This is a genomic window from Synechococcus sp. R65.1 (assembly GCF_047461755.1).
Lineage (GTDB): Bacteria > Cyanobacteriota > Cyanobacteriia > Thermostichales > Thermostichaceae > Thermostichus.
The window spans coordinates 1-55,703 of record NZ_JANSHU010000015.1; the positions used below are offsets into that span (position 1 = coordinate 1).

Here is a 55,703-nt window from a genome sequence, read left to right on the forward strand (position 1 = left end):
CTAACCCGCACCGATTCTTTGCCTTTGCCTCTGGTGCCGCCTGGGGATCCCAACGATCCCACCAAGCTGCAGGCCATTTTCATCAGCAACGAGGCGCGGCAACGCCTAACGCTACGGGATAACCCAGCGGCGGTGCAGGCCACAGCCGTTTACCACTACAGCCACCGAGATGGGCGCTTCCCCATTGCTTGCCTGGCCACGGTAGCCCACCCCGGCTCTCCCTGGAGCTTGCAGCGGGCTTCCACCTTCCCTGCCGGCGACCAGCGCACTCAACTGGGCATCAACTTCTTTACCGGCGAGGGCACCAACGTTTGGGAATATGATCCCTCGCCCATGGAAGGGCAGCTACGGCCTGGCACCCCACTGTGGACGGCGCTCACCAACCTGGCCAATTTTGCCGGCGACCCCGACGGGGCCTACCCACCTAGGCAAGAGCCGGGCCGCATTCATCCGGATCCGTTCATCACCGCCTTTGGCAACTTCTCCGAGCTGCGGCGGGTTATTGATATCGTCAACCGAGGCACCCCTGTTAACCAATTGAGCCTGGCCGACCAAACCACCCTGCAGACGGCGGGCTGCATGTTGGGCATGCTGGCCGACAACATTTTGCGGATTGAGGCGGCTGCCAACGCCGGGGATCGAGCAGCTCAGATCCTTCGGGATGATATCCGAGCCAGTCGTAGGGGTGATCTGAATGCTCCTGAGCGCAACCGCTTCTACCTGCCGCTGCGCTACATCTTCCCCACCGGCGACTTTAACCAGGCGGATCCCATAGAGAGCGCGCGGCGAGGCGCCTACTCGTGGCTGCCGCCTGCCACCTACCGGGCGGTAACCGACACCGACCTTGAGCGAGTGGCTCTTCGGCCTCGCCCCACCATCGGCGACTGGCGTTTGCCCCACGCTGCTGCCACTTGCCCCAGCAGCACCCTACTCGGTGGCAGGCACCCCAACAGCAACCAGATGGAGCTGATCCAGGTCGGCGACCAGTGCCATCGCGTGCCCTTCAAAGATTCGGTGTTTTACGATGGCCGCGAGGCGATGGCGGTGCGGGCCCTCAACATCGACCTGGCCCTTTTGACCAACAACGTCAATGGCCAGGCCAACGGGCTGATCAACGGAGATACTTGGCTGCCTGCCGGCGTGCAAGAAGGCCGCGAGGGGGGCATTTTCTACGCCTTCCGGGAAGATGCGGTGCGGGAAGATGCCATCGCCCGCCCGCCCTTGACCAACTTCGGTAGCTATCAAACCGCCTGGCGAGATGCAAATGCTCGCGGCACTCTCCCCTTCATCATGAATGCCGGCCAGCCCGGTCGCAACCAACCGGTCGGCGATCCGCCTGTTTCCAACGAGGGGCTTAGCCCCAAGCCGGTGGACTACTACCCCGATCCGGATCGGCGGCCCTATGGCTTCCGGCTGCGCAACGGGGCAGTGTTGGCGCGGGGTGGGTTCAACCTCGATGAAGCCGTCTTCGGCCTTTCCTTCGTTTCCGACAACCCCGTCTACATCCAGGGGAACTTTAACCTGCACCAGACGAGGGGAGGCGGTCAGCTGGAGGAGTTCACCACTCGCCTCAGATTTGGGGAAAACGGCCTCTACGACAACTTCTACAGGCGGCTCCGGAGGGATGAAGATCGGCGCTTTGCCCGGGCAGCCCAGGATCTCTGGCGGCCCAGCGAGGTCTTGGGCGACGCGGTGAACATCCTCTCTGCCGATTTTTGCGATGGCAGCATTGATGATGCCTTTGTCCAGGATGGCACCCTCAACGGCGGCGGCAGCAGCTACGTGCCCGGTCAAGACTACGCCGGTGGACGGGCCTCAGCCCCTCGCCGCAACGACTATTACGGCTGCAGCGGGCCAAACCTAGGAGCCAACACCTCCTTCCTCAACCAAGCGCTGGTGATCCGGGGCGACAACTGGCCGGCTCCGGATCCCAACAGAGATGGTGCTGGGGTTCTGCGCTTCGACAACACCAACGGGGCCCAGAACCTGGGCGACAACCTCAACCAGCCGGGTTGGCCGGATGTGTTTGCCCGCGACACCATTCTGGCTCCCCTCAACAACGCCGATTCGGATCCCAATAACGATGACAGAACGGCGGGCGGTGGCGTGCCGGCAGTGCGGCCCTTGCGCGCACCCGATGTGGGCTATGCCAACTTCGGCACCCGCATCTCCGCTTTGGGCAACCCGGTGCTGGATACCTCCCGCTGGGTGCTGGTGGCTCCGCTGGGACCCTGCCCGGATCCCGGCGGCTCTGGGTTGCTGGCCGAGTACTACAACGGCTGGCTGACCAGCCCGCAGAACCGGTACAACCGCAACACAGGGTTTGCCACCAGCGGAGCCGTAGGCCCCCTGGCCGAAGAGGCTCAAAGGGACAACCTGCCCTACCTGCGGGCAGTGCGCTGGCCGGATCCGGTGTTCCCGGCGCAAGGAGTACCTGACGCCATTGGTCAGTACAACAATGGCTATACCACCAGTGCGCCTACCTGTAATCCAAGTGGCACCAACAACCAACGCTGGGCCTGCGTGCGCAATGCTATCGATAACCCGACCAACCTGGCCCCCTTTGCCCGCAGCGGCAGCGGTTTCCCTTGGTGGGGAGGCTTCCAGTACTTTTTCGGCAGCAGCACATCGCTGGGCTCCAACTCTCCCTTCAAGCGGCGGCTGTATAACAACTCTATGTGCGACGGGTCTTTGGCGGACATTCGGCAGCCCTTTTGCCGCTTGTCGGCGCCGGCTGGCACCCCAGATCGACGGGATCGCGGCGACTGGTTCTGGATGCCTAGTTGCGGAGAGCCAGATGGCAACAATGGCTTTACGAATCTGCTGACCGACGCAGATGATCTCAACTTCCCGGGTCACTTCAACTTCCAGCGCTCCTGCTGGCGGCGCAGAAGTGGTGGGACAAACAGCGGCAACAACAACGGCAACGACTTTTTCGTGGTGCGCTGGGTAGGGGAGCTGTATCCCCGTTGGCCTGGCCTACAGAGCTACCGCATTCTCAACGGCGACGACGGCGTGCGGCTGATCATTCGACGGCGGGACGGCTCCAGTGCCACTTTTGTCAACCATGGAGCCTGGAACGGAACTTCGCTCAGCCTAGGGCCCAATGCTGCGGGTGCCGAAGCCTGGCAGGATTGGCGGCAGGATAGCGGCGGCGGCGGTAACCTGGTCACCCTGCGATTAGAGCTGGAGTGCGCGGATCCATCCCAGCCCTCGCCCTACTTGGTGGAGATCCAAACTTACGAAAATACCGGCAGTGCCTCCCTGCGCTTTGCCACTCGCGATGACAGCGATCTGGAAGACTACGACCTGCGGTACCTGAAGCCGCTGCAGGGGGTGAACCAACCTTGCCAGCCGGATCGGAATAAACCTCTGTTATCCAACCAGAAGTACTGCGAAGCCCCTCTCAATTGCAATCCCATCTGGGGAGACTGGACTCCTGCATGTGACCCCAACATCTGTCAGCAAACCACTATTCCCCAAACCAGAACTGCCACCTTGCCTGCCGGTTGCTCTGGCACTCCGCCAACACCGCAAACTCGGACGATCACCTGCTACCCTCAGTACAACTACGGGCCTTGGTCGGATTGGACGCCTCAGTGTACCCAGCAGCAGCAGTGCAGCCGGGCTACCATTACGCAGAGCCGCAGCCGCACGGTTACGCCGCTGTGTCCCAGCCAAAGCCCCTTCACCGAAACCGAAACCCGAGCCTTTACCTGCCAGCCTCCGGGGGCTACCTGCACCTATACAGACTGGACTCCTCAGTGTACGGTGGCCGACGGCGGCCTGCAGATAACTCAGAGCCGCACTGAGACCTGCACCTCGATTTGCGGGACCACCACCCGGACGCAAACCCAAACGGTTACCTGCCCGAAGACTTGCAACTACAGCGAGTGGAGCCCCTGGTCACCCCCAGATTGCAGCCAGGTTCAGGTTGCCTGCGGCCAAACTAGAACGGTTACCCAAACTCGAACGCGCAACCTGATTGCCAGCACCAGCAGCCCCACCTGTCCAGCAACCGAGACGCAGACGCAAAATCTCACCTGCCAGGGGCCTCCCTGCGGGCCGAGCACTTTTGCTCCAGAAACTCCCTCCAAGAGCCCTCTGGGCGAGTGGATGGCGGCCAAGCCCAACACGGTGGAGCTGCGACCTGCTCGGGAGGTGCAAGCGGATCCAGAACCCGAGACGGTCAGCGTGCATAGCGTGGCCAAGGCTTCTACTGAAGGCGTGACCATTGCCTTGGAGCCGCAGCTCTCGCCGGTGCTGGAGGTGAAGGCAGGGGTGCCCAAGCCGCCCAAGTGGCCCAGCCCTGCTGAGGCTTTGCGGGCAGCCTTCAATTGGATGTTTGGGGAGCCAGCCCATGCTGCCCGCGCTGGCTTGAGGGGCAACCTGCTCTCCACTCAAATTGCCAAGCCCAGCAGAGAGCCAGGTATCCGCCCTGCCGAGAGCGGTGCTCCACCACTTCCTGCAAATCCTGCTCGAGGCACAGACGACTGGGCGCGGAAACTGCGGCGGGAACTGCTCAACAAGAGCGGAGAAGTTCGCTGTGGCGACGAGCTAGTTAATCCCGCTGACGACGGCTTCTGGGTGCCGGGCGTGTTCCGCCCCAACTTCAACGACCGCTTCCGCTACGAGGCCTACACCGCCGCTAGCCGCCCCAGCACGTTGCGCATCAAAGACTGGAACGGAGACGGCCAACTGAACTTCTGGGACAAAGACGGCGACGGCGTTCGCGACTCCGACGAGCCTTGGGATGTTGTACTGGATCGGGATCCGCTGTTTGGACTGGACTTAGATCCTGGAAGGCAAGGACTAGAAATCCAGCCCCAAATGGTGTTGAACCCCTACGCTTGGGTAAACGAAGGTGACACCCAAAACTACTCCCCAAGCTCCAGCTATCTTGGCGGTTACTACATTGACACCAAGGGGAGCGAAGATATCCGCAATGGCCTCTGCTTCTACGTCAAGCCCAACGGCAACACCATCCAGGTTCAGATCGACCGTAACGGCGGCGATGGCGATGGCCTGGTCTGGGTGGATGTGGAGCCCTTCACCCTGGACCTGAACAAGCCCACCACTGGCTTTGCTAGGGACAACCCAGTGCTAGGGGTGATCCTGGATGAAGTAACCCGCCGGCCCATTCCCATTCCTCGCTTCCAGGAGCTGGCCTCCACCGATGTGAACCAGCGCCGCCGCAACGACGATGGCAGCCAAAACCGGCAGCTGCAGCCGGCCAGGGAAACGCGGGTGAATGCCATTGCCATTAGCGGCACCTTGCCCTCGCGGCTGCATCAAACTGCCGGCGGCATGCATAACTTCCTGCGCCTCAACGAGCTGTGGAGAAATACCGACCTCTTCTTCAGCGGCTCGATGATCCAGCTCAACTACAGCACCTACGCCACCGGCCCCTTCCTGCAGCACAGCTTCGAGCCGCCCAGCCTAGTGTCAGATCCAACCTTTGTGCGGGGCTTCGACTACTACTTCCCGCCCAATCGCCGCTTCGGCTACGACGTGGGCCTGCAGATTGCCCGCCGCCCCGGCCCTGTGTCGTCCCGCTTCCAATTCCCCTCCAACACGCGCACCGAGTTCTTGCGGGAGCTAGATCCACAAGATCCGTACGTGCGGCGGCTGCGCTGCGCACTCCAGGATCAGCCGGGTGTGCAGTTGGATCCGTCTGCCCGGATTGGTGGCTGCGGGGAGTTTAACTGATACTGACCTGGCCGGTCAGGGGCAGATTTAGGGTAGGGGCAGAAGAGGGAGGGATCCATGAACAAGTGGCGGCTTTGGCAGCAACACCAAGCGGAGGGTTTCACCCTCATTGAAGTCTTGGCTTCGGTCGTCCTCGTGGCCCTGGCCATGGCTGCCCTGGCCCCTACCCTCACGGTGATTGCCTACCGGCGTGCCATGAGCGAGCGGGTGGAGCTGGCCAACCGCCTAGCCCAGGAAGAGGTAGACCGCATCCGCACTCTGGTGGATATCGAGCTGGCTGCCAACCCTCGCGCTTTTCAGGATCGGGCTCAACTGGCCCGTCTGCCCAGGGTGGGAGCCAACCCGCTGGCAAATACCCCACCTCCTACCGATATGGACACAGATGGGAACAACTATTCCATTCGCGTGGCTCGGGTTCAAGTGCCGGGGCGTAACCCCGAAGAATACGTCATCCAAACCTTCCGCGACGCAGGGGCACCTTGCATCGACCGCCGTGACAGCAGGGTCATTCAGGGGGTGCCCTGCAGCTTTCGCATGGGTGTGAGGGTTTACCACCGCTTTTCTTTTGATCCAAACACTCGCCGAGCGCTGCCTGGCTTGAGGGCGGAGGTGGTTTCGGCTAACCAGAACTTGGCCAATGCCAATGTCTGGCTCTTTCCACTAGCCACCTCCTTTGTAGAAGTTAACCCTGCTGCCAACTTGGGAGATGTTTGCCGGGCCATTTTGGCCGACGTTCAAGCTAGGGGTGGAACACCGACCAACAACTGCAATGCCTTCCCGCTGCCCAGCCCAAGCCCTACCTCGCTTTGAAGCGACGGGTAAGCTCCTCCTGCAGGCTCACAAAAAGGTGGTGTTTTCCTATGTTCAAGGTTTTTCGCCACAGGGTTTACCAGAGTGCGGGGTTTACCCTCATCGAGCTTTTGGTGTCGCTGGTGGTAGCCTCGATCTTTCTGCTGGCCACCGCGATGATTGTCATCGAGACGATGCGGCTGGATCGGGAAGAGACGGGCCGCACCCAGGTGCAGGCGGAGCTGACCCAAGCCATGGAATTCATCCAGCAGGATTTGGCGGAGGCGCTTTACATCTACAACGATGCGGAACAGCCCAACGGAAACGGAACGCCAGATCTCATCGAAAGGCTTTACACCCCCGGCTGGATCCGCCGACCCAATGACGCTATCCCGGTTGTTGCCTTTTGGAAGTTGGAGCCGATCCCGCAGGGATGCTACGCGGGCAACCCCACCTTGCAAGATATTCGAAGAGGCAATGCTACCCTACCAGACCAGCCACCTCGCGAGTTTCCGCTCGATCAGAACGATAGAAATGCGGATTGGGACACTCTTGTCAGCCGCCGCGGCATCTACACCCTGGTGGTGTACTACCTACGCCGCAACTACAACAACGCCGGCAACCCAACGGGGGGCACTCCCTGGGAAGGCAACGCGCGGATCGACCGTTTTGAATTGCGACCCTTCAACATTCAGGGTCAAAACAACTGCGCCGGTCGCAGCCCGTTCTTTGTTGAGGATCCCGATCCGTTCCGAGATGGTTTCCTTGCTTGGCCTTCCGAGCAAGCTCGAGCGCGCCAAATCCCCATTGCCGGCAGGACAGATGGCCCCCGCCTGACAACTTTGGTCTCCAACATCTTCAGCAGCCGGCAGGGCAGCCCGCAGGTTGCACCCGCTTGCCCGCAGGGCTATGCCTTTGGTGGCGGCAAGCCCAACGGCGTCACCTTCCCAGGGCTGGGAGATAACCAAAACGACGTGGGCTTCCATGTCTGCGTGCGGCAAAGCGTCGGCGCTGACCGACCGCAGGATGTGATCATCAACATCACCGCCACGGCCATGGAGCGGGCCAACCCTGGCCTTTTCCGTCGCTACATCCGAAATGCCACCAGCGTCGATATCTCAGAGGTGTCGCGCTACTTGCTGCCAATGCAAACACTGGTTCTTGCCCGCGGTGTTATCAACCGTCAGCTCTCCTAGGGGGAATGTCCACCATGTTGGCCTTGGAGAAAAAGGCAATTGGCCGAGCTCAGCCTTTTCGATCCCGGGGCTTTACGCTGACAGAAGTCCTAGCGGTGGTGGTCATCATCGGCATCTTGGCCGTGCTGGCGGTTCCTTCTGGGATCAACATCTGGGCGCGGATCCAGCTTGAGGATGCGCAGAACAGGGTGGAGCGAGCCTTGCGCACCGCCCGCACTAACGCCAGAGCCTCTCTCCAAGGTCGTGCTTGGGTGGTTGGGATCGACAATGCGGATCCAAGGGTTCCCACGCTAGTGATCCAAGACGAGGAAGGCCGTTGCGATGAGCCTACTCCCTGTCAGCGGGTGCGCCTGAATAACTTTGTAACGGTACGCAACAACTTCCCTGATGGCAGAGCTGTTTTCGACTCGGAAGGGCGAGCGCGTCAGCTAGGACGCTTTGTCGTCAGCAGCGCCTACTCCCAGGGCGAAAACCGCTGCGTGGTGGTGAGCACTTTGATCGGCACTCTTCGCAAGGACAAAAATCCGGAGTGTGGCAATGTAACCAGCGAGCCAGAGGAAGGAGTAACCAGCGAGCCAGAGGAAGGATAGCTGGGGTAGGATGGTCAGGCCGTGGCTGAAAGGTTGCCAGGCTCCTGTCCTAAGCTGCCGTAGGTCATTGGCTATGCTTACCTCTTCCCCAACTCTTGAAGCTCCACAAAAAGCCTTCCCCTGGCAATCTCGTCAGCCTGCTTTGCTGGTGCTGGCGGATGGCACTTCCTTTGCCGGTTGGTCTTTTGGGGCGCCGGGCACGGCGGTGGGTGAGGTGGTGTTCAACACGGGCATGACCGGCTACCAGGAGGTGATGACCGATCCCAGCTACCGGGGGCAGATCGTTACTTTTACCTGCCCTGAGTTGGGAAACACCGGAGTCAATGAGCTGGATCAAGAATCGGCCCGGCCCCAGGTCGCGGGAGTGATTGCCCGCAACGTGTCGCGCCTAGCTAGCTCTTGGCGGGCCATGGGGACGCTGCCTGACTACCTCAAACAGCATGGAATCCCGGCCATTGCCGGGGTGGATACGCGGGCTTTGACGCGGCGGCTGCGCTCCCAGGGGGTGATGAATGGAGCTATTTCGACCGAGATCCTGGACCCGCAGGCGTTGCTGGAGCAGGTGCGCCAAGCCCCTTCCATGCAGGGGCTGAGCCTGGCGGCAGAGGTTACAACGCCCAAGCCTTACGAGTGGCTGGAGCCCACCCCTGCCGACTGGGACTATGGCCGCAGCCAAGGGATCCCGGTCCCGGATCCCCCCCTGCGGGTGGTGGCGCTAGATTTTGGCATCAAGCGCAATATCTTGCGCCGCCTAGCTCGCTACGGCTGCCGGGTGGTGGTGTTGCCGGCCCACGCCACTCCTGAGGAGATCTTGAGTTACAGCCCCGACGGGATCCTTCTCTCCAACGGGCCTGGGGATCCGGCGGCAGAGACCGCGGCCATCCGCACCGCCCAGGCGCTGCTGCAAAGCGGGAAGCCCTTGTTTGGGATTTGCCTGGGCCACCAGATCCTCAGCCTAGCCCTCGGAGGATCCACCTACAAGCTCAAGTTTGGCCACCGCGGCCTCAACCATCCCTGTGGGCTAGAGCGGCAAGTGGAAATCACCAGCCAAAACCATGGGTTTGCAGTAGACGCTGCTTCGATCCCGGCTGAGGACGTGGAGATCACCTACCTCAACTTAAATGACCGCACTGTGGCCGGGATCCGCCACCGCCAGTTGCCCCTCTTTTCGGTGCAGTACCACCCAGAGGCCAGCCCCGGCCCTCACGATGCCGATCACCTCTTCCGCGAGTTTGTGGAGCTGATGCTGCAGCACCGCCGTTTAGCGGGATAGATGGGCTAGACGCAGAGCAAGGGCCTCGCGCGCTTCTTCCCGGTCGTCAAAGGGAATCTTCTCAGTGCCTAGGATCTGGTAGTCTTCGTGGCCTTTACCGGCAATGACCACCGTATCCCCTGGCTGAGCTTCGAGGATGGCTAGACGAATGGCCTGCCGCCGATCCACCTCCACGGCCCAGGGGAATCCAGGGATCCCAGCCAAGATATCCTGCAAGATCCGCTGCGGATCTTCAGTGCGCGGGTTATCTGAGGTCACGATCACCTGATCTGCCCAGGTGGCGGCAATGCGGCCCATCTGCGGGCGCTTACCCCGGTCGCGATCCCCGCCACAGCCAAAGACACAGATCAGCCGGCCTTGAACTTGCGGGCGCAGCGCCTTGAGCAGGTTTTCCAGCCCATCGGGGGTGTGGGCATAGTCCACGATTACCGTGATGTCCTGCCCTGGCAGGCTCACCCGCTCCATTCGCCCCGGTACTCCGGGAAAACGGGGCAAGGCCGACTGGATGGCCTCAGGGGGGATCCCCAAGTGCAGCGCTACCCCTACCGCCGCCAGCAAGTTGGAAAGGTTGAAGGATCCCACCAGGGGCGCCTCCACAGCAAAGCTGCCCATAGGGGTGTGCAGGGTTGCCTTGAGGCCGGTGGGATGTAGGTGAACTTGGCTGGGCCATAGGCCGGGGATCCCTTCTAGGGGCTTGAGGGAATAGGCCCAGGGCTCCAGAGGGGCTGGAATGGCTTCTAGAAGCCTCCGTCCGCCTGCGTCGTCGGCATTGACCACTGCCCGCCCCTGCAAATACTCTGGCCGGAAGAGAGTGGCCTTGGCCTGCCAGTAGTTCTCCATGCTGCCGTGGAAATCCAGGTGATCCTGGGTGAGGTTGGTCCAGACGGCAGCGGCAAAGCTACACCCCCAGGCCCGATCCTGGGCCAAGGCATGGGAGCTGACCTCCATCACCGCCACCTCGGCGCCGGCTTCCTTGGCCTGTCTCAGGCTGCGCTGCAGCTCTAGGGGAAACAGGGTGGTGTGGGGTGTAACTTCATAGTGGCCTGGCCAGCGGTTGTAGAGGGTGCCCAGCAGGGCTACAGGACGACCAGCAGCCTGCAGCAGATGCTCGATGAGATGGGTGGTGGTGGTCTTGCCGTTGGTGCCAGTTACCCCCACTAGGATCAGTTGGCGAGCTGGAAAACCGTAGAAGGCCGCCGCCACCTGGGCCACGGCTTTGTTGAGGCCGACGCGAGGCAAAACCAGAAGGGGCTGACTCCCCCATTCAGCCTCTCCGCTAACCTTCTTCCAAGCCTCCTGGGAAAGAAGGGCCGCCACCGCTCCTCTAGTGAGCGCTTCCCCGACAAACTCGCTGCCATCGACGCGGGATCCCAGCATCCCCAAAAACAGATCCCCCGCCTGCACCTGGCGGGAATCGGCGCAGAGGCCTTTTACCCACACTCCTTCTAGGGATCCCTGGACCACTTGGGGTTGGATCCCGGCTTGTTCTAGCAATTGGCTCAGATTTCTCATGCTTTTGCCACTCCCCACCGCTTTGCTGGTTAGGGTAGCTGCTAACTGCAGCCTAGGCCAGGGCCTCCTCCAGCTTTTGCTTAGCCCAGAGGGTAGCGTAGAGCCCCTGCGGGTCGGCCAGCAGCTCGGCATGGGATCCCTGCTGCACAATGCGACCTTTGTCCATGACCCAGATTTGATCCGCCTCCACCGCCACCGTGAGGCGATGGGTGATGAAGAGTACCGTCTTCTGAGCCGTGGCCTGGCGCAGGTGGCGAAGAATGGCCTGGGCGGTCTGGTTGTCCACGCTGGAAAGACAGTCGTCCAAAACCAAGATTGGCGCATCCATTAGCAGAGCCCGGGCGAGAGCTACCCGCTGTCGCTGGCCGCCGGAAAGGGTAATGCCCCGCTCTCCCACCAGCGTGTCGTAGCCCTTGGGGAAGTTGAGGATCTCGGCGTGGATGTGGGCGGCTTTGGCGGCCCATTCCACTTCCCAGTCTTCAGCGTCCGGCTTGCCGTAGCGGATGTTATCCCGAACCGTGGCGCTGAACAGGAAGCTCTCCTGGGGCACATAGGCGATGGCCCGGCGCAGGGATCTCAGTTGGATCTGGGTGATGTCCTGTCCGTCCAAAAACAGTTGCCCCGGCTGGATCTCCAGCAGGCGAGGAAGGGCATTGGCCAGGGTGGACTTGCCCGCCCCAATTGGCCCCACCACCGCCACCAGTTGGCCCGGCTCGAGACAAAAGTGCAGATCCTGTAGAGCTGGCGCTGGGGATCCTGTGCCGGTGTAGGCAAAAGTCAGACCCCTAGCCTCGATACGGCCCTGCACCTTCTCTAGAGGAAGGGGCAAAGCCTCCGGGGCATCGCGGATGGTGGGCTCTACCCGCAGCAAGGCGTCAATCCGCTCCAGGCTAACCTGGCCCCGCTGGTAGGCGGTAAGGGTAAAGCCCAGCAAAGCGGTGGGAAACACCAGCCGTTCTACGTAGAGGGTGAGCGCCGAGAAATCCCCAATCGTCAGCCGCCCCGCGGCAATCTGGGGCCCGCCCACGGTGAGCAGCAACAACAGGCTGAGGCTAACCAAAGCCACCAGAGAAGGGAACAGCAGGTTGCGGGTGAGGGCCAAGCGCAAATTGGCCTGCAACAAGCGGTCATTGCGGCGACGAAACTCCTGCTGCTCGTGCTCTTCCTGGGCGTACACCTTGATCGAGGTGATGCCGTTTACGTCCTCCTGGATGAGATCGCTGAGATCCGCCAGCTCCTGCTGCACCTGAAGCTGCTCCTGCTGCAGGCGGTTGCTGCTTAACTTCACCAGCACCAGCATCACCGGAAACACCGACAGGGCCAGAGCGCTTAGACGCGGCTCAATAGCAAACATGGCCGGCAGCGTACTGCCGTAGGCAAAGATCGTGTTGGCCAAGTTAAGCAGGGCAAAGCCCAACAGGCGGCGGACATTTTCCACATCGCTGGTGATGCGGGTGAGGATGTCCCCGATGGTCTGCTGGGCAAAGTAGGAAGGCTGCAGGGTGAGCAAATGCTCGAAGATGGCCTGCTTGAGGCGAAACTCCACCTGCCGTCCTGCCCCAAACATCCACACCCGCGAGGCAATGCGAATAACCATCATCAGGGTGGAGACACCCAACACCACCAGGGCGTGGAGGGCGATGCGGCTGGGCGCCAGGGTGGCCAGGTTCTGGCTGAGATCATCAACGGCCAGCTTGACATACCAGGGCAGGAACACCCCCAGGCTGTTGACCACCAGCAGGGAGGCAATGCCCAACACCACCTGCTGCCAGTGGGGGCGTAGATAGTGAAGCAACTGTTGCCAGTGGGATCTGGCCACTCGGGTGCTCCTCAAGCCTTTTCCCACTCTAGCGCTGGGCCGGATCCCCCCGGTAGGGATCAGGCTAGAACCTGGGCTGGGGCCTGCTGCGCCAAGAGTTCCACCTGCTGTCGCGCCCAGGCATCCACTGCCAGAATGTCCTCCAGGGTGGGATTGGCAATGACCTGATGCCGCTCGCACACCTGCTCCAAAAGGCGAGGGATATCCAGAAAGCGGATGCGCTCTTGCAGAAAGAGGTTCACCGCCGCCTCGTTGGCCGCATTCAACACCGCCGGCAGGGTTCCTCCTGCCCGCCCAGCAGCATAAGCCAGTTGTAGGCAGGGGTACTTGCGGTGATCCGGCGCCTTAAAGGTAAGAGATCCCAGCTTTACCAAATCAAGAGGCTCCCAGGGGGTGGAGAGGCGCTCCGGCCAACTGAGGCCATAGAGAATGGGCAGGTGCATATCCGGCCAGCCCAACTGGGCCAGGACAGAAGTATCTGCCAGCTCGACCAAGGAGTGGACAATGCTCTGAGGGTGGATGAGGATCTCAATCTGGTCATAGTCCAGGCCAAACAGCCAGTGGGCCTCGATCACCTCCAGGCCCTTGTTCATCAGGGTGGCTGAATCAATGGTGATCTTGCGCCCCATCACCCAGTTGGGGTGTTTGAGAGCATCGGCCAGCGTCGCCTGGTTCAGTTTCTCCACCGGCCAATCGCGAAAGGCTCCCCCTGAGGCGGTCAGCCAGATGCGGCGCAGGGATCCCGCTGGCACTCCCTGCAGACATTGAAAGATGGCCGAATGCTCCGAGTCCACGGGGATGAGCTTCACGCCGTGCTTTTGCACCAGGGGCAGCACCACCGGACCGCCTGCCACCAGGGTTTCTTTGTTGGCCAGGGCAATGTCCTTGCCGGCGCGGATGGCAGCCAGAGTAGGCAACAGGCCAGCACAGCCGACGATCCCCGTCACCACCCGCTGAGCCTCGGGGTGGGCCGCCACCTGACACAGCCCCTCCATTCCTGCCACTAGCTCTGGCAGAGGTTGCAGGCCGCTCAGCAGGGATCGCAGCTCCGGCAGCAGCTCCTCCCGCCCGATGGCTACAATTTGAGGCCGAAACCGCCGCACCTGCTCGGCCAGAAGAGTGACGTTGCTGTGGCTGCTCAAGCCAACAACCCGAAAGCGCTCCGGATACTGAGCCACCAAGTCCAGGGTTTGGGTGCCGATGGAGCCGGTGGAGCCGAGCAGGGTGATGGCTTGCATACTTTAAGGATCCCTTTGCACCTAGCTAAAGAGCGTAACACTCTTTCAGCGCAGACTCACCCTCCTACAGCCTGCCCAAAGGGCGAACGGCCCCGCTTCGCGTTTGAGGATCCCTGCCTTATACCGGCTGCAGGGGATAGTGAGGCCCTTTTTTCCCGGCTGCAGACCTTTCCTAACTCTTCATCGGTCGGCAGGGTATGCTTGGCTAGCATAGCCGGCTAGCCTTGCAGAATCTGACCATGCCTTATTCCTCCCGATTCCATCCCTTCTTTGGCCTAGCTCGCTCATGGTCTGTGCTCCTGGGGTTGGGTTTGGCTCTGAGCGTAAGTGCCTGTGGTGGTGGGGGTTCCAGTCGTCCCCTGCCGCCGCTTCCAGCCCCTCCTGCAGGGCGCATCGAGGGATCCCATTTCGACGATCTCAACGGCAATGGTCTGCGAGATCCAGGGGAACCAGGGCTGCCGGGCATCACCACCTTTCTGGACTTGAACAGCAATGGACGCCTCGATCCAGGGGAGCCCAGCACCGTCAGCGATGCCAACGGCAACTTTCGTTTCTCCAACTTGCCCCCTGGCACCTACCGGGTTACTGCCATCTTGCCTCCAGGGCGGGTGTTCACCACGCCGCGCTCAGGGTTGGGGCGGATTGTCGGTGGTAGGCCGGCTCAGCCGGGAGCCTTTCCCTGGATGGTGGCCTTGCTAGACGCGACTGAACCGGATCCTTTTCAGGCGCAGTTTTGCGGGGGATCCCTGATTGCCCCGGAGTGGGTGCTTACCGCCGCCCACTGCTTTTTCGACCCTCGAGGCGAGCCGGACGTGGATGTCCAAAGTCTGGATCTGCTGTTGGGTACCACCGTCTTGCAAATCGGTGCCGGCCAGCGAATTCGGGCTGCGCAAATTGTTATCCACCCCAACTACGACCCCCGACGAGGGCCAGAGGGGGGGAATGACATTGCCCTGGTGCGCCTCTCTCGGCCAGTGGCCCTGCCTACCCTGCCGCTGGTGCAGTCCAACCAAACCAACCTGACTGCCCCTGGTACTCTCGCCACCATCCTTGGCTGGGGAGCCACCTTCCCCCGCACTCTCGAGGAGGAGCCCAGCGGCTTTCCCAGGGCTCTACAGCAGGCCGAAGTTCCCCTCGTCAGCAACGAGGTGTGCAATGCTCCCCAGTCTTACAACGGCGCCATTTTGGAAACCATGCTCTGCGCTGGCTTTCCTCAAGGGGGTGTGGATACTTGCAAGGGTGATAGCGGTGGGCCCTTGGTTGTTCCTACCAGCAGTGGCTTTGCCCTAGCCGGGATCACCAGCTTTGGCCAAGGTTGCGCCCAGCCCAATTTCTATGGGGTGTATACACGGGTATCCAGCTTTGTCGGGTTTGTGGAATCGGTAATTGGTGGTGCCCCCAGGCCAACACCGCTACCAATGCCCTCCCCTTCTCCCCGAGAGAGAGCAACGGCCTCCGTGACGGTGAACTTACGGGAGGGGGAGGTAGTTTCTGGGATTACCTTTGGCAGCCGTGCCCAGTAGTCGCCATTGGCGGGCAAGAGATAGTTTAGGATAGAGACCGTGACAACTCCAGTTAATTCAGGAAGGAGACGATTTCTCTATGACCCAAGTAACAATCGGCGAAAACGAAGGGATTGAGTCGGCGCTGCGTCGCTTTAAGCGCCAAGTTGCCAAGGCGGGCATTTTGCGGGATCTGCGCAACCATCGGCACTTTGAAAGCAGCCTGGAAAAGCGCAAGCGGAAAGCAGTAGCAGCCCGTCGCAATCGCCGTAAAGCTGCCAATTGACAACTTGCCTCAGAGCTGCAATCGAGAACAAAGCTCCCCCTCTCTTACCTGGAGGAGGTCTGTCATGGCGAAGGGAGAAATCGGGGGGGAAAACTGGGCAAAACGCCTGCGCAACGGCCTTGTAGCAGCCCTGGCTGTGCTTTTGGCAGCAGGCTTGTTTTTGGCCAACCAAGCGCGTCAAGCTGGCACGAGCTTGGCAACGCTGGCGGCAGAGGCTGTGCCTTGGGAGGAAGCCCAGGCCAACGGCAAGCCTTCCCTGGTGGAGTTTTATGCCGACTGGTGCACCACCTGCCGCTCCATGGCGCCTCTTCTGGCCAACCTGAAAAAGGAATTTGCCCAGCAAATTAACTTCGTCATGCTCAATGTGGACAACCCCAAGTGGCTGCCGGAGCTGAGCCGCTATCGGGTTAACGGAATCCCTCACTTCCTCTTCTTGGACAGCCAAGGGGAAGTGGTGGGATCGGCCATTGGTGAACAGCCAGCTTCGGTTTTGCGGGCCAACTTGCTGGCTCTGGCAGCCGGGGATTCCTTGCCGCTGACCCAGCCTGGGCCAGTGTCTGCCCTGCAGCCGGGTGGGCCTGGCCTCCCCGCTCAGCCGGATCCGCGCACCCATGGCTAGGACTTGGGCGGGTAATTTGCCCACGCCCGATTTTGCCTGGCTGGATCCCTTGGTTCGGCACTTTCAACTAGGGGAGCCCGAGCTGCTCGAAGCCCTCGGAGGGGGCCTTGTTCACCAGACCTGGAAGCTCAAGACAACCCAGGGATCCTTCGTTGCCCAGCGCCTCCATCCCCAATTTGACCCGGCGGTTACCGAAGATGGCCAGGCCATTGGCTCTTGGCTACGGCAGCAGGGCTTTCCGGTTCCCCAATTCCGCCGCGCCCGCGATGGCTCCCTGCACCTAAGCTGGGGGGGAGGGCTGTGGCGGGTTATGGACTGCCTGCCGGGCTCCTCCTACTCAACTCCTCCTGCCTGGAGCTATCTGGAACAAGCAGGGGCGGCAGTTGGGCGCCTACATAGCCTTTTGGCCGGATGGCACTACTCTTTTCGCTTTCAGATCCCTCACTTTCACGACACGGCCTATTTTTGGCAGCAGCTCTGCCAGCGCAGCCCCGACCCAGAAATAAGGGCAGAGTGGCAATTTTTTGTCGAGACCGTGCCCAGGTTGCTTTTGCCGCCAGGACTTCCGACTCAGGTTATCCATGCCGATCTCAAATTCAACAACTTTTTGTTTGACGAAAGGGGAAAATTTGCCGGCCTGGTGGATCTCGACACCTTTATGGACCACAACCTGTACGTTGAGCTAGGAGATGCCTTGCGCTCCTGGGGCCGGAGAGGGGAGGCCGTTGAGGCCGAGGCAATCCTAGCAGGGCTGCGCGGCTACGCCCAAACCGGCAACCTGCGCGCTCTGCAGCCAGAGCTCCTTCTGCAAGGGATCCAGTTGATGACGCTGGAGTTGGGGATGCGCTTTTTGCTGGATTGGTTCGAGGACTGCTACTGGAATTGGGATCCGCAGCGGTACGCCAGTCGCCGGGATCACAACCTGGCCCGCTGCCGACGGCAGATCCGCCTCTACCAACACCTAACCCAGCTGGCACCCCAACTGTTGGAGTCCATATACGCCCTTGCTTCAGGAGAGGGAAATTGGTTAAGTTAGGGGCAACTTCCTCTTCTTTGCGTGGCTTTTATGAGCACCATTCAACTTCCCCGCTGGCTGGAATTGGCTCTGCCCTTCTTTCACCCAGTGCTGATGATTTTGGCCTCTGCCCTAGCTCTCTATACTCTCTATCTGGGTCTCCAGGTGCGGCGGCTGCGCACCGCCTCGGCGGAAGAGCGCAAGGAGTTAATTAAGGGCAAGTTTGGCCAGCGGCATTTCCTGGCAGGATCTCTCTTCTTGCTGTTGATGGTGTTTGGGGCCCTGGGAGGCATGGCCGTGACCTACATTAGAAGCCACAAGCTGTTTGTTGGGCCCCACCTGCTGGCCGGCCTGGGCATTGTAGCCCTAGTAACCACCTCTGCCGCTTTGGCACCCCTGATGAAGGATGGCCAAAAGGTCTGGGCCCGCAATGTCCACCTGCTGCTCAATGTGGTGATCTTGGGGATCCTGGGCTGGCAGGCGGTAACCGGCTTTCAAATTGTGCAGCGCATCGTCAACCAGATGCTAGCCTCTCCTCAGGTAACCTAGCCCTTTTCCAGCCAAGGGCAGGGAAGGCGTCCATACCATGATGGACGCTATCTCTTTGGATAAGGCTTCTTTCCCAGGTACTCAGCCCTAGCAAGCGGTTCTCCCATGCCTGGTAGCCCCCTCCCCAGTTGGGTCAAGCGCTCTATCGGCAAGGCCAGCGATATCTCGGCAGTTCAGCGGGTGATCAAGCAGCGGGGACTGCACACCATCTGCGAGGAGGGACGCTGCCCCAATCGGGCCGAGTGCTACAGCCAAAGGACTGCCACCTTTCTGCTGATGGGCGGGATCTGCACCCGCGCCTGTTCTTTCTGTCAAGTGGCCAGCGGACGGCCTGCTCCCCTCGACCCGGAAGAGCCGGAAAAGGTGGCCGAAGCGGTGGAGCTGCTGGGGCTGCGCTATGTAGTGCTTACCTCGGTGGCCCGCGATGACCTGCCCGACCAGGGATCTGGCCGCTTCGTGGAGGTGATGGAGGCTATCCGGCGGCGCTGTCCTGGGATCCAGATCGAGGTGCTTACCCCTGATTTTCGGGGGGATCGCGACTGCATTGCCCGGGTGGTGGCGGCCAGGCCGGCCTGCTACAACCACAACATTGAGACGGTGCGGCGGCTGTCGCAGGCGGTGCGGCGCAGTTCTGGCTACGACCTATCCCTGCGGGTTTTGCAAACCGTGAAGGAGCTGGATCCGAACCTGCCCACCAAGTCCGGCCTCATGCTGGGGCACGGGGAGACCCGCGAAGAAGTGCTGGAAACGTTTCGGGATCTGCTGGCAGTGGGGTGCGAGCGGCTCACCCTGGGGCAGTACCTACAGCCTTCCTTGGCCCACCGCCCAGTGCAGCGCTACTGGACGCCAGAGGAGTTTGCTGAGCTGGGCGAGATTGCCCGCCAGATGGGGTTTCGCCAGGTGCGCTCTGGGCCCTTGGTGCGCAGCTCCTACCACGCTGCCGAGATGGGGCAGGACTAGGCCCCCTAGACCTTGGCAGCTAGCTCCTTGCTGCCCACGAGATCCCGCAGGACGGCCCCCAGGCCAAACCCTTCGCGGACCCAGCGGCTCAACAGGGGCGGCGTCAGGGATCCCAGACGGTATAGGCTTGCCCCTGCCACCACTCCCGCCAGGAGACCGTTGCCCCAACTGCCCCCCAGCCAGGTGCCCAGCCCTTCGGCCAACAGCAGCAGCATGCCATTAAGCAGCAGCGGTCGCCCCAAGTCCTCCAAAGCCCTGCGGAGGGATCCCCAGGGCAGGCGCAGCCGCATCCCCAAGCCCAACAGCCACAGACTATCCAGGAGGATCGCAAGCAGCAGATCCAAGCCCAGGGGCGCTAAGCCCACGGCAACCCCCTTGCCAAGGGCGCAGGCTGTACCCCACTGCTCCAGATGGCGGGCGTGATACTGCCACTGCTTTTGCCAAAGCTGAGCCTGGAGGCGCTCCAGCCGCTTCAGCCCATTGAGGGCCAGGAGGGACTCCGCCTCCGTCCGCAAAATCTCCACAATTTGGCCTTGCAGAGCTTCGATCTGGGGGGCAGGTCGCTCCCAGTCCAGGGTGACGCGGCCATCTGGCCAGTGGGTGCGGACTTTCTGGGGTTTTGGGCAAGCGGACACTGTCAGGATCTCCTGCGGCAACACCCAGCCCAGGTGGCGGCTAATTTGTTCGCGAATTGCCTGCAGCTCCGCCTCCGAGTAGAGATCGCACTTATTCAACACCAGCAGGAGGGGCTTGTGCAGGGTGCGCAACTCCAGTAGCGCCTGGTACTCCAGCTGGGTCAAGTCGCCGGCGATTACAAACAGGATCAAGTCCGCCGCCCGGGCCACCTCCCAGGCCAACTGTTCGCGCGCTTCTCCGTTGACCTCGTTTAAGCCGGGCGTATCGATGAGCCGCACCTGCCAAGGGATCCCTGGCCCCGGTCGCCACAGCAGCGATTGCGGCTTTTGAGTCACGCCATTTAGGGGCCCCACTTCCAGCCGAGCCTCGCCAACTAGGGCATTCACGACTGCTGACTTGCCGCGGTTGACCAGCCCAAACACGGCAATGGAAAATAACCGCGCCCTCAGTCGCCTGCGCAGAGCAGACAGAGCCTTCAGCTCCGGCTGCAGGTCGGGACGCTTGGCCAGCGGTTGCCAGTGATCCCAGCAGTGCTGAAAAACCGTTTCGGCTTGGGCTAGGGGAGTGGTCATCGACAGAAAATCACTCCAAAGGGAATTGGCCACTGCGGCCCACCTTCCCCCCAGCGAAGGGAAGTTAGGTGGGATCGGCCACTTGGAGAATGGGGCATGATTATTTGTAGCGTCAACACTCCCCAAGTGGCTCGAGGAGCTTTCTGTATGCTCTACCGCTTTCCCAAGTCCCTACGCTGGCTGCGGCTGGGGGGATCCCACCGCTCCAAGCAAGAACGCCAGATCGTGCGCAGCCTACTAGCCTTTGCTGGGGCCCTGCTGGCCGTGGACATTCTGCTTTTAGGTGCTCTCCACTAGGGCATTTCCCTGTTTCTTGGAAAGAAGCGCTATCATGGAAGTCCACGGGTTAAACTCCCCCGAGAGCTTTGTAACTCCTACGAGGCAGGTCGGATGGATTGGGTAGAAAAGGTTCTCGAAAAGATCCGCGAGTGGGTGGAACGTGTCATTGACGCTTTGCTGGGAAGTCCTCAGCCCCAACCTGCACCCATTCCGGTAGAAAATGGATCCCCTCGTCGTCGTTAATCCGACCGCCCTAGCCACCAGCGGCGAGCTTTTGAGCATCTTGGTGTTGCACGGCCCCAACCTTAACCTACTGGGGGAGCGGGAGGTCAGCATCTACGGCTCAGTTTCCCTGGAGCAGGTGGATCAGGCTCTGCATCGGCAAGCAGAGCTGCTGGGGGTAAAGCTGGAGATCCTCCAGTCCAACCATGAGGGAGTGCTCATCGACGCCATTCACCGCGCTCGCCAGCAGCATGCCGGCATTTTGATCAACCCAGGCGCCTATACCCACACCAGCATTGCTCTGCGCGACGCCATTGCCGCTGTGGGATTGCCTACTGTAGAAGTTCACCTAAGCAACATCTACCGCCGCGAGCCTTTCCGCCAGCACTCCTACATCGCGGCTGTAGCCCTTGGGCAAATTAGCGGGTTTGGGGCCCATAGCTACTTGCTAGGACTACAGGCGCTCGTGCAACACCTGCGGATGCCAGCAGCCTAGCTAACTTGGTTGGAGAAGCAGGTGAGCCTTCTTTTGGCTATCCTACGCGATAGCCAGGCTCAACTCATTGACCCCCATGCTGACGTTACAAGCTGTGGCCGAGCTGCTGCAAACCCCTCTGCAAGGGGATCCTCAGCTGTTGAGCTGGCCGGTTCAGACCCTCTGCACCGACAGCCGCCGCTTGCAGCCCGGGTCGATCTTTGTTGCCCTCAAGGGAGAGCGCTTTGACGGGCACGATTTCATTCCCCACGCCATGAGCAAAGGGGCCATTGCTGTCATCAGCCAGCAGCCGGTGGCTGCACCCCATTTCTGGGTTCCAGATACCCTAGCTGCCTACCAGCGCCTAGCCAGAGCCTGGCGGGAGCAGTTTGCCATTCCCGTGGTGGCCATCACCGGCTCAGTGGGCAAGACCACGACCAAGGAAATGCTGGCGGCTGCCCTCTCCCGCTACGGCAGCGTTCTCAAAAGCGAAGCCAACCACAACAACGACATTGGCGTGGCCCAGACACTGCTGCAGATGCGACCTGAGCACCAGTTTGCCGTGCTGGAAATGGCCATGCGCGGCCCCGGCGAAATTCGCCGCCTGGCCCAGACGGCTCAGCCTACCCACGCCCTGATTACCCATATCGGCACTGCCCACATCGGCAGACTGGGATCCCGCGAGGCCATTGCCGCCGCCAAGTGCGAGCTGCTGCAAGAGCTAGGCCAAGGGGGAGTGGCTCTGCTCAACGGTGAGGATCCCTTGCTGCTGGCCACTGCCGCCAGGGTGTGGTCGGGGCCAACCCTCACCTACGGCCTTGACCAAGGTGAGCTGCGAGGGCAGTGGGATCCGCAGGCGCAGACGGTTACCGTGGAGGGCTTGACCTTGCCAGTGCCCCTGCCAGGCAGGCACCATGCCCTCAACTGGATGGGGGTGCTGGCCACTGTGCGCAGCTTGGGGTTGGATTGGGAACGCCTGCGAGAGCCTATCCTCTTGCCCACGCCCCTGGAGGGGCGTAACCGCCACCTCAAGCTGGCAGGAGATGTGGAAATTTGGGATGAGACCTACAATGCCTCGCCAGAGGCCATGATCGCGGCTCTCCAGCTTCTGGCCCAAACCCCCGGAAAACGGCGCTGGGCAATCCTGGGCCCCATGCGGGAGCTGGGGGAGCATGCCCCTTACCTTTACGCAGAGGTGGGGCGCGCTGCTGCCCCTTTGGGGTTGGAACGGCTTTTGCTTTTGGATCCCGAGGGGGAAATGCAGCCGCTCATTGAGCAGAGGCCAGCGGCTCAGGTAGAGCGCTGTAGGGACGAATCAACCCTATTGGAAATCTTGCTGCACCAGGTGCAGGCGGGGGATCGGCTGCTATTTAAAGCAGCGCGAGCCATCCAGTTGGAGCGGGTGCTGCAGCGCTTTTTGCAGGCCTGGCAGGCCTAGGCTAAGCTAGGAAATAGCCGCTAGCCAGACTCACCTCCCCGCTTGAGGGGAGCAGTTTCGATTTTTTCCCTTTGCCTGGACAGTATGTACTACCACAACCCTTCTCTGCGGGAGGAGCCGCGGGATCAACCTCCGGTGCTCCTGCCCTCCAGCGGCGGCCTCTCCATCTTGGACTGGCTACGCCAGGAAGGTCGCTTGCTGGAACAGCCAATTGAAGTTCCTGAGATTACCCTAGACGACGATCTCGAGGAGATTGACGACTTGATCGGCGACGACTTCGTCGAGGACTTCGAGATGGAGGAAGAGGAGTAGGTCAGAGTCAGCTAGCGCTGCGAGGCTCTGCTGGGGGGAGGATCGAAATAGAGCTAGGGGCGCTAAAGTAGAGAGAGAAGGGGCGTTGGCCGAGCGGTTTAGGCAGCAAACTCATAATTTGCCTTACACAGGTTCGACTCCTGTACGCCCCACTGGCAAAGCGATCCCCCTGGCTGAAACTGACTCGCTGCGGCGTGGAAGCTCAAGCCTAGTGGGATCTTCCCTCCCTCCAACGCTCAGGCAAGGTGGCGGGGGCTCCGTATTGGGACTGGAGCTGGCTGAGAAATTGTTCCTGCCAGGCACGCAAGTCAGCCAAAGGGGCGCCGCTGTTCATCAGGGCAAACCAAATGTCCCCCCTTTCGGTTGGCAAGACTCCCGCCAAGGTGCTGATGCCGCTGAGGGTGCCGGATTTGGCAATCATCCCCTCCGGCAACAGCCGCCGCTCCAACACTCCCCCATCTTGGCCGACGACAGCAAAAGCATCGGCTAGAGAAAGCCCTTGCTTTTCCAGAAGCAGTTGGATTGCCTGAAACAAAGCCACACTGGCCCGTGGAGAAATGCGGTTTTCCACTCCCAACCCCGAGCCGTTAACTAGCTGTAGCTCGGCAGGCGGGATCCCTGCGGCCTCACGGGCCAGTTGAGCCACCTGGTCTGCTCCCCCCACCGCCGTGGCCAACATCTCGGCCATGGAGTTGTTGCTGTAGAGATTCATCAGCTTGAGCAGGTGAATAAGGGGGGGCGACTCATGTCTGAGCAAAACTTGGGCGTTAGCTGGGATTTGCTGGGCAATCCGCACCGAGCCCAAGATCTCCACCTGGGGCTTGGGTGTGCCGGGAGGCAAGGCTTGAAATTGGATCTGGGCTTCTGGCGGCCAGCGCCGCGCATCCAGCCCCCGCTGCAGCAGAGCTCCCGAGCGGGCTACATCCAGGGAAAAGTTCATGTAAAAGCGGCCTACCACCACCAGATCCCCGCGCACTTGGCGGATTCCCTGCTCGTTGAGGGCGTTGCCCACCAAGAAGGCCTCTTCCCACACGAAAAAAGGATCCCCTCCTCCCAAAACCCAGAGATCCCCCTGCAAAACTCCCTCAGCGGTTAAGGGGCCAGTGGCCAACCAGGTGGTAACAAAGCGGTGCTGCGGGCCAAGCTGCTGCAAAGCAGCCAGGGTAGTGGCCACCTTGGTCAGCGAGGCGGCCGGCAGAGGGGTGGATCCCTGGTGCTGCCCCAAAACTTGGTCGCCTCTTTGCAGCCAAACCCCCTGCGCCGTAGGCGAAAACCCCCGCCTAGCTAACTGCGCTAGATGGATTTGCACCTGAGGTTGCAGGGATCCCGGCGAAGAGGGCAACGCCCCTAGCCAAAGCCCTGCTGCTGAGAGCAGCCCAACCCCTGCTCTTACTCCGCGTCTCCACCGGCTCATCAACCCTCAAAGCGCCGCGAGGATAAATCCTTCAGCTGGGTAACTCCCAGCTGCTTTCTTCCCCAGACTCCACGTCGATGGTGCCAGGGGGCGTTTGCCGGTAGAAGTATCCATCGGCAACAAACAGGGGCTCGCCACAACTGGGACAAAAGAAGTGGCTGCCTTCAAGAGCTTGCGCCTCTGACCCACAGACCGGGCAGCGATCTGTCGTAATCCAGCGGCGGGCCCACCAGCGGAAGGCCAGCAGCACCAACAGCGGTAGAGAGAGCAAAAACAAAAGCAGGGCTACAAAGCCAACCATCAGCCAGCCCAGGCCGAGGCCGGTTAGCAAAGCTGCCACGGCCAGGGATCCCAGCCAAAAACCCCAGCCAGTTAGAGAAATGGAATAGGTTTTGGGCTGCTCAAAGCGCATCTTTTTCCGCCTTCCTCAATACTTGCCAACACTGCTAGGACAGGCCTTTTCCTGAGCATGGTAGCCCAAACTTGCCGCCAGCAAGATGCTGCAAGAGTAGGCTAGCTCATCCTAGGGGGACAAGCTAGACCAGACGCTGCAACTGCTCCAGGAGGGAAAACCGCTGGCAGGGCTCTTAGGGAAGCTATCAGAAGCTATTATCAATTACAGAACTTATTGACGGTCACGGCCGCGTTGCCTAGGAGTGGAGGGGCAGGGTCATGGTCTATACGGAAGAAGCTTTCAAGGCGGAGCTAAACGCGAGGGGCTGGCGAGCCACTCGGCAACGGGAGATTATCCTACAGACCTTTCAAAACCTACCCGAGGGGACTCACCTGAGTGCCGAGGAGCTGCACAAGAAGTTGCAGGAAGAAGGCCATAAAGTTAGCCTCTCCACTATCTACCGCACTGTCAAGCTAATGACACGCATGGGCATTTTGCGGGAGCTGGAGCTGACGGAAGGTCACAAACACTACGAGATCAACCATCCGGCTCCCCGCCACCACCACCATTTGGTTTGCATTAAAACCAACAAGGTCATTGAGTTTAAAAACAATGCCATCCTCAGCATCAGCCAAAAGGTGGCGGAAAAATACGGCTTTAAGCTGCTCGATTGCCAGCTCACCATCATTGGCATTAGCCCCGAGGGACAGCGCTCGATTGTGTAGCCAAAAACTTCTAAGGCTGAGCTTTGCTTAGGTTGCTCTCCGACCTAGTGGAGCAGTGCTGCCGCTGGGAGGGGGATAAGCCACCTGTTGTTACCAACTCAGCCCGTCAACCCTGGCCGTGGACACCGTCTGCAAGCTCAAACTGGGCACTTCAGTAGATCGTGGCGCCAGTGCCGGCGACCCGAGGCCAAACCGCCCTGGCAGCATTGCTCCTACCGGGTGCAGGGGAAGAGCCCAGCTATCAAGCTCCTTTCCAGCGGCAAACACAACCCACCGCTAGTGATCCTCTAGACCTAGGACAAACGGACACTGGTTGAGATCTTGCGGTACAAGCCGCACGCTGTGTAGCACAGCAAGTAGGCGAAGAATCCCCGCCCTTCAGGGCTGAGGAGAACGTCAACCCCCTACTGCGGGAGATGACTATGAACGAGCAGGAAGTGGCGCACTGGCTGGAGAGGGCCCTGGCCGATCTGCGCCTGAGAGTCCAAGTCAAGGCCCAGCCCCTCCAAGACAGCCCTGGGGACTATGCTTTGGTGGTCATGCTCAATCGCCCTGCCAATGCTGCCCTCAACTACGAGCAGCTAACCGCTTGGTTCCGGAAGGCTGTAGCTAGCCGCTACCCCCAAGTCAAGCGCTTAGCTCTCTACAGTCGCCCTATGGGTCAGCAGCAGGCTGACTGGAAGACGCAGGTGAGACTGGGGCCGGGGCTAACCACAGAAGGGACTCTGCAGCCAGATCTCAGCCACTACTGCTTTGTCCTAGACCGCCAGTTGCTCACTGCCGACCTGCCCCAACCCTCCAGCGTGGTGCGCCAGGCAGTCTTGGGTTTTCACGGCCTCACTTCTGGGCAAAAAGAGGAGGTGCTGCCCCTACTGCCCACCTTGTTTCGCAACCCCAGCGCTGTCTCCACAGTGACGCTGTCAGTGGAAGCATCTCTGTGGCTGGAACCTCTGAAGAGTCTTAGCCCCTATGAGCTGCGCCTGCTGAGCATTTGGCTAAGCCGCTACTGTTTCAGCCCTAGCCGCACCTTGGCTGATTTGGATCCCGCCGCCTCAGGCTGCAAAACCGGCCAGGCAAAACGCAACTATCGCGCTCCCCAAGGGGGGGTGGCGCTGGTTTTGGCCAGCTTTGCCGGCAACCTGACAGTGGCCGCAGGCCTGACCCTAGGCCTATTGTTTGGCATGGTGTTTGTGCTGGCCCTGGCTGTTTTCGGCACCCTGGAAGGAGGGCTCTCTTTCGGCTCTTTCCTTCTCGCCGTTTTGCTTGCCCTGGCCTTCAACGCCCTAGTCTTCTTTTTGTCCCCCTGGGTGATGGACTGGATCCAGCAGAGCCTCTACGGCACCCAGTGGGTGAGCTTGGGGGAAATTGAGCGCCGCAGCCCCGAAAGCGCGGAGGTGATTGAACGCGTCTGCCGGCAGCACAAGCTAAAGCAGCCGAAGCTGGGTCTGATCCCCGATCAAAACCCCACCGCCTTCACCTATGGCAGCCTGCCCAATAACGCCCGCATTGTTGTCAGCGAGGGCCTATTTACCTACCTGGAAGATGAAGAGGTGGCCACGGTCTATGCCCACGAGCTGGGGCATGTTATCCACTGGGATTTCGCTGTCATGACCCTAGCTTCCACGCTATTGCAGCTCCTCTACCTTCTCTATGTCTATGTGCGCGATCGCGGGAGCAGTGAGGGCCGTAACCGCAGAGGGGGGAAAAACCTGGCTTTCCTGGCGCTGGTGGCCTACCTCTTCTACGTGGCTGGCTCCTATTTGGTGCTGTATCTGTCGCGGGTGCGGGAGTACTTTGCCGATTACTTTGCTGCCGAAACCACCGGCAACCCCAATGCCCTTGCACGGGCTCTGGTGAAAATTGCCTTTGGCATTGTCCAGGAGGGAGAGCGGGAGCAGGACGAGGCAACTCGTCGGCGCAGCACCCGCCTGTTGGAGGGGATGCGGGCCTTGGGGATCTACGACGCCAAGGCAGCAGGGACGGTGGGGACAGCCTACCGGCTTGCTTCGGATCCCAGCCAGGTGGGCAGGGTGTTTTTGTGGGATCTGTTTAACCCCTGGGCCTGGTGGATGGAGCTGAACTCCACCCATCCCCTCACCGGCAAGCGGGTGCGGGCGCTAGCCACCTATGCCGAGCAACTGGATCTGCCGGTGGAGTTCGATATGGCCAGCGTGGTGGCCCAAGGCAAGCAGCTCAACCGCCAGCAGCTCTATGGCAGTTTCCTCCTGGACATGCTGCTGTTGAATGCCGAGTGGCTGGGAGCAATCTTGGGAATGGGGCTTGGGATCCCAGCTCTACAGGCAGGATCTTACGGCATGTTTGCCGGCCTGGTCCTGGCGGGAGCCAGCCTGGGCCTGCTGCTGAAGATGCCAGTGATGTACCCCAGCTTGGAGAACCCGCCGGCGTTGACGGTGTTGAAGGCGCTGAGCAACCCCTACACCAGCCCCTTGCGCGGGTTGCCAATGCAGCTGCAGGGGCGGGTAATTGGGCGGGGGAATCCGGGCTATCGCTTTGGCGCCGACCTCAAGTTCCAGGATGAGACGGGGATGATGTTCTTGCGCTACGTTTCCCGCTTTGGGCCACTGGGCAACTTCCTGTTTGGGGCCAGGCAGGCCGCAGGGCTGATCGGCAAAGAGGGAACAGTGGTCGGGTGGTTCCGGCGGGGGGTGGCTCCCTATCTGGATCTGTCCCGCTTCCAGAGCCGCTATGGCGAAGTGGTGACCAGCCACCCTCCTTTTGGGCAGGCGGTGCAGGTGGCACTGGGCTTGCTTGGTGCCCTGCTGTTGATGGCCTTTTCCCCTTTCTAGGGGGCCTGCTCAGGAGGTAGTCGCTTGCTCACCGGTAGCACGGGCATAGTCGTCGCTGAAGCGGACAATGTCGTCTTCGCCCAGGTACTGGCCGTTTTGCACCTCGATGATCACCAACGGGATGACCCCGGGGTTTTCCAGGCGGTGCTTGGTGCAGGGGGGCACGTAGGTAGACTGGTTGGTGGTGATCAGCCGCTCTTCGTTGCCGCAGGTTACTTTGGCGGTGCCGGCAACGACGATCCAGTGTTCGCTGCGGTGGTAGTGCATCTGCAAGCTAAGACGACGCTTGGGCAGCACCACAATCCGCTTGATTTTGTAGCCAGGGCCCTCGTCCAGCACCGTAAAGCTGCCCCAGGGGCGAGTTTCCGTATTGCTCTCGAGGAGCTTGTGAAAAACTTCAGCCGAGAAGGTAGCTGGCAGTTTTTCCTCTGAGGGCATGGGGGAATTAGGGGTTTCTAGCATAGGCTGCTCTCCTGGGCGCCCTGCCTTCAGCTTATCCTACGGAGCTGGAAAGTAGCCCAACTCCCCTCAAGTCTTGTGGGATCATGGAGAAGTCTCCTCATCTTGCTCCTCCATGCGTTCCTACCCGGTTCACATCCACGACCGCCAGAAAGACGCCCACTATCTCATCCAGGTGCCCGCCGACCAATATATCCTGGAGGCTGCCGAAGCCCAAGGGATCCAGCTTCCCTTTGCCTGTCGCAACGGTGCCTGCACCACCTGTGCGGTGCGGATCCGGCGGGGATCCCTCTACCAGCCGGAGGCAATGGGGATCTCGCGGGAGCTGAAGGAGCAGGGCTACGGGCTGCTGTGCGTGGGCTATGCCCGCTCCGAGCTGTGGGTGGAAACCCAAGACGAAGACGAGGTCTACGAGCTGCAGTTTGGCCGCTACTTTGGCCAGGGGCGGGTACGAGCGGGGATCCCCATCGAGGATGAGTAATTTCTCTGCCTCAGTTGCCCCTGAAGACCTGTTGCCGGATCCCCAGCCTTCGCAGCCTCAGGGCTGGCTGTTGGGGTCGGCGGCCCTGATCCCGGTGAACCTGGCCCCTAGTCTGTTGCTGGCGGTGGTGGGGACGGTGCAGAGCTATGGCCGCTACTGGGAGCAGATCCGGCGGGATCCCTTGTTGGGCTTGGCAGGCCTGCTGAGCGCGGCGGCAGTGGCAACGGCGCTGCTGGGGGAAGACTGGCGGCTGAGCTTGCCGGGGATGTTCAACTACTGGCCCTTTCTGCTGATGCTGCCGGCCTTTGGGGCAGCGCTGGCCGATCCTGAAAGTCGCCGGCGCCTGGCGCAGGTGTTGGTGCTGGGCAGTGGGCTGATGCTGCTGTTGGGCTGGGGAGAGGTCCTGTGGGGGTGGCAGGGCCATCTCTTCTTGGGGCCGCTCTGGATTACGGGAGTGGCTGGCGGGGAGCGACCGGCAGCGGCCTTTACCTCCCCCAACCTCCTGGCCATTTACCTAGTGATCCACCTGTGCTTGGCGGCAGGGCTGTGGGGGGTAACTCGATCCCGCCTCACCCGAGCAGGGCTAGTGGCGATGCTGGGGCTGGGATCTCTGCTGTTGCTGCTGACAGCCTCCCGCAGCGGCTGGGGGGCAGGGGGATTGGCTCTACTCATTGGGTTGGTGCTGCGGCGCTGTTGGTGGGGGATCGCCCTCTTGGCCGGCCTGGGGCTAGCCAGCTTGGCGGCGGCTTTGGATTGGCCTGGCTGGCGGGCAGTTGTGCCTTCGTTGATTTGGAGCCGTCTGGCGGACACCTGGGATCCCCAGGCCCCCCACTTTAGCTCAACCGCCAACCGCCTCGATGCCTGGCGCTTTGCCCTGCAGATGGTGCGGGAGCGGCCCCTGACCGGCTGGGGCTGGCAGAGCTTTCCTGCCCTCTACAATGCCCAGGACCCGCCCGAGCTGCTGGGCCACTGCCACAACTTGTACTTGCACTTGGCGGCGGAAGGCGGGATCCCTCTGCTGCTGGGCTATCTGGCCTTGTGGGGCTGGATCTTGGCGCGGGGCTGGCGAGCCTGGCGCTGCTCCCAGGACGGGCTCCTTCTGGGCATGGTGCTGGCCCTAACAGCGTTTTTTGCTGCCGGGATAGTGGACGTGGTGATCTTGGACGGCCGCCTTCACCTGTTGATGACCTTGCTTTTGGGGGCCGTTTGGGGATCCAGCCTCGATCCGCTCCGCGGCAAGCAAAATAGGGTTCCAGCGGATCCCTTCCCAAGCCAGGTGTCCCAGCCAATGCCACAATAGAGTTCCGTCCTTGCGTTTTCTGGGATTACTCTGTTTATTCTGTCTCGGTTGCCGGATTTTCTTGCGTATCGATTGGATGGTCTCACCCAATTTCGATTGACTCACATCCCCCCTCATCAAATCTCCCCTTTTCCTCGGAGAGAGGGGATGGGAGGTGAGAGCACGCCTCTCCAGAAGGGGAGTAAAAAGCTGTTGCTAACCCATTTCCGAAAAAGTTCAGTGGTATCTGGAGCGCCCCACCTTCTTCCATGGAGCAGCCAATCCCTTTGCTGGCCCCTGATCCCATCAAGCCAGGGGATCTCCTCTCCCTGGAGATCACAGACCTAACTCCCGAAGGAGATGGCATTGCCCACACGCTTGGCTACGGGCGGGGACGGGTGGTGTTTGTAGCCCAAGGCGTGCCCGGGGATCGGGTGGTGGCCCAGGTTCTCGAGATCAAGCGCAACTACCTGGTCGGTCGAATTCGTTCGCTCGTTACTCCCTCGCCGCACCGAGTGCGTCCAGCCTGCATTGTTGCCGACAAGTGCGGTGGCTGCCAGTGGCAGCACGTCAGCTACGAGCAGCAGTTGGCCACCAAGCAGCAAATTCTCCGCAACGCGCTAGAGCGGATTGGCGGCCTTTCCTTGCCGGAGCCCGTCCCCATTTTGGGATCCCCGCAGCCGCTGCGCTACCGCAACAAGGTCACCTACCCCATTGCCAAAGCAGAGGGCCAGCCGCTGCGCATGGGCTACTACCGACGGGGCAGCCACCGCTTGGTAAACCTCAACCAGTGCCCTGTCCAGGACGAGCGACTGGACGTGTTCCTGAGGGAAATCAAGCGGGATCTGCAGGAAACCGGCTGGAGTGTGTACGACGAAAGCCGCCACCAAGGCCAGTTGCGCCATCTGGGCCTGCGCATTGGCCGCCGCACCCGCGAGGTGCTTCTCACTCTGGTGAGTTGCAGCCGCGACCTACCTCACCTGGAAAGGTGGGCCAAACGCTGGATGCAGCGCTACCCCGACTTGGTGGGGGTCTGCCTCAACCTCAACCCAGCCCGCACCAACGTCATCTTTGGCCAGCAAACGGAGGTCATTGCTGGACGGGGATCCCTGCGGGAAGAACTGGCCGGTCTTTCCTTTTGGATTGATAGCACCTCCTTCTTCCAGGTCAACACAGAGCAGGCGGAGGCCTTTTTTACCTGGATAGTGGATCAGCTCCATCTGCGCGGCGAGGAGACCGTTCTAGATGCCTACTGTGGCATCGGCACCCTAACCCTGCTCTTGGCCCAGCGGGCCAAACGGGCGATGGGGGTGGAAGTCCTGCCCGCGGCGGTGGCCCAGGCCCGCTACAATGCCCAGTTCAACGGCATCACTTCGGCCCAGTTTTTCCAGGGCGCAGTAGAAGCGGTTTTGCCGACTCTGCCTCCTGCCGATGTTGTGGTGTTGGATCCGCCGCGGCGGGGCTGCGAGCGGCAGGTGCTTGAGATCCTAAAGCAGCAACGGCCCCGGCAGATCGTTTACATTAGCTGTCATCCTGCCACCTTGGCGCGCGACCTGCAAATCCTCATGGCCGAGGGATCCTACCGCCTAACCCAATGGCGAGCTGCTGACTTCTTTCCCCAGACAGGCCATGTAGAGGGAGTGGTCTTTTTGGAACGGGTCTGAGGAACCTTGCCCAGCTTGCCGCGGAGCTGCCCTCTGGGTAGGCGCACTAGCCGGAGGCGACAAATGCTAACGTCAAAGTAAAGTTTCGCAACGGACTTTTTCCCTCCCACTCTCAATGCTTAGAGCTGGAATTGTCGGCCTGCCCAATGTGGGCAAATCGACTCTATTCAACGCTCTCTGCGAAAATGCCAAAGCGGAGGCGGCCAACTTTCCTTTCTGTACCATCGAGCCCAACATCGGACGGGTGGCCGTGCCAGACGAGCGCCTGGAGGTGCTGGCTAAGATCAGTGGCTCGGCGGCCATTGTTCCCGCTCAAATCGAGTTTGTCGATATTGCCGGGCTGGTGGCTGGTGCCAGCAAGGGGGAGGGCTTGGGCAACCAATTTCTCGCCCACATCCGCCAGGTGGACGCCATCGTGCATGTGGTGCGCTGCTTTAAAGACGAGAACATTGTCCACGTGGCTGGCTCGGTGGATCCCGTGCGAGACATAGGGGTGATTAACCTAGAGCTGGCCCTGGCCGATCTGGCCCAGATTGAGCGACGCTTGGAACGGGTGCGCAAGCAGGCCAAATCCGACAAAACGGCTCAAGTAGAGCTGCAGGCCCTGGAGAAGCTGCAGGCTGCTCTGGACGAGGGCAAGCCGGCTCGCCTGGTGCCCCTTAGCGCAGAGGAGGAGGTCGCCATCAAAGGGCTGGGGCTGCTCACCCGCAAGAAGGTGATCTACGCCGCCAACGTGGCAGAAACGGAGCTAGCCACTGGCAACGACTGGGTAGAGCAGGTGCGGCAGGTGGCCCAGGCAGAGGAGGCGCGTGTGGTGGTGGTCTCGGCCCAGGTGGAGGCGGAATTGGTGGAGTTGCCGCCTGAAGAGCGACAGGCTTATCTGGAGTCGCTGGGGGTGAAAGAAGGGGGGCTGAAATCCTTGATCCGCGCCACCTACGAGCTGTTGGGCCTGCGCACCTACTTTACCTCTGGTCCCAAAGAAACCCGCGCCTGGACAATCCCTGCCGGTGCCACTGCTCCCCAGGCGGCGGGGGTCATTCACTCGGATTTTGAGCGGGGCTTTATCCGGGCGGAAACGATAGCGTATGAGGATCTAGTGGCAGCGGGATCCCTGAGTGCTGCCCGAGAAAAGGGCTTGGTGCGCAGCGAGGGCAGAGACTACGTGGTTCAGGAAGGAGATGTAATGCTCTTCCGCTTCCATGTCTAGGGGCCCTTTCCTGAGAAAGCCGTTGACGCTGTAACGAAACATCACAATAATTGGACTAGATAAACAATTGCTTTAAGGGACGCATTGATGGACCTGCTGCAATACGGGCCAATGGCCTGGGTTTACCTGGCAATTTTTGCTTCCATCATCTGGTGCATCTGGGGTCGTTCGGAAGACGACATTATGTTTTAGCTCAAGCAGGAGGGATTCCTCTGCTGAAGCTACTCTTTGGCTGGCAGCGGATCCCTCCTTGTGTCAACCTCAGGTGATGTCCCCCCTCAATCCCCCTTAGGACGGATACACCCAGATGCCGTGCCACTCCAAGCAGTCTGCGTCCCAACAGAGCAAGGGAATTCAGCTAGGCTCGCACTTCCTCCCTCTTGGGCAGCCGCTCTGACAGCGAAGTAGCTTACAAGAGTTATGGGCGTTACTAGCTTGATCTCCCGGCGTCCCCTGCCTGGAGCGGAACGGACAGAAGAGGGGTACCGTCTTTCTTGGCGGGGAGTGGCGGTGATGGGGGTACTCAATGTAACCCCCGATAGCTTCAGCGACGGCGGCCAGTGGGGATCCGTGGAGGCAGCCGTGCAAGCGGCCAAGGCCATGGCAGCAGCGGGAGCTCTGATTGTGGATATTGGCGGCGAGTCTACCCGGCCGGGGGCGGAGCCGGTGTCGGTAGAGGTGGAGTGCGACCGGGTTTTGCCCGTGATTCGGGCTCTAGAAGGATCCGGAATTCTCCTCAGCGTCGATACACGGCGAACAGAGGTGGCTGCTGCTGCTCTGGCAGCGGGGGCACACATCATCAACGATGTCACCGGGCTGCGGGATCCCCAGATGATGCAGGTGTGTGCCGAGAAGGGGGTGCCAGCGGTCATCATGCACATGCGGGGAGAGCCGCGCACCATGCAGCAGCTCACCGACTACGACGACCTTGAGGGAGAAGTTTTTGGTTTTCTCAAGGACCAAGCGGAGCGGGCTCTGGCAGCCGGTGTGCCCAGTGTCATTTTGGATCCTGGCCTGGGCTTTGCCAAAACCGCCGAGCAGAACATTGCCCTCCTCAGAGCCCTGCCGCGGCTAGTGGCCTATGGCTACCCCGTTTTGGTGGGAGCCTCGCGCAAAAGTTTTGTCGGCCAGCTTTCCGGCATTGCTGTGCCCAAAGAGCGGGATAGCGCCAGCGTAGCCGTGCACCTCTTTGCCGCCAGCCGGGGCGCTACCCTGGTGCGGGCGCACAACGTCCCTGCTCATGTCTCTGCTCTAGCGGCTTGGGAAGGGCTGCACTGTGAGCCAAACTAGGCTGGTGCTGCGGGGTCTTAGCTTCCATGCCCACCACGGCTATCGTCCTGAGGAGGCCCTGTTGGGGGCGCGCTTTGTGGTGGATGTGGAGCTGCAGCTTGCCTTGGTTCCCCAAGAGGATGACTTGGCCCACACCGTGGACTACGCCCAGGTGTACGAGGCAGTGCGGGAAGAGGTGACCCAGCAGCGCTACCGGTTGATTGAGACGTTGGCAGACCGGATTGCCGAGCGGCTGTGGCAGAGCTATCCCCAGGTGGAAGCCCTGACGGTGCGGGTGCACAAGCCGCAAGCCCCCCTGCCAGGGCTGTTTGACGATGTGTACGTGGAGATCGTCCGCCGTCGCTCTGCGCTTCCATGAAGCCTGACCTGGCCTACATAGCTCTGGGGAGCAACCTCGGGGATCCGCTGCAGCAGTTGCGCACGGCCATGCAGAAGTTGCCGCGTCTGGGAGAGGTGGTGGCCCGCTCCAGCCTCTACCGCAGCCCCGCCCAAGGAGGGCCGCCGGGCCAGCCCGACTACCTCAACGCCGTGGTGGCCCTGGATCCCTTTCCGCCTTACCAATCCCCCCTGGAGTTGCTCAGGGCGCTGCTGGCCATCGAGCAGGAAGCAGGGCGGGTGCGGCGCATACACTGGGAGGCCAGAACGCTGGACTTGGATCTGCTGGCCATGGGCAATTGGATTCTCAACAGCCCCGCCCTGACCCTGCCCCACCCTCGCATGATGGAGCGCCCCTTCGTCCTGGCCCCCCTGTGCGAAATCGATCCCCACTGGCGCCACCCGGAAACCGGCACAGCCGCAGCCGAGGCGCTGGCTGCCCTGGATAGCTCCTGGCTCGAGCGCACCGACCTAGGCTGGGACTAAAGCTCTACAGCGCAGCCGCCATTTTGGCTGCCAGATCCACCAGCCGCGAGGCGTAGCCGTATTCGTTGTCGTACCAGGAGAGCACCTTCACTGTGCGATCCCCTAGCGTCATCGTCGACTCCAGATCCACAATTGAAGAGTGGGGATCGCCGATGATATCTGCCGAGACAATGTGCGGCGGGGCAATGGCCAGGATCCCGCGCATCGGCCCCTCAGCAGCCTCGACAAAAGCTTGGTTAACCGCCTCTTTGGTAATGGGCCGCTCAGTGCGCACCACAAAGTCCACGATCGAGCCGGTTAGGGTGGGCACCCGCAGTGCCAGGCCGTCCATCTTCCCTTTCAGGGCAGGCAAGACCTCGGCAACTGCCGTAGCTGCCCCTGTTGTGGAAGGCACAATCGACACCGCCGCCGAGCGGCCCCGGCGATAGTCCTTGGGATCCGGGCGATCCACAATGGCCTGGGTGGCAGTGTAGGCATGGCACGTGGTGAGAAAGCCCGTCTCGATGCCAAAGCGATCCAGCAAGACCTTGGCCAGCGGCGCCAGACAGTTGGTTGTACAGGAGGCGTTGGAGACGATGTGATGCCGCTCGGGGTCGTACTGGTCGTCGTTGACCCCTATCACCACTGTTAGGTCGGCACCCTTGGCAGGAGCAGAGATGATCACCTTTTTGGCGCCAGCCTCCAGGTGCTTGGCTGCTCCCTCCCGCTTGGTAAACAGGCCAGTGGACTCTATTACCAGTTCGACGCCCAGATCTTTCCAGGGCAGTTGCGCCGGATCCCGTTCTGCCAGAACTCGGATCTTGTGGCTGCCGACGTGCAGGTGGCCATCGGCAACGCTCACCGTCTGGGGCAGGCGGCCGTAGGCAGAGTCAAATTGGAGTAGGTAAGCCAGATTTTCCGGCTCGGTTAGGTCGTTAACCGCTACCACCTCCAGCCCCCGCTCTGGCTGGGAGAGCAGCGCTCGCAAAAACGAGCGGCCAATGCGACCAAATCCATTGATGGCTACCCGTGTGGTCATAGCAATCCTCCAGTAGCAGTCTAGGACGACGGATTGAGGGCTGCAGCGCAGGAGACGCCAGTCCCCTAGAGATAGAGTGACACTCCCAGCCGCCGGAAGGGGAGGCTTAGTATGGCCGGCTTCTTGCAAGGCTCTAAGGCAGGGTTGCAGCAGGAGGCTGACCCGGGAATCTAGGGTCGGACTTCCCTGGCCGGGCGACTAGTTCTTCCCCCCAGACCCTTTGAGACGCAAGTTGATAACCGCGTTGCTTTTGGGTACGTTAGGTGCAAGCGCTCCCGAAACTGGGAACACAAGTCCCGAGTCCCATCTCTATGTGAAGGAAGGAAAGCGGGAGAAGTTATTTCCCAGCCAAAGAGCGGCAACTTTTCCAGAGAGGTTGGCAGCGGCCTTAAGCCTTTAAGCGAAAACAACGGCGAGGGGATCCCACCCATGGAAGCACGCAAACCTCTGAAGAAGTTGGAAAATCAGATGGAGCGGGCTGTTCTGGAGATGGTGAACGAGCTGCTGCTCATGGAAAGCCAGCAGCGCTACTGCTCCTGCGAAAGATTCTGTCACGATGCCGCTGCGCTGGCCCTCAACAACCTCCAGCCCCGCTACACTACTAGTTTTGAAGGCTCTATATACACCCTAGAGGCTATTCAGGCGGATCAGGAGTTGCAGAGGCAAATTCGCCTGGAAGTGACCAAGGCCATGGAGCGGGTGGCGGCCAATCCTCTCTGTCCAGAACCTGACTGTCCCCTGTGGCTGCGCAACGCCAAGACGGTAGAGTTAGAGCTAGCCCACAGCAATCCTGAACAAGAAAGCTGAAGGGATGGACTCCATCGTCTCGTCTGCGCCAGTGGCTTTTCTAGGCCCTGCCGGAACCTATACGGAGTTGGCTGCCCTGCTGGCCTGTCCCGAGCAGCCCCACCTCCACAGCCAGGGATCCCACCCCTTGGTGCCCTACCCCACCATTAGCGCCTGCTTGGAAGCGGTGGCTGCCGGCGAGCAGGCCTGGGCAGTGGTGCCGGTAGAAAACTCCGTCGAGGGCGGCGTCTCGATGACCCTAGATGCCCTCTGGCAACTGGAAGGGCTAAGCATTCGCCAGGCGCTCATCCTGCCAATTCGCCATGCCCTCATCAGCTGTGCCTCCCGGCTAGAGCAGATTGAGCAGGTCTATTCCCACCCGCAAGCTTTGGCCCAATGTCAGGCTTGGCTGCGATCCCACCTGCCGCAGGCCACCTTGATCCCAACCCGCTCCACCACCGAAGAACTGGAGCGGCTGCAAAGCCAGCCCAAAGCTGCTGTCATCGCCTCAGAGCGGGCTGCAGAGCTTTACCAACTGCCGGTCTTGGCCTGCCCAATCAACGACCACCCGGACAATTCCACCCGCTTTTGGGTGGTGGGCCGCTGCGGATCTTCACCGGGGGGATCCCACACTTCCCTGGCCTTTAGCCTGCCCCACAATGTGCCAGGAGCGCTGCTGAAGCCGCTGCAAGTTTTTGCCGAGCGGGGCCTGAACATGTCGCGCATTGAGTCGCGTCCTACCAAGAAATCGGCGGGAACCTACGTCTTCTTTGTCGATCTGGAAAACCCGGTCGGCCAACCCTATCTGCCTGATGAGGTCATTGCGGCCTTGGAGGCCATTGCCGAGATCCTCAAACTTTTCGGCAGCTACCCTGTCCATGACCTCAGCAAGCAGAACTACAGGGATCTGCTTGGCCAAGGCAACCTGATTTATTCGTAGCTTTGCCAGGCCTGCCAAAAAACGTAGAGAGCAATCAAGGCCAGAAAGCTGCGCAACAGTAGCCTGACCACTGCCTCGGGCAATCTGGGCAAGAGGCGGGTGCTGACCTGAACGCCGGCTAATCCCCCCATCCCCAAGATGAGGCCGGGAATCCAGAGCACGTTCTGGCGGAGGGTGCCCTCCCCAAAGCCAAGGGCGTTCGCCATCCAATCGCCCAGGCCAGCATGGCCGAAGGTGGCAGCAGCGGCTGTAATCCCAATCACACCCAAGCTGGTTTGGATGGCCACCTTGAGGGCTTCCCCCAACAGCAGGATCTGCAGCGGTACCAGGATAATGCCACCGCCAATGCCGAAAAGCCCCGCCAACAAGCCGGCAGCGCCTCCGGTCAGGATGCGGGCCAGCCAGGGAGGCATCGGGATCCTAATAGCAGAGCGGTTGCCGAGTTTCCCTACATCGGGGGACTTCGTCCTGCCGGCCGCAGCACCTGGCCTCCCCAACCCTTGGGCGTGGGCGACCGCGGTTTTGCCCAGCTCCACCAGGTAAATGTTCGCTAGCAACAGCACCCCAAAGGCCGCTAGTAACAGATAGCCGGGCAGGTGACTGGCAAGGATTGCCCCCCCTTGGGCTGTGAACAGAGCCGGGATCCCCAGCAGAATTACCCGCTTGGGATCCAGCATTCCCCTGCGCCAGTTTTGGAAGCTGCCTGCTAGGGAGGTGAGGAGAATGGAAAAGTTGCTCGTGGCAACCGCCTGCAGCGGCGGGATCCCCAAGCTGACCTGCAAGGGCACCAGGATCGTGCCGCCGCCGATACCCAAAAGGCCGGCCAAGATCCCTGTTGCCACGCCGCCTATTGCCAAAGCTAGATTTTTTCCTACCAAGGCTTTGGCTCTCCTTACTTCCCCTAGGAAGCTACGGCAAGAAACTGCAGCGAGGCTTGGCTTCGCGCCAGGCACAGCCATCTAGAGCAATCCGCTCCACCTCCGAGGCCAGCTTTAGGGCCTTTAGGGCCTGCTCCCCGCCCACCGAAGGCTGGCTACCGCCCCGCACACAGTTGATGAAATGCTCTAGCTCGGCATGCAGCTTATCAATAGGTTCGATATAAACCTTCTCGATAAGGCCCTCCCGCGGGTAAGGCACTTGGCCGTAGTCGTGGCTACTGCCGCCTCCCTGGCGGTAAATCGAGATCTCGTTGTGGAGAAAATCGGCTTCCACGAGGGCATTTTTGCAGTGGACGGCGATGGTGCGCACCTTGCGGTGGGTAACCTTGCTGGCGGTGAGGGTGGCGATGGCGCCGTTGGCAAAGGTGAGGGTGGCCGTGACGTAGTCGAGATAGCCTAAGTTGGAGGCGCGGTTGCCGCTGGCAGTAATCTGGGTTACAGGGGAAGGGATCAGCTCCAGCAACAGGTCGATGTCGTGGATCATCAGGTCAAACACCACCGACACGTCGCTGGCCCGGTCGGAATAGGGGCTGAGTCGGTGGGCCTCAAAAGCCAGCGGCTCTTCGCGCTGCAAAACTTGCCCCAGCCTTTGAAAGACGGGGCTAAAGCGCTCGATGTGTCCTACCTGCAGAATGCAATTGCAGTCGGCGGCGCGGTTGACCAGGGATTCTGCCTCGGCAATACTGGCGGCAATGGGCTTTTCAATGAGCACGTGTACCCCCGCCTCCAGGCAGGCCATACCCACCTCGTGGTGAAGCACAGTGGGAACGGCGATGGCCACGGCGGCCACGTGGGGCAGCAGCTCCCGGTAGTCTTCGTAGAAGTGGACTCGATAGCGGCTGGCTACATCCAGGCCCCGCTCCACGTTGATGTCGGCCACGCCCACCACTTGCACGTCCTTCATCAGGCTAAAGACGCGAGCATGGTGCTGGCCCATGTTGCCGACCCCGATGACGCCGACAGGAACCGGCTGGCCAGGGTAACGGCGGGGAGAGTTGGCAGGACGCGGGCAGGATCGAGCCATAGGTTACCACTACCTCCACCACAAGCGCTTGACAAACCACACCCCGCCTTCCGGCAAGGAAGCCCAGCTTCTCCTAGACAAACTGCCCAAAGCTTACCATGCCCCCCTCAAATCCAGTTCAAGCCAGGAACAGGCGGCAGGCGTAGGGGTGCTCGCTCGCAGGCCTGGGGGCTAAAGCAGAAGAGCGGTGTCGGGGTGGGGCGGAACCACATGCGCGCATAAAACTGGTCTGGCCTGAGGGGAAGGCCAAACCAAACAGGGAAGAAGAAGAGAAAAGACGCCAAAACCAAGCTCACCGCCATCCAGCTCACCCGCCGCCAGAAGCGACGGTAGTGCCGCCAGCCCAGCAGCACCAGCCAGGCCAGGGCCAGGGTGCTAAACGCCAGAGCGCTCATGTAGTGGTAGATGAAGACGCAGCGGCTGACGAGGAACCAGGGCAGGTAGTTGGCCGCGTAGCCAATTAAGATAAAGGCTTCCAGGCCGTGGAAGCGGCGGATCCCGCGCCAGACCAGCACCAGGATCGAGCCTGTCCCCAGCCACCACAGCCAGGGATTGCCCAGGCCATGGACTGCTCGCCACAGGTTGCCCTGGCTGCTGAAGTAGTAGCCCACCGGGCGGCCCATAATTGGCCAAGACCAGGCCCCTGCCGAGGCCAAGGGGGTGGTCAGCCAAGGGCGCAGCGCCGGGAACCAGGCCACCAGGGAGCGCAAGCTGGTGGAGCAATAGGGGTGGACGGGGGTGTTCTCATCGACCACAAGATCAGCATGCAGGTGCCCGCTGTAAACCGCCTGATTGATGAGCACTAGAGAGCGAAAGTAGTTCTGGATCCCAGTCCAGCTCCAATCCAGCGTCAGCCCCTGCTGCGGGTTGAGCTGCAGGTGTGGGATCCACTGGATGGCATAAAAGGCCAGCGGCGCAAGGCCAAAGCAAAAGGCATAGTGCCACCAGCGCAGGTGGCGGATCTGGCTCAAGATCCCTAGCCTTGGGAGCCACTGCGGGCGCAGCCAGACCACCCCCCAGACCAGGATCCCCAGGAGGGCAAACATGAAAGCAAACCAGAGGCCATTCCACTTTACAGAAGCCGCCGCCCCCAGGAGGATGCCGGAGCCGGTGAGGTGAAGAGTCCGCTGCCAACCGCGGCGTTCCAGCCCGCTTAGGAGCAAAATCAAGGCCGCCAGGCCAAAGGCAACCAAGTACACGTTAATCAGGCCAAAGCGGGACTCCACCAGAAACACCCCGTCCGTGAGCAGCAGAGCCCCACTTAGGAGCGCAAAGCCCACGTGGTAGGTGAGGCGATAGGCCAAGCCAGCCAGCAAAAGCGGAATCAAGGACCCGCACAAGGCGGTAGCTAGGCGAAAGCCCCACTCGTTGCGGCCAAAGAGTTGGATGCTGAGAGCGATGAAGTACTTCCCCAGGGGCGGATGTACGTCGTAGAAGGGCTTCCCGTCGAGGTAATTCTGGGCAAACTGAGGGAAATACACCTCGTCGAACACCGGCGCCGGCAACTCGGCCAGTCGCCATAGGCGCAGCCCCAGGCTCATCAGAAAGATCCCAAGCGCTCCCCCCAGCAGCCAGCGGCGCTCTCCTGCGGACCCAATTGCAGCCAGAGCGGCAGTTGCTGCCTCTGGGGGCAAGTTGCCAGTGGCTACCCCTTCAGGGTCAGAGGCAGCAAGGAGGGGCTTATCCCCTTCCGGCCTTGCGGGTTGGTGGGGTGAAGCCATGGGCAGGAGACGTCAGCAGGGATCCTCAGTGCTACTTTAACCTGCCGCCGTTGCTAGGCCAGCCCCCAGTTAAAGCCCCTAGGAGGGGGGAATGACCAGCTCCACGGCCGTATCCAGGCGCGAAGGTGGCACTGGGGCCTCGCCTGGGGTCAGCTCTAGGTAAGAAGCCAGCGGGTGGTTCTTTTTCCAGCGGGATCCAATTTCGGCGGCCATTTGCGTGACCTGGATTTGGTAGAGCTGGGCCAGGTCGTCGGCGTTGAGGTTGCCCCGTTCCACCTGGTTGCGGCTAGCCTCCGCCAGAACCTCCGCCACAAGGTTGCCCTGCTCGTCAAATCTCCACAGCTCCAGGCGGCTGCGGGAGCGCAGGCTTACCTCAGTGGGCGAAGTCGGGCGGGTGAGGACATCGACGCGGGCGATGACAATGGCCTCCAGGCCTAGGTAGTCGAAAAACCGGCTCACCGCTTCTGGCTTGCAGCGATCCCACTCAAACAGCTCGTAGATGGGCCAGCCCACCTGCCGCAGGATCGGCTGCAGGCGGCGGTTGTCCAGGGGCACCACCTTCTCGGTGTTGGGGATCAGGCCCAGGCGCACCACCTCTATGGCCAGGCGCTGGCTCAAAAGCCGGGTATGGTCCAGCCCTCCCACCCCCAAAATGCCAAGGCGACGCCGCGGCTGGGGCCGGAGGGGCACCTGCAAAACCACCTCCACAGGGGTGGTCAGGCCTGCCTGCAGCAGGATCTCCTGCTCTGCCTTTTCGTAATCGGGGTGCCACACCGTCAGCAGCCGGCGCCCAGCCGGGGCTTGGTTGAGCTCGAAGGCGCCCTGCTCGTCCGTTTGGATGGGCTGAGCGAGGTTCTCCAAGCCCTCTAAGTGCACCTGCGCCCCGGCCACCGGCTGCCCCAGGCTGTTGCTCACCTGCCCCACCAGACGCGCCTGGGATTCCGCCTGATCCCGGTGGGGAAACAACGCCGTCAGAGGGAGAGGGGGGGTGGCCAGAGCCTGGGCCGAGACTTCCGCAGCCAGGGCTAGCCAACTGCCAAGCGCCAGGCCGCCCCGGCCAATCCTGCGCTGCAGCGAGAAAAGGAAAACGAGAACAGCCATGACGACGTCCGCCAATTGCAGGGGGTTCTCCACAGGCAAGCTCCTCACTGAAGGAGGCGGCGCGGCAGCCCCCAGATTTAGCCGTGGGGTAGTTTACCCAGCAAAGGGGTTATTGGCCTGCCATTGCTGGATAAAGAGGGGCACCATGTTGCGCACCTGCAGCCGAAACAGGCCCGCCGCTGCATCTTCAAACAGCGGCTCCCCGCCCACGTCATCCCGCCCATAGGCCTCGTAGTAGCGAGCCCGATCCCCTGGCCGATCCTTCTGCAAGTCCACCACCACCACTACGCCACGGCTGCGCAGCTGGTTGGGGGTAAAGTTGGGGATCTCCACCGGGATTGCCGGCGCCAGCAAGCGCAGGGCCATATTCAGCAGCGGGCTGCCCTGGCGGTTGTAATCCCGCGAGATTTGCAGGTGGGTTAGGAGAATGTAGCGCAAGCCGAGGGCGTCGCCGATGGCCTTCAGCTTGGCCAAGTCGGCGGTGTAGCGCTCATCCCGATCCAACAAGGTTAGGCCCTGGACAAGCGGCAGAAGCGGCTCAAAGCGGGGATCTGGCCCTAGCGGTCCCTTTAGGAGGATCACGGGCCGCTGTGGCTGCAGCTCCTGAAGGGCAACGCTGAGGTGCCGGGCCAGCTCATCCGAGTAAACCGGCTCATCCGGCAACAGGCCAATGCCCTCCGGCTGGTGGGCCGGCTGCCCTGGCGGCAGGCGAATGTTTTGGGTGGACACAAAACCAGCCCGCACCTCCACCTGGGTGCTAGTGGGGGGAAACCCCGGCACCTCCACATCCACCAGGTACAGCCCCGCCGGCAGCTCTGGCAAGACATAGGTGCCGTCGGCGGCAATGGGAACCGTCTGCGGGGGTTGGGTGGCGGTGGCAGCAAGGCGGACAACCCCAGTCTGGACAGGCTGGCCGGCAATATCCAGCACCCGTCCCGTCACCACACCGCGCTGGCCTGCAGAGGGAAGCTCCTCCTGGCGGGCCTCCGTCTTGCTCTTGCCCACTTGCGCTTCTAGACGGCGCAGAGCTGGGATCCCTGCCGCCACCACCCACAGATCCCCATCGCCCAGCATCGCCAAGCCTGTCGGCTGTCCCTCCAGCCGTAGGGAGGTAACCAGTCGCCCCGCCTCTAGATCCACAATTTGCAGGCGGTCGCTGCTGCGGGCACTCACGTAGGCCCAGCGCCCATCGGGGGAAAGGGCCAGCCGCGTCGGCCGCCAATCTAGGCCAACTCGCTGCAGGAGCTTGCCGCTGCGGCTTAGATCCAGCACGGTCAGCTCTTGGCTACCCGAGTTGAGCACCACCAGGCGTTGCCGCTGGGCATCCAACGCCATTGCCTCTGGAGTATGGCCGCCGCGCCAGCGGGCCAGCAGCTCGCCATTGTCGGGGTTGACCACCAGCACACTGAGGGGATCCCCGCCACCCAGGCCCACAAATAGCACTCCCTGCCGGGCGTCATAGGCCAAAGCCAAAGGAGGGCCGGGCAGCGGCAAGTGGCGAGCCTGAGGCTGCTCCGCTTCCCCCCAATGGATCACCGCCAAGCTTTGGGCGGCGGGCAGGGAGGCAAAAACCCGTCCCCTGGCAGGATCCACAGCCATATCCAAGACTCCTGCCGGCAGTTCATAAGTCCGGAGCAGCTCCCCAGTTGGCAGATCGAGGGCCACCACCCCAGGAGCCTCGAGGCCAGAGGCATAGACCACTTGCCGGGCCGCATCCACCCGCACCACGCTGGGGGCAAAACCCACCGCCACTTGCCACAGGGGATCCCCGCTCGACCCATCCAGCAGCATTACCGCCTGGGCTTCCAGCAGCCCCACCGCCAGCCACCCCCGCTCCGGCACGCCGTCAATGCGATCCGCCGAGCTGGGCAGGGGTAACAACTTCTCCACCGTCAGGGGCCCGGCAGCGTCTTGAGAGGCCACCGGCATTTCCTGGGCCCAAACTGCAGATCCCAGGCCCAGCAGGCCGCCCACCACAACCAGCCACTGCCAGCGCATTTGATCCCCAGCCCTGCTCTGCTCCTTTGCCCAACCAGCATAGCCAACCCACCGAGAAAGCCCAAACAATTTTTGACAGCTTGTCCCGGTGACCGTAGAATGGATATTCGCTGGTTTTGGCAGGATAGCCATGAAGGTGCGGCCCTCCGTCCGACGAATCTGCGAAAAGTGCCGAGTCATTCGCCGCCGTGGCCGGGTGATGGTCATTTGTCCTGCCAACCCAAAGCACAAACAGCGGCAAGGGTAAAAGTAGGGGACGGAGGAGTGAGGCAGCGCTAGAGACAAGGGGCAGTTGGTGCAGCCTAAGCCATGCCTTTGGCAAGACGCTTCCCGACTGCAACAACTCAACTTTAGGAAGCCAGTTTACTTGAGTTTGTTGGAAAGGTACCCCTAACCATGGCACGAATTGCGGGCGTTGACATCCCCCGAGACAAGCGAATTGAGATTGCCCTCACCTACATCTACGGCATTGGGCTAACTCGCTCCCGCCAAATTCTGGCCAAGACGGGCATCAACCCCGATACCCGCACCCGCGACCTCACCGACGCGGAGATAGCCGCCCTAAGGGCTGTGGTGGAAAACGAGTACCAGGTGGAGGGGGATCTGCGCCGTCAGGAGGCGATGAACATCAAGCGCCTCATTGACATCGGCACCTACCGAGGTCGGCGTCACCGCCTGCGGTTGCCTGTGCGCGGCCAGCGCACCCGCACCAACGCCCGCACCCGCAAAGGAGTTAGGAAAACGGTAGCTGGCAAGAAGAAACCGCCAGCCAAGAAGTAAGTCCTGTTTCCCCCAATCTCCGTACACCTTAAAGTCAAGGACGCAGAGGTCATGGCTCAGCAGCAACGGCGCGGACGCAAGGTCAAGAAAAATATCCCCAACGGCGTGGCCTACATCCAGTCCACCTTTAACAACACCATCGTCACCATTACCGATCCCAACGGCAACGTTGTGTGTTGGGCTTCGGCAGGTTCCACCGGATTCAAGGGTGCCAAGAAGGGTACTCCCTTTGCCGCCCAGGTGGCAGCAGAGAGCGCAGCGCGACAAGCCATGGAGAACGGCATGCGGCAGATTGAGGTCATGGTCAGCGGTCCCGGAGCCGGTCGAGAGACAGCCATTCGAGCTCTCCAGGCGGCAGGCCTAGAAATCACCCTCATTCGCGACATCACTCCCATTCCCCACAACGGCTGCCGGCCTCCCAAGCGGCGGCGCGTCTAGGATCCCGACTTTTAGGGAAGCCAAGAGCTTGTTTTTAGAATCCTAGCCCCCAGCACCAGAGGGGGACTACCTTCTCCAACGCATAGCCAGCCAGACAGACAGGGCTACGCCATGATGCCAACCAGCCGAACCCTCCACCATTCAACCAGCAAAGCAGCGGCCAGTGCTGCTCCCTATCAAACTGAGTGCCTCGAATCCCATCAGGAAGCCAATGGTGTTTACTACGGCAAATTTGCCCTAGGGCCGCTGGAGCGCGGTCAGGGGATCACGGTAGGCAACGCCTTGCGCCGGGTGCTGCTTTCCAACCTCGAAGGCACGGCAGTGACGGCCGTACGCATTGCCGGGGTAAGCCACGAGTTTTCCACCGTGCCCGGGGTGCGGGAAGACGTGATGGAGATCCTGCTCAACATGAAGGAGCTGGTTCTGCGCTCCAGCTCCCCTGAGCCGCGGGTGGGCCGCCTAGTAGCGCAGGGGCCGGGGGAAGTGACCGCTGAAAAGCTGCAGCTGCCCAGCGGCGTAGAGGTGATCAACCCCCGTCACCACATTGCCACGCTGGCGGAGGGAGCCATCCTGGAGATGGAGTTCATGATTGGCCGTGGACGGGGCTATCGCGCCGTCGATTACGCCGACAGCAAATCCATGGCCATTGACTTTCTCCAAATTGACTCCGTCTTCATGCCGGTGCGCAAGGTCAACTACACCGTCGAGCCAGCCCGGGTGGGGCAGTCTTTGGAAAAAGATCGCCTAGTTCTGGAGATCTGGACCAACGGCAGCCTTACTCCCCAGGAAGCGCTTAGCCAAGCAGCTCGCATTTTGGTAGGTCTGTTCTCGCCGCTGCAGGAGGTTAGCTTTGACACCCCAGCAGCCCCCCAGCCAGCAGAGGACACCCAGAAAAACCAAATCCCCATCGAGGAGCTGCAGCTCTCGGTGCGGGCCTACAACTGCCTCAAGCGAGCCCAGATCCACACCCTGGCGGATCTGCTGCTCCATACCGAGGAAGATTTGCTGGAGATCAAAAACTTTGGCCAGAAATCCGCCGAAGAGGTGGTGCAAGCTTTGAAAAATCGCTTTGGCCTGACGCTGCCCCGCGAAAGGAGCAGGACCTAGCCTGCCCAGGGTGGGGCTCAAAACCCCAAGCTGCCTGAAACTCGAGGACAAAAAGCAGAGGCTACCATGCGTCACCGCCGTCGTACCCCTCACCTCAACAAGCCTGCTGACCAACGCAAGGCTCTGCTGCGGGCCCTGACCACGGCTTTGCTACGGGAAGGGCGAATTGTTACCACCAAAGCCCGCGCCAAAGCCGTTCGGGCCACAGCCGAGAAGATGATTACCCTAGCCAAGGACGGCTCCCTGGCAGCGCGGCGGCAGGCCCTGGCCTACATCTACGACAAGGATCTGGTGCGCTCCTTGTTTGAGCAGGCGCCCGAGCGCTATCGAGATCGAGCGGGAGGCTACACCCGCATCTTGCGCACCGTGCGCCGGCGGGGCGATGGGGCAGAAATGGCCGTCATCGAGTTGGTGTAGGCTTCATGCAAAGCCGTCGCATTGCCCTAAAGATTCAGTACCTGGGCAGGGACTTTCGCGGCTGGCAACGGCAGGCGGGCCACCGCACCGTACAAGGGGTACTAGAGGAGGCCATTGCCTCGCGGGCCGGGCACCCCGTTACCCTCTACGGAGCAGGGCGCACCGACACCGGGGTACATGCGGCTGGCCAAGTAGCTCACTTCGACACCACCTGCGGCATTCCGCCCACGGAGTGGGCACGGGTGCTCAACGACTGCCTACCGGAAGATATAGTGGTACTGGCTTCAGCGCCTGTGGCCGAGGACTGGCATGCCCGCTTTTCCGCCAGGTGGCGCCGCTACCGCTACCTCATTCTCAATCGCGAGCGCCCAGATGTGTTCTGGCGGCCCTTTAGCTGGCAAGTGCGCTGGCCTTTGCAGGTGGAGCCAATGGCCGAGGCGCTGCGCTCCCTTTTGGGGGAGCACAACCTGGAAGCCTTCCGCCGGCGGGGATCCGATCGACCGCACTCGTGGGTGCGGGTGGAGGAGGTGCTCTGCCAACGAGTAGGGGATCTCATCAGCATCGAAGTGCAGGCCAGCGGCTTCCTCTACCGGATGATGCGGCTGCTGGTGGGGTCTCTCGAGGTGGTGGGCCGGGGCGAGCTCAGCCCCCAGCAATTTGTCCACCTCTGGCAACACAACGACTGGAGCCAGATGCGCACCCGCTACAGCGCCCCTCCACAGGGCCTGTGCCTGTTGGATGTGGGCTATGCTAGGGATCCCTTTGGCCAACGCTTTCCTCCCTCCTTGCCCTTCTGGGGATCCCTTTCTTGGCCGGCAGGTGTTCTTTCTCTTGTCCCTTCTCTCTCCTAGCTGCCATGAACAAGACTCCCCTTCCTACCCCTTCCACCTTAGCCCCGCGCTGGTACGTGATCGATGCGGCTGGCCAGCGCCTTGGCCGCCTAGCGGTAGTGGTGGCCAACCTCTTGCGCGGCAAGCACAAGCCCAACTTCACCCCCCACCTGGATACGGGGGACTACGTGATCGTCATCAACGCTGAGAAAGTGGTGGTTACCGGCAAAAAGCGCACCCAAAAGCTCTACCGCCGCCACTCTGGCCGTCCCGGCGGGATGAAGGTGGAGACCTTTGCCCAACTGCAAGCCCGCCTGCCAGAGCGGGTGATTGAGAAAGCGGTGAAGGGGATGTTGCCCCACACCCGCCTAGGGCGGCGGCAATTGACCAAGCTGAAAGTGTACGCCGGCCCCCACCACCCCCACCAGGCCCAGCAGCCACAGGTCTATCCCATCCACACGATCCCAGGAGCCCAAGCATGACCCAGACAGCCAGCAACCCGCGAGCCGTCTACTGGGGAACTGGGCGCCGCAAAACTGCCATTGCCCGCGTGCGCCTGGTTCCTGGCACGGGCAAGATCATCATCAACGACCGGCCTGGCGAGGAGTACTTGCAGTACCAGGCAGCGTTCCTGGCCAGCGTCAAAGCGCCGCTGGAGCTCCTTGGCCTAGAGGACTCCTACGACATCTTGGTGCGAGCCCATGGGGGCGGCCTCCACGGCCAGGCCGATGCCATCAAGCTGGGGGTAGCCCGCGCCCTCTGCCAGCTGGATCCCTCCAACCGCGGCCCCCTCAAGGCCGAGGGCTACCTAACTCGCGATCCCCGCGCTGTGGAGCGCAAGAAGTACGGCTTGCGCAAAGCCCGCAAGGCTACTCAGTACTCGAAGCGGTAAGGGCCGGCATTGCCGCGGTAGGTATTGGGTTGATAGACATTTATTACAGGCTTATACCCACCCAGGGAGGAGGCCCTCATGCCCAAGAAAGGCATTCACCCCCAGTGGTACCCCGAGGCCAAAGTCATCTGCAACGGCGAGGTGGTCATGACGGTGGGATCCACCAAGCCAGAGCTCAGGGTTGAAGTCTGGTCTGGCAACCACCCCTTCTTCACCGGCACCCAAAAGATCATCGACACCGAAGGGCGAGTGGAGAAGTTCATGCGCAAGTACGGCATGAGCAGTGGCAAGAAAGCCCAGTAGAGCTTTCCCTTGCCTTGCTCAGGACGGCTTGGGTTTCTTGCTGACTTAGACCTATGGCTTCTGCTCAACTCATCGAGCAGCTCAAAAACGTCGAAGCTACCTTCCAGGAGCTGACGGTGCGCCTGGCGGATCCCGAGGTGGCGACAGACCCTGCGGAGCTGCAGCGAATCGCCAAGGCCCGCTCCTCCCTGGAAGCAACGGTGCAGGCCTTCCATGACTGGCAAAAGCTAACTCGCGACCTCAAGCAGACGGAGGAGCTTTTGCGCGAGGCGGCCTCTGACCCGGAGCTGGAGGCAATGGTAAGGGCAGAGCTGGAGCAGCTGCGCGCCCGTCAGGAGCAACTGGAGGAAAAGCTTACCCTGCTGCTGCTGCCCCGGGATCCCAACGACGAAAAGAACATCATGTTGGAGATCCGCGCTGGCACTGGGGGAGAGGAAGCAGCCCTGTGGGCAGCTGATCTAGCCCGCATGTACACCCGCTACGCCGAGAAGATGGGCTGGTCAGTGCGCTTGGTCAGCCTCTCCGAGGGCGACATGGGCGGCTATAAAGAGGCCATCCTGGAAATCCGTGGCGATCAAGTCTATAGCAAGCTCAAGTTCGAGGCCGGTGTGCACCGGGTCCAGCGGGTACCCATCACGGAAGCCCAGGGGCGCATCCACACTTCGACGGCCACGGTAGCGGTAATGCCAGAAGCGGACGAGGTGGAGGTGGTCATCGATCCCAAAGATATCGAGATTAGGACAGCGCGTTCCGGCGGGGCAGGGGGACAAAACGTGAACAAGGTGGAAACGGCGGTGGATCTCTTCCACAAGCCCACTGGGATCCGGGTCTTCTGCACCGAGGAGCGCTCTCAGCTACAAAACCGGCAGCGGGCCATGCAGATTTTGCGGGCCAAGCTCTACGAGATGAAGCTGCGCGAGCAGCAGGCCTCCATTAGCTCCGCCCGCCGCATGCAGGTAGGAACAGGAGCCCGTTCAGAAAAAATTCGCACCTACAACTACAAGGACAATCGGGTTACCGACCACCGCCTCAACCAGAACTTCCCGCTCGAGCCAATTTTGGAAGGGGAGCTGGACGAGTTAATCCAAGCTTGTATTGGCCTATACCAAAAGGAGCTGTTGGCGGAGCTCTCTTGAGGAGGGCTGGGTTCTTTCTGGCGGTAGAATGAATACCTGCGTCAGTGACCCAAGGAATCCTCATGCTGGCTGAGTACCGCCAACACGCTGCCGCCCGTGCGGCGCAAGGGATCCCGCCACTGCCCTTGAATGCCGCCCAGACCAGCCAGGTGTGCGAGCTGCTTAAGGATCCCCCGCCTGGAGAGGAGGCTTTTCTGTTGCACCTCCTCACGGAGCGCGTCCCGCCGGGGGTGGACGAGGCAGCCTATGTGAAGGCCGGCTTTTTGGCCGCTGTGGCCAAGGAGGAGGTGCGCTCCCCCCTCATTCCTCCCTTGCGGGCAGTGGAGCTCCTGGGCACGATGTTGGGGGGCTACAACGTCCAGGTACTGCTGGAGCTGCTGCAGGATAGGCGGCAGGAGATCGCGGCGGCGGCGGCCCGCGCCCTCAGCCACACGCTGCTGGTCTTCGATGCCTTTCACGACGTACTGGAGCTGAGCCAGGCCGGCAACGTCTATGCGCGGCAGGTGCTGGAATCCTGGGCCGCTGGGGAGTGGTTTACTGCCAAGCCGCCTCTAGCTGAGGCCATCACCGTCACGGTGTTCAAGGTTGCCGGCGAAATCAACACCGACGACCTCTCCCCTGCCGCCCACGCCACCACCCGCCCAGACATCCCCCTTCACGCCCAGAGCATGCTGGAGTCGCGGGCACCGGGGGCCATAGCTGCCATTGCTGAGCTCAAGCGCCGCGGCCATCCGGTGGCCTTTGTGGGGGATGTGGTGGGCACGGGATCCTCCCGCAAGTCCGCCCTCAATTCCCTCCTTTGGCACATTGGCCACGACATTCCCTATGTGCCCAACAAGCGGGCCGGGGGCGTTATCCTGGGGGGCACGATTGCACCGATTTTCTTCAACACCGCCGAGGATGCGGGCGCTCTGCCCATCCAGTGCGATGTCTCCCCATTGGAGACGGGCATGGTGGTCACGATCTATCCCTACGAGGGCGTGATCCGCTCCCAGACGGGCGAAATTCTCGCCAGCTTTTCCCTGCGTCCTGTCACCTTGCCGGACGAGGTGCGGGCCGGGGGCCGCATCCCCCTTTTGATTGGCCGGGCCCTCACCGACAAAACCCGCCAGGCCCTGGGGCTGGATCCTTCTCCTCTCTTTATCCGCCCCACCCCGCCCCCCGACACGGGCAAAGGCTATACCCTGGCCCAGAAAATCGTGGGCAAAGCCTGTGGGCTACCAGGGGTGCGCCCTGGCACGAGTTGCGAGCCCCTGATGACCACCGTGGGATCCCAGGACACCACTGGCCCCATGACCCGCGACGAGCTCAAGGAGCTGGCCTGTCTGGGCTTTAGCGCTGACCTGGTGCTGCAGAGCTTCTGCCACACCGCCGCCTATCCCAAGCCGGTGGACATCCAAATCCACAAAGAGCTGCCCGACTTCTTTGCCTCGCGGGGAGGGGTTGTCCTGCGGCCGGGCGATGGCATCATCCACTCCTGGCTCAACCGCATGCTCCTGCCCGATACCGTCGGCACGGGGGGCGACTCCCACACCCGCTTTCCTCTGGGCATCTCCTTCCCCGCTGGATCGGGTCTGGTGGCCTTTGCCGCGGCCATGGGGGTGATGCCCCTCAACATGCCGGAGTCGGTGCTGGTGCGCTTTAAGGGGGAATTGCAGCCTGGGATTACTCTGCGGGACCTTGTTCACGCCATTCCCTACGTGGCCATCCAGCGGGGGCTGCTTACCGTCGAGAAGCAGGGCAAGAAAAACGTCTTCGCTGGGCGAATTATGGAAATCGAGGGCCTGCCCAATCTGAAGGTGGAGCAAGCCTTCGAGTTTACCGACGCCTCGGCGGAACGCAACTGCGCCGCCTGCACCATTAAGCTAAGCGTTGAGAGCGTTGCCGAGTACCTGCGCTCCAACGTGGTGCTGCTGAAAAACATGATTGCCCGCGGCTATCAGGACGCCCGCACCCTGCTGCGGCGCATTGCCAAGATGGAGGCCTGGCTGGCCAACCCCACCCTGCTGGAAGCGGATCCCGACGCCGAATACGCCGCTGTCATTGAGATTGATCTCAACACCATCACCGAGCCAATTGTCTGCGCCCCCAACGATCCCGATAAAGTAATGACCCTGAGCGAAGTCCACGCCCAGCACGCAGCCGGCAACCCCGATACGCCCATCCACATTGACGAGGTGTTCATTGGCTCCTGCATGACCAACATTGGCCACTACCGCGCCGCTGCCAAGATCTTGGAAGGCCAGGGGCGGGTTAAGGTGCGCCAACTGTGGATCTGTCCCCCCACGCGCATGGACGAGGCGCAACTGCGCGCTGAAGGGGTGTACAGCATCTTTGCCGCTGCTGGAGCGAGAACAGAGATGCCTGGCTGCAGCCTGTGCATGGGCAACCAAGCTCGCGTGGCCGATGGAGCCACCGTCATGTCCACCTCCACCCGCAACTTTGACAACCGCATGGGCAAAGGCGCACGGGTCTACCTGGGATCCGCCGAGCTGGCTGCTGTCTGCGCCCTCTTGGGGCGGATCCCAACGGTGGAGGAATACCGGCAGATCGTTGCCACCAAGATCCAGCCCTTTGCCGGCGAAGTGTACCGCTACCTCAACTTCCACGAGATCCCTGGCTTTGAGGACGAGGGACGGGTCATCCCCAGAGAGCAAATGCCCAAGCTGGAAGAGGCGGTGGGGATCCAGTCTTGAGCAGAGGGGCAAAGGCGTCGAGCCTGCTACCATGGCAGGATGGTGGCGCTTACCTGGGAGCAAACCCAATGACCCTTAGTCAAAGAATCCTCCGCCGCATCCACCGCGCCCTGGCCCCTATCGTGGCCTTGCCCTTGCTGGTGACGGTGGTAACGGGATCCCTCTATCAAATGGCCCGCCTCACCGGAAACTTCGACTACTCCTGGCTCATCCAAATCCACAAAGGGCAGTGGGGCCCCCTCGATCTGCAGGGGGTTTACCCGTTCTTAAACGGACTGGGTCTGTTGGTTATGGTAGCTACTGGCCTGAGCCTGTGGTTGCAAACAAGCTCCCACCGCCCCTATCGGCGTTCAGAGCCCTAAGGGCTTTTGCTTGCTTTTCGTAGGGGAAATACCCCAACAGATGTCTAGAAAACTCTACACCTTGATTGGGCCAGACGGCTTAAGCTGATGTACGGAGGCTATGCTAAAGTCTCCGAGGCAAAGCTTAAAGAAAATCAACAGGAGGTGGGTGGATATGGCCCTTGTTCGCTGGGATCCCTTTCGGGAAATTGACGAAATTCAACGGGAAATGAACCGGATGTTTGACCGGCTGATGGCTCGCCCCGCCGAGACCGATGCCTATACTTTTGTGCCGGCGGTGGAAATGCACGATGATCCGGAAACCATTACCCTGAAACTGGAGCTGCCCGGCTTGAACCCCAACGATCTGGACATCCAGGCGACGGCAGAAGCGGTCTCCATCAGCGGCGAGCGGCGCTTTGAGAAACGCTCCGAGGACAGAGGCGTAACCCGCAGCGAGTTCCGCTACGGGCGCTTCCAACGGGTGATCCCGCTGCCCAGCCGGATCAAGCACGACCAGGTGAAGGCGGAATACAAAAACGGGATCCTCACCCTCACCTTGCCGAAGGCCGACTCTGAAAAAGCCCAAGTGGTCAAGGTGAGTGTTGTCTCCTAAGGCGGGGAGCTAAGGCTGCCCTAAGGTTATCCGCTAAAGGCAGGTGGTATGCCTGCCCTTTTTTGCGTTGAACAAAGATTCCCCAGCGACTGCCTAGCAGAAGCAAGCTATAGCCGTAGGGGAGTATGTCAACGCAGCGGAGAATTCAGGAGGATGACCAGGCGTTCTTCCAAAAACTTCAGGTTGGCCAACACTTGACTAAACGCTTCTTCCTGGGTCCAGTCCATGATCTCCATGGTTTTGTGAACCAGCGATTGCACCGGCACCGGCAAAGGGCCGAAGACATCCACCAGCCAGCGCACCGAGAAAGGATCGATGGTAATGTTCCCCTCAGCTCCCGGCCAGCCGTTGATGTTGACAGGGCCGTTGTCGCGAATGGCGTTGAGAAAAGCCTGCTTGGCATCCAACCTCACCAAAAGGGGGTGGGCTTGTACGGTGCCGTTCCACCATTCGTCGCTTGTAAACGGCTCGGGCTTGGGAATGCCGGGGTGCCCGCACCAAAAATCAATCAAGCGGGTCATGTTGGGGAAAATCAGCTCGATGAAGTGAAGTTTTTGCTCCTCGCTTAACTTATTGAGTTGCCGCATCGAGTAGGGCACTGGCTTAGTCAAGACCCTCTCCAGCTTCCACTGCTGCCAATTCACCATGCTGATAAACTCAAGACCGGCCTGCCTCAACATCTCAAACACTTGGGGCACCGTAAAGCCCTTGTCGCTGCGCAGCAGGAAATTGGCCAGGATACCCGCTGTGGTTTTGATGGCATCTCCTTGCCAGTGGCTTTTGACAAAGCTGGCGTCTGTGAGCGCTTCCATCACCTCCCGCAGCAGGGGCACCGCTTTAGCTGCCGGCTCATCCATCACCCCCAGCAGCTCCATGGCCTCCTGCATGTTGAAGATAAACTGACGCTGGTAAAGGCTGTGAACATTGGTGCGGATGATCCCATCGGGCTTGAGCACCTGCCGCATGCCTTTCAAACCGGCAACTGGGTCGTCCAGGAGGTAGAGAACGTCGTTGCAGGCAATAAAATCAAACTCCTCCCCCAGCGCGCT

General features: G+C 61.2%; 54 protein-coding genes and 1 tRNA gene (1 of these 55 running past the window's edge). 41 read left to right on the forward strand and 14 right to left on the reverse strand.

Annotation, left to right across the window (positions count from 1 at the left end):
• The first annotated feature begins 18 nt into the window (after positions 1-18).
• From NW814_RS07575 to carA, 5 genes are all read left to right on the forward strand, one after another.
• On the forward strand, positions 19-5,709 hold the full coding sequence (locus NW814_RS07575; RefSeq protein ID WP_414405815.1) for a type II secretion system protein: 5,691 nt from the start codon (positions 19-21) through the stop codon (positions 5,707-5,709).
• A gap of 57 nt (positions 5,710-5,766) precedes the next feature.
• Positions 5,767-6,519 carry a prepilin-type N-terminal cleavage/methylation domain-containing protein gene (locus NW814_RS07580; RefSeq protein WP_414405816.1) on the forward strand — a complete coding sequence of 251 codons (753 nt, stop codon included), beginning with the start codon at positions 5,767-5,769 and terminating at the stop codon, positions 6,517-6,519.
• A gap of 50 nt (positions 6,520-6,569) precedes the next feature.
• Positions 6,570-7,694, forward strand: coding sequence for a type II secretion system protein J (locus tag NW814_RS07585; RefSeq protein WP_414405817.1), 1,125 nt, complete (start codon positions 6,570-6,572; stop codon positions 7,692-7,694).
• A gap of 5 nt (positions 7,695-7,699) precedes the next feature.
• A complete protein-coding gene (locus NW814_RS07590; RefSeq protein WP_414405818.1) occupies positions 7,700-8,284 on the forward strand; it encodes a GspH/FimT family pseudopilin in 585 nt (194 codons plus the stop codon).
• Positions 8,285-8,357: 73 nt separating this feature from the next.
• Complete coding sequence (carA, locus tag NW814_RS07595) at positions 8,358-9,557, forward strand: glutamine-hydrolyzing carbamoyl-phosphate synthase small subunit (RefSeq protein ID WP_414405819.1); 1,200 nt, start codon at positions 8,358-8,360, stop codon at positions 9,555-9,557.
• Here the strand turns inward: carA and NW814_RS07600 are convergent.
• The 3 genes from NW814_RS07600 to NW814_RS07610 are packed head-to-tail and all read right to left on the reverse strand — an operon-like array spanning position 9,546 to position 14,126.
• On the reverse strand, positions 9,546-11,069 hold the full coding sequence (locus tag NW814_RS07600) for a UDP-N-acetylmuramoyl-L-alanyl-D-glutamate--2,6-diaminopimelate ligase (protein ID WP_414405820.1): 1,524 nt from the start codon (positions 11,067-11,069) through the stop codon (positions 9,546-9,548). The two genes, carA and NW814_RS07600, sit on opposite strands and share 12 nt — an antisense overlap.
• Positions 11,070-11,121: 52 nt before the next feature.
• Positions 11,122-12,888, reverse strand: a complete 1,767-nt coding sequence (locus NW814_RS07605) for an ABC transporter ATP-binding protein (RefSeq protein WP_414405821.1) — start codon at positions 12,886-12,888, stop codon at positions 11,122-11,124.
• A 59-nt stretch (positions 12,889-12,947) separates the two neighbouring features.
• A complete protein-coding gene (locus tag NW814_RS07610; protein WP_414405822.1) occupies positions 12,948-14,126 on the reverse strand; it encodes a 1-deoxy-D-xylulose-5-phosphate reductoisomerase in 1,179 nt (392 codons plus the stop codon).
• Between the two features lie 311 nt (positions 14,127-14,437).
• On the opposite strand from NW814_RS07610, the gene NW814_RS07615 reads away from it, so the two are divergent.
• The 6 genes from NW814_RS07615 (at position 14,438) to lipA (ending at position 19,057) form a co-directional block, all read left to right on the forward strand.
• Complete coding sequence (locus NW814_RS07615) at positions 14,438-15,649, forward strand: trypsin-like serine protease (RefSeq protein WP_414405823.1); 1,212 nt, start codon at positions 14,438-14,440, stop codon at positions 15,647-15,649.
• Between the two features lie 79 nt (positions 15,650-15,728).
• The gene (gene rpsU, locus NW814_RS07620; RefSeq protein ID WP_414395804.1) at positions 15,729-15,914 is read left to right on the forward strand and encodes a 30S ribosomal protein S21; all 186 of its coding nucleotides are present in this window, start codon (positions 15,729-15,731) and stop codon (positions 15,912-15,914) included.
• 64 nt (positions 15,915-15,978) lie between these two features.
• Positions 15,979-16,533, forward strand: a complete 555-nt coding sequence (locus NW814_RS07625; RefSeq protein WP_414405824.1) for a thioredoxin domain-containing protein — start codon at positions 15,979-15,981, stop codon at positions 16,531-16,533.
• Entirely contained in the window at positions 16,526-17,569 is a 1,044-nt protein-coding gene (locus NW814_RS07630; protein ID WP_414405825.1) for a phosphotransferase enzyme family protein, read from the forward strand. Before NW814_RS07625 ends, NW814_RS07630 begins: the two co-directional genes overlap by 8 nt.
• Before the next feature lie 30 nt (positions 17,570-17,599).
• On the forward strand, positions 17,600-18,097 hold the full coding sequence (locus NW814_RS07635) for a DUF4079 domain-containing protein (RefSeq protein WP_414395810.1): 498 nt from the start codon (positions 17,600-17,602) through the stop codon (positions 18,095-18,097).
• A 105-nt stretch (positions 18,098-18,202) separates the two neighbouring features.
• Positions 18,203-19,057: a lipoyl synthase gene (gene lipA / locus NW814_RS07640; RefSeq protein ID WP_414395812.1), complete on the forward strand. Its 855-nt coding sequence runs from the start codon at positions 18,203-18,205 to the stop codon at positions 19,055-19,057.
• Positions 19,058-19,062: 5 nt separating this feature from the next.
• On the opposite strand, the gene NW814_RS07645 is transcribed toward lipA, so the two are convergent.
• Positions 19,063-20,265, reverse strand: a complete 1,203-nt coding sequence (locus tag NW814_RS07645; RefSeq protein ID WP_414405826.1) for an Era-like GTP-binding protein — start codon at positions 20,263-20,265, stop codon at positions 19,063-19,065.
• Positions 20,266-20,361: 96 nt separating this feature from the next.
• Here NW814_RS07645 and NW814_RS07650 point away from each other — a divergent pair, with 96 nt between their 5' ends.
• The 6 genes from NW814_RS07650 (at position 20,362) to NW814_RS07675 (ending at position 23,143) form a co-directional block, all read left to right on the forward strand.
• Positions 20,362-20,562 carry a hypothetical protein gene (locus NW814_RS07650; protein ID WP_414405827.1) on the forward strand — a complete coding sequence of 67 codons (201 nt, stop codon included), beginning with the start codon at positions 20,362-20,364 and terminating at the stop codon, positions 20,560-20,562.
• A gap of 93 nt (positions 20,563-20,655) precedes the next feature.
• Positions 20,656-20,787 (forward strand): hypothetical protein, encoded by a 132-nt coding sequence (locus NW814_RS07655; protein WP_414395819.1) that lies wholly within the window; start codon positions 20,656-20,658, stop codon positions 20,785-20,787.
• Positions 20,765-21,262, forward strand: coding sequence for a type II 3-dehydroquinate dehydratase (aroQ, locus tag NW814_RS07660; RefSeq protein ID WP_414405828.1), 498 nt, complete (start codon positions 20,765-20,767; stop codon positions 21,260-21,262). The genes NW814_RS07655 and aroQ overlap by 23 nt, the downstream gene beginning before the upstream one ends.
• Positions 21,263-21,338: 76 nt before the next feature.
• A complete protein-coding gene (locus NW814_RS07665) occupies positions 21,339-22,679 on the forward strand; it encodes a UDP-N-acetylmuramoyl-tripeptide--D-alanyl-D-alanine ligase (RefSeq protein WP_414405829.1) in 1,341 nt (446 codons plus the stop codon).
• An 84-nt stretch (positions 22,680-22,763) separates the two neighbouring features.
• The gene (locus NW814_RS07670; protein ID WP_414395823.1) at positions 22,764-22,991 is read left to right on the forward strand and encodes a DUF3134 family protein; all 228 of its coding nucleotides are present in this window, start codon (positions 22,764-22,766) and stop codon (positions 22,989-22,991) included.
• Between the two features lie 79 nt (positions 22,992-23,070).
• Positions 23,071-23,143 (forward strand) — tRNA-Ile (locus tag NW814_RS07675).
• Positions 23,144-23,199: 56 nt separating this feature from the next.
• On the opposite strand, the gene NW814_RS07680 is transcribed toward NW814_RS07675, so the two are convergent.
• Positions 23,200-24,405, reverse strand: a complete 1,206-nt coding sequence (locus NW814_RS07680) for a D-alanyl-D-alanine carboxypeptidase/D-alanyl-D-alanine-endopeptidase (protein WP_414405830.1) — start codon at positions 24,403-24,405, stop codon at positions 23,200-23,202.
• Positions 24,406-24,436: 31 nt separating this feature from the next.
• Entirely contained in the window at positions 24,437-24,817 is a 381-nt protein-coding gene (locus NW814_RS07685; protein WP_414405831.1) for a hypothetical protein, read from the reverse strand.
• A gap of 260 nt (positions 24,818-25,077) precedes the next feature.
• Between NW814_RS07685 and NW814_RS07690 the strand changes: the two genes are divergently transcribed.
• Together NW814_RS07690 and NW814_RS07695 are read left to right on the forward strand one after the other, a co-directional pair.
• Positions 25,078-25,524, forward strand: coding sequence for a Fur family transcriptional regulator (locus NW814_RS07690; protein ID WP_414395828.1), 447 nt, complete (start codon positions 25,078-25,080; stop codon positions 25,522-25,524).
• Between the two features lie 422 nt (positions 25,525-25,946).
• Positions 25,947-28,331 (forward strand): M48 family metalloprotease, encoded by a 2,385-nt coding sequence (locus NW814_RS07695; RefSeq protein WP_414405832.1) that lies wholly within the window; start codon positions 25,947-25,949, stop codon positions 28,329-28,331.
• A gap of 9 nt (positions 28,332-28,340) precedes the next feature.
• On the opposite strand, the gene NW814_RS07700 is transcribed toward NW814_RS07695, so the two are convergent.
• Positions 28,341-28,793: a phosphomannose isomerase type II C-terminal cupin domain gene (locus NW814_RS07700; RefSeq protein WP_414405833.1), complete on the reverse strand. Its 453-nt coding sequence runs from the start codon at positions 28,791-28,793 to the stop codon at positions 28,341-28,343.
• 112 nt (positions 28,794-28,905) lie between these two features.
• Here NW814_RS07700 and NW814_RS07705 point away from each other — a divergent pair, with 112 nt between their 5' ends.
• The 7 genes from NW814_RS07705 to folK all read left to right on the forward strand — a co-directional run bounded on the left by NW814_RS07705 (position 28,906) and on the right by folK (position 35,572).
• Complete coding sequence (locus NW814_RS07705) at positions 28,906-29,271, forward strand: 2Fe-2S iron-sulfur cluster-binding protein (RefSeq protein ID WP_414405834.1); 366 nt, start codon at positions 28,906-28,908, stop codon at positions 29,269-29,271.
• Complete coding sequence (locus tag NW814_RS07710; RefSeq protein ID WP_414405835.1) at positions 29,264-30,571, forward strand: O-antigen ligase family protein; 1,308 nt, start codon at positions 29,264-29,266, stop codon at positions 30,569-30,571. The genes NW814_RS07705 and NW814_RS07710 overlap by 8 nt, the downstream gene beginning before the upstream one ends.
• A 248-nt stretch (positions 30,572-30,819) precedes the next feature.
• The gene (rlmD, locus tag NW814_RS07715; RefSeq protein ID WP_414405836.1) at positions 30,820-32,214 is read left to right on the forward strand and encodes a 23S rRNA (uracil(1939)-C(5))-methyltransferase RlmD; all 1,395 of its coding nucleotides are present in this window, start codon (positions 30,820-30,822) and stop codon (positions 32,212-32,214) included.
• Positions 32,215-32,329: 115 nt separating this feature from the next.
• A complete protein-coding gene (gene ychF, locus NW814_RS07720) occupies positions 32,330-33,421 on the forward strand; it encodes a redox-regulated ATPase YchF (RefSeq protein WP_414405837.1) in 1,092 nt (363 codons plus the stop codon).
• A gap of 420 nt (positions 33,422-33,841) precedes the next feature.
• On the forward strand, positions 33,842-34,711 hold the full coding sequence (folP, locus tag NW814_RS07725) for a dihydropteroate synthase (protein WP_414405838.1): 870 nt from the start codon (positions 33,842-33,844) through the stop codon (positions 34,709-34,711).
• Positions 34,698-35,069, forward strand: coding sequence for a dihydroneopterin aldolase (gene folB / locus NW814_RS07730; RefSeq protein WP_414405839.1), 372 nt, complete (start codon positions 34,698-34,700; stop codon positions 35,067-35,069). The genes folP and folB overlap by 14 nt, the downstream gene beginning before the upstream one ends.
• On the forward strand, positions 35,066-35,572 hold the full coding sequence (gene folK / locus NW814_RS07735) for a 2-amino-4-hydroxy-6-hydroxymethyldihydropteridine diphosphokinase (protein ID WP_414405840.1): 507 nt from the start codon (positions 35,066-35,068) through the stop codon (positions 35,570-35,572). The genes folB and folK overlap by 4 nt, the downstream gene beginning before the upstream one ends.
• 4 nt (positions 35,573-35,576) lie before the next feature.
• Here folK and gap read toward each other — a convergent pair whose 3' ends face one another.
• A complete protein-coding gene (gene gap / locus NW814_RS07740; protein WP_414395850.1) occupies positions 35,577-36,590 on the reverse strand; it encodes a type I glyceraldehyde-3-phosphate dehydrogenase in 1,014 nt (337 codons plus the stop codon).
• A 429-nt stretch (positions 36,591-37,019) separates the two neighbouring features.
• Between gap and NW814_RS07745 the strand changes: the two genes are divergently transcribed.
• Entirely contained in the window at positions 37,020-37,397 is a 378-nt protein-coding gene (locus tag NW814_RS07745; protein ID WP_414405841.1) for a late competence development ComFB family protein, read from the forward strand.
• A 4-nt stretch (positions 37,398-37,401) separates the two neighbouring features.
• Entirely contained in the window at positions 37,402-38,316 is a 915-nt protein-coding gene (pheA, locus tag NW814_RS07750; protein WP_414405842.1) for a prephenate dehydratase, read from the forward strand.
• Here the strand turns inward: pheA and NW814_RS07755 are convergent.
• The 5 genes from NW814_RS07755 to NW814_RS07775 all read right to left on the reverse strand — a co-directional run bounded on the left by NW814_RS07755 (position 38,307) and on the right by NW814_RS07775 (position 45,098).
• Positions 38,307-39,194: a sulfite exporter TauE/SafE family protein gene (locus tag NW814_RS07755; RefSeq protein WP_414405843.1), complete on the reverse strand. Its 888-nt coding sequence runs from the start codon at positions 39,192-39,194 to the stop codon at positions 38,307-38,309. The genes pheA and NW814_RS07755 overlap by 10 nt on opposite strands.
• Before the next feature lie 31 nt (positions 39,195-39,225).
• Positions 39,226-40,278, reverse strand: a complete 1,053-nt coding sequence (locus tag NW814_RS07760; protein WP_414405844.1) for a Gfo/Idh/MocA family oxidoreductase — start codon at positions 40,276-40,278, stop codon at positions 39,226-39,228.
• Between the two features lie 107 nt (positions 40,279-40,385).
• Positions 40,386-41,999 (reverse strand): phospholipid carrier-dependent glycosyltransferase, encoded by a 1,614-nt coding sequence (locus NW814_RS07765; RefSeq protein WP_414405845.1) that lies wholly within the window; start codon positions 41,997-41,999, stop codon positions 40,386-40,388.
• Between the two features lie 78 nt (positions 42,000-42,077).
• On the reverse strand, positions 42,078-43,100 hold the full coding sequence (locus NW814_RS07770; RefSeq protein ID WP_414405846.1) for a carboxypeptidase-like regulatory domain-containing protein: 1,023 nt from the start codon (positions 43,098-43,100) through the stop codon (positions 42,078-42,080).
• 93 nt (positions 43,101-43,193) lie between these two features.
• Positions 43,194-45,098 (reverse strand): carboxypeptidase regulatory-like domain-containing protein, encoded by a 1,905-nt coding sequence (locus NW814_RS07775; RefSeq protein ID WP_414405847.1) that lies wholly within the window; start codon positions 45,096-45,098, stop codon positions 43,194-43,196.
• Between the two features lie 130 nt (positions 45,099-45,228).
• On the opposite strand from NW814_RS07775, the gene rpmJ reads away from it, so the two are divergent.
• The 13 genes from rpmJ to NW814_RS07840 all read left to right on the forward strand — a co-directional run bounded on the left by rpmJ (position 45,229) and on the right by NW814_RS07840 (position 54,654).
• Positions 45,229-45,345, forward strand: a complete 117-nt coding sequence (gene rpmJ / locus NW814_RS07780) for a 50S ribosomal protein L36 (RefSeq protein ID WP_414395865.1) — start codon at positions 45,229-45,231, stop codon at positions 45,343-45,345.
• 149 nt (positions 45,346-45,494) lie between these two features.
• Positions 45,495-45,878, forward strand: coding sequence for a 30S ribosomal protein S13 (gene rpsM, locus NW814_RS07785; protein ID WP_414395867.1), 384 nt, complete (start codon positions 45,495-45,497; stop codon positions 45,876-45,878).
• Positions 45,879-45,929: 51 nt separating this feature from the next.
• Positions 45,930-46,316: a 30S ribosomal protein S11 gene (gene rpsK, locus NW814_RS07790; protein ID WP_414395869.1), complete on the forward strand. Its 387-nt coding sequence runs from the start codon at positions 45,930-45,932 to the stop codon at positions 46,314-46,316.
• A gap of 114 nt (positions 46,317-46,430) precedes the next feature.
• Positions 46,431-47,423, forward strand: a complete 993-nt coding sequence (locus tag NW814_RS07795) for a DNA-directed RNA polymerase subunit alpha (RefSeq protein WP_414405856.1) — start codon at positions 46,431-46,433, stop codon at positions 47,421-47,423.
• 66 nt (positions 47,424-47,489) lie between these two features.
• A complete protein-coding gene (gene rplQ / locus NW814_RS07800; protein ID WP_414395870.1) occupies positions 47,490-47,840 on the forward strand; it encodes a 50S ribosomal protein L17 in 351 nt (116 codons plus the stop codon).
• Between the two features lie 5 nt (positions 47,841-47,845).
• Positions 47,846-48,691 (forward strand): tRNA pseudouridine(38-40) synthase TruA, encoded by an 846-nt coding sequence (gene truA / locus NW814_RS07805; RefSeq protein WP_414405848.1) that lies wholly within the window; start codon positions 47,846-47,848, stop codon positions 48,689-48,691.
• Between the two features lie 5 nt (positions 48,692-48,696).
• The gene (rplM, locus tag NW814_RS07810) at positions 48,697-49,152 is read left to right on the forward strand and encodes a 50S ribosomal protein L13 (protein ID WP_414405849.1); all 456 of its coding nucleotides are present in this window, start codon (positions 48,697-48,699) and stop codon (positions 49,150-49,152) included.
• Positions 49,149-49,562, forward strand: a complete 414-nt coding sequence (gene rpsI, locus NW814_RS07815) for a 30S ribosomal protein S9 (protein WP_414405850.1) — start codon at positions 49,149-49,151, stop codon at positions 49,560-49,562. The genes rplM and rpsI overlap by 4 nt, the downstream gene beginning before the upstream one ends.
• Before the next feature lie 78 nt (positions 49,563-49,640).
• Complete coding sequence (gene rpmE, locus NW814_RS07820; RefSeq protein WP_414395874.1) at positions 49,641-49,865, forward strand: 50S ribosomal protein L31; 225 nt, start codon at positions 49,641-49,643, stop codon at positions 49,863-49,865.
• A 53-nt stretch (positions 49,866-49,918) separates the two neighbouring features.
• Entirely contained in the window at positions 49,919-51,001 is a 1,083-nt protein-coding gene (gene prfA, locus NW814_RS07825; RefSeq protein WP_414395876.1) for a peptide chain release factor 1, read from the forward strand.
• A gap of 62 nt (positions 51,002-51,063) precedes the next feature.
• Positions 51,064-53,697, forward strand: a complete 2,634-nt coding sequence (acnB, locus tag NW814_RS07830) for a bifunctional aconitate hydratase 2/2-methylisocitrate dehydratase (protein WP_414405851.1) — start codon at positions 51,064-51,066, stop codon at positions 53,695-53,697.
• 68 nt (positions 53,698-53,765) lie between these two features.
• Entirely contained in the window at positions 53,766-54,059 is a 294-nt protein-coding gene (locus tag NW814_RS07835; protein WP_414405852.1) for a PepSY domain-containing protein, read from the forward strand.
• A gap of 154 nt (positions 54,060-54,213) precedes the next feature.
• The gene (locus NW814_RS07840; RefSeq protein WP_414405853.1) at positions 54,214-54,654 is read left to right on the forward strand and encodes an Hsp20/alpha crystallin family protein; all 441 of its coding nucleotides are present in this window, start codon (positions 54,214-54,216) and stop codon (positions 54,652-54,654) included.
• Between the two features lie 128 nt (positions 54,655-54,782).
• Here NW814_RS07840 and NW814_RS07845 read toward each other — a convergent pair whose 3' ends face one another.
• Positions 54,783-55,703: the 3' portion of a class I SAM-dependent methyltransferase gene (locus NW814_RS07845; protein ID WP_414405854.1), read on the reverse strand. It continues 348 nt past the right edge of the window; 921 of the gene's 1,269 nt are visible here — the last part of the coding sequence; the start codon falls outside the window, past its right edge; it ends in the stop codon at positions 54,783-54,785.

Excerpts from the sequence above, each read along its gene's own strand:
- NW814_RS07580 (WP_414405816.1), top strand. The coding sequence starts at position 5,767 with ATGAACAAGTGGCGGCTTTGGCAGCAACACCAAGCGGAGGGTTTCACC.
- NW814_RS07585 (WP_414405817.1), top strand. The coding sequence starts at position 6,570 with ATGTTCAAGGTTTTTCGCCACAGGGTTTACCAGAGTGCGGGGTTTACC.
- NW814_RS07590 (WP_414405818.1), top strand. The coding sequence starts at position 7,700 with ATGTCCACCATGTTGGCCTTGGAGAAAAAGGCAATTGGCCGAGCTCAG.
- carA (WP_414405819.1), top strand. The coding sequence starts at position 8,358 with ATGCTTACCTCTTCCCCAACTCTTGAAGCTCCACAAAAAGCCTTCCCC.
- NW814_RS07600 (WP_414405820.1), bottom strand. The coding sequence starts at position 11,069 with ATGAGAAATCTGAGCCAATTGCTAGAACAAGCCGGGATCCAACCCCAA.
- NW814_RS07610 (WP_414405822.1), bottom strand. The coding sequence starts at position 14,126 with ATGCAAGCCATCACCCTGCTCGGCTCCACCGGCTCCATCGGCACCCAA.
- rpsU (WP_414395804.1), top strand. The coding sequence starts at position 15,729 with ATGACCCAAGTAACAATCGGCGAAAACGAAGGGATTGAGTCGGCGCTG.
- NW814_RS07625 (WP_414405824.1), top strand. The coding sequence starts at position 15,979 with ATGGCGAAGGGAGAAATCGGGGGGGAAAACTGGGCAAAACGCCTGCGC.
- NW814_RS07630 (WP_414405825.1), top strand. The coding sequence starts at position 16,526 with ATGGCTAGGACTTGGGCGGGTAATTTGCCCACGCCCGATTTTGCCTGG.
- NW814_RS07635 (WP_414395810.1), top strand. The coding sequence starts at position 17,600 with ATGAGCACCATTCAACTTCCCCGCTGGCTGGAATTGGCTCTGCCCTTC.
- lipA (WP_414395812.1), top strand. The coding sequence starts at position 18,203 with ATGCCTGGTAGCCCCCTCCCCAGTTGGGTCAAGCGCTCTATCGGCAAG.
- NW814_RS07645 (WP_414405826.1), bottom strand. The coding sequence starts at position 20,265 with ATGACCACTCCCCTAGCCCAAGCCGAAACGGTTTTTCAGCACTGCTGG.
- NW814_RS07650 (WP_414405827.1), top strand. The coding sequence starts at position 20,362 with ATGATTATTTGTAGCGTCAACACTCCCCAAGTGGCTCGAGGAGCTTTC.
- NW814_RS07655 (WP_414395819.1), top strand. The coding sequence starts at position 20,656 with ATGGATTGGGTAGAAAAGGTTCTCGAAAAGATCCGCGAGTGGGTGGAA.
- aroQ (WP_414405828.1), top strand. The coding sequence starts at position 20,765 with ATGGATCCCCTCGTCGTCGTTAATCCGACCGCCCTAGCCACCAGCGGC.
- NW814_RS07665 (WP_414405829.1), top strand. The coding sequence starts at position 21,339 with ATGCTGACGTTACAAGCTGTGGCCGAGCTGCTGCAAACCCCTCTGCAA.
- NW814_RS07670 (WP_414395823.1), top strand. The coding sequence starts at position 22,764 with ATGTACTACCACAACCCTTCTCTGCGGGAGGAGCCGCGGGATCAACCT.
- NW814_RS07680 (WP_414405830.1), bottom strand. The coding sequence starts at position 24,405 with ATGAGCCGGTGGAGACGCGGAGTAAGAGCAGGGGTTGGGCTGCTCTCA.
- NW814_RS07685 (WP_414405831.1), bottom strand. The coding sequence starts at position 24,817 with ATGCGCTTTGAGCAGCCCAAAACCTATTCCATTTCTCTAACTGGCTGG.
- NW814_RS07690 (WP_414395828.1), top strand. The coding sequence starts at position 25,078 with ATGGTCTATACGGAAGAAGCTTTCAAGGCGGAGCTAAACGCGAGGGGC.
- NW814_RS07695 (WP_414405832.1), top strand. The coding sequence starts at position 25,947 with ATGAACGAGCAGGAAGTGGCGCACTGGCTGGAGAGGGCCCTGGCCGAT.
- NW814_RS07700 (WP_414405833.1), bottom strand. The coding sequence starts at position 28,793 with ATGCTAGAAACCCCTAATTCCCCCATGCCCTCAGAGGAAAAACTGCCA.
- NW814_RS07705 (WP_414405834.1), top strand. The coding sequence starts at position 28,906 with ATGCGTTCCTACCCGGTTCACATCCACGACCGCCAGAAAGACGCCCAC.
- NW814_RS07710 (WP_414405835.1), top strand. The coding sequence starts at position 29,264 with ATGAGTAATTTCTCTGCCTCAGTTGCCCCTGAAGACCTGTTGCCGGAT.
- rlmD (WP_414405836.1), top strand. The coding sequence starts at position 30,820 with ATGGAGCAGCCAATCCCTTTGCTGGCCCCTGATCCCATCAAGCCAGGG.
- ychF (WP_414405837.1), top strand. The coding sequence starts at position 32,330 with ATGCTTAGAGCTGGAATTGTCGGCCTGCCCAATGTGGGCAAATCGACT.
- folP (WP_414405838.1), top strand. The coding sequence starts at position 33,842 with ATGGGCGTTACTAGCTTGATCTCCCGGCGTCCCCTGCCTGGAGCGGAA.
- folK (WP_414405840.1), top strand. The coding sequence starts at position 35,066 with ATGAAGCCTGACCTGGCCTACATAGCTCTGGGGAGCAACCTCGGGGAT.
- gap (WP_414395850.1), bottom strand. The coding sequence starts at position 36,590 with ATGACCACACGGGTAGCCATCAATGGATTTGGTCGCATTGGCCGCTCG.
- NW814_RS07745 (WP_414405841.1), top strand. The coding sequence starts at position 37,020 with ATGGAAGCACGCAAACCTCTGAAGAAGTTGGAAAATCAGATGGAGCGG.
- pheA (WP_414405842.1), top strand. The coding sequence starts at position 37,402 with ATGGACTCCATCGTCTCGTCTGCGCCAGTGGCTTTTCTAGGCCCTGCC.
- NW814_RS07760 (WP_414405844.1), bottom strand. The coding sequence starts at position 40,278 with ATGGCTCGATCCTGCCCGCGTCCTGCCAACTCTCCCCGCCGTTACCCT.
- NW814_RS07765 (WP_414405845.1), bottom strand. The coding sequence starts at position 41,999 with ATGGCTTCACCCCACCAACCCGCAAGGCCGGAAGGGGATAAGCCCCTC.
- NW814_RS07770 (WP_414405846.1), bottom strand. The coding sequence starts at position 43,100 with ATGGCTGTTCTCGTTTTCCTTTTCTCGCTGCAGCGCAGGATTGGCCGG.
- NW814_RS07775 (WP_414405847.1), bottom strand. The coding sequence starts at position 45,098 with ATGCGCTGGCAGTGGCTGGTTGTGGTGGGCGGCCTGCTGGGCCTGGGA.
- rpmJ (WP_414395865.1), top strand. The coding sequence starts at position 45,229 with ATGAAGGTGCGGCCCTCCGTCCGACGAATCTGCGAAAAGTGCCGAGTC.
- rpsM (WP_414395867.1), top strand. The coding sequence starts at position 45,495 with ATGGCACGAATTGCGGGCGTTGACATCCCCCGAGACAAGCGAATTGAG.
- rpsK (WP_414395869.1), top strand. The coding sequence starts at position 45,930 with ATGGCTCAGCAGCAACGGCGCGGACGCAAGGTCAAGAAAAATATCCCC.
- NW814_RS07795 (WP_414405856.1), top strand. The coding sequence starts at position 46,431 with ATGCCAACCAGCCGAACCCTCCACCATTCAACCAGCAAAGCAGCGGCC.
- rplQ (WP_414395870.1), top strand. The coding sequence starts at position 47,490 with ATGCGTCACCGCCGTCGTACCCCTCACCTCAACAAGCCTGCTGACCAA.
- truA (WP_414405848.1), top strand. The coding sequence starts at position 47,846 with ATGCAAAGCCGTCGCATTGCCCTAAAGATTCAGTACCTGGGCAGGGAC.
- rplM (WP_414405849.1), top strand. The coding sequence starts at position 48,697 with ATGAACAAGACTCCCCTTCCTACCCCTTCCACCTTAGCCCCGCGCTGG.
- rpsI (WP_414405850.1), top strand. The coding sequence starts at position 49,149 with ATGACCCAGACAGCCAGCAACCCGCGAGCCGTCTACTGGGGAACTGGG.
- rpmE (WP_414395874.1), top strand. The coding sequence starts at position 49,641 with ATGCCCAAGAAAGGCATTCACCCCCAGTGGTACCCCGAGGCCAAAGTC.
- prfA (WP_414395876.1), top strand. The coding sequence starts at position 49,919 with ATGGCTTCTGCTCAACTCATCGAGCAGCTCAAAAACGTCGAAGCTACC.
- acnB (WP_414405851.1), top strand. The coding sequence starts at position 51,064 with ATGCTGGCTGAGTACCGCCAACACGCTGCCGCCCGTGCGGCGCAAGGG.
- NW814_RS07835 (WP_414405852.1), top strand. The coding sequence starts at position 53,766 with ATGACCCTTAGTCAAAGAATCCTCCGCCGCATCCACCGCGCCCTGGCC.
- NW814_RS07840 (WP_414405853.1), top strand. The coding sequence starts at position 54,214 with ATGGCCCTTGTTCGCTGGGATCCCTTTCGGGAAATTGACGAAATTCAA.